This is a genomic window from Nonomuraea sp. NPDC004580 (assembly GCF_040609855.1).
In the GTDB taxonomy this organism is placed as follows: Bacteria; Actinomycetota; Actinomycetes; order Streptosporangiales; family Streptosporangiaceae; genus Nonomuraea; species Nonomuraea salmonea.
Genome location: NZ_JBEXLH010000040.1, coordinates 1 through 55,671, shown reverse-complemented (window position 1 = coordinate 55,671; position 55,671 = coordinate 1). Strand labels below are relative to the sequence as shown.

Below are 55,671 nucleotides of genomic sequence, written 5' to 3'. Positions count from 1 at the left end.
GCAGTCCTCGAGCGTCATGCCCATCTCCAGCACCGCCGTGTTGCGGCCCAGGTGCTGGTCGGGCAGGAACAGCACCTTCTCGCCCTGCTCGAACGCCCAGTCCAGGGCGCGCCGGGCGTTGGAGGAGGTGCACACCGCGCCGCCGTTGCGCCCGCAGAACGCCTTGATGTCGGCGCTGGAGTTCATGTACGTGACCGGCACCACCGACTCCGCCAGCCCGGCGTCCTCAAGCGCCTCCCAGCACTCCTCGACCTGGTCGTAGGTCGCCATGTCGGCCATGGAGCAGCCCGCCGCGAGGTCCGGCAGGATCACCTTCTGGGCGTCGCCGGTCAGGATGTCGGCCGACTCGGCCATGAAGTGCACGCCGCAGAAGACGATGAACTCCGCCTCGGGACGCGCCGCCGCCTGCTGGGCCAGCTTGAACGAGTCGCCCGTCACGTCGGCGAACTGGATGACCTCGTCGCGCTGGTAGTGGTGGCCGAGCACGAACAGGCGGTCGCCGAGCGCCTCCTTCGCCTTGCGGGCGCGCTCCACCAGCCCGGGGTCGGAGGCGGGCGGCAGCTCGCCGGGACAGTCGACCCCCTTCTCGCTGTGCGGATCGGCGCCCCTGCCGAGGACGAAGAGCGGCAGTCCGGTCTGGGTGGCCATCGCCTTACCCCCTTATCGTCGGTTTGACGATACTCATGATGACACACCCCCGGAACGGTTTATTCCGGGGCGTCCGACACCCGGGAATGTGTGGACACCCCCAGGTGTTGGTAGCGTCATCAGTAGGACGTCGAAAAACAGACAGCCGGGTTAGGGAGTCAGCAGATGACGGTTGAGAGCAGCGAGACCACGGCACAGGGCCTGATCCTGACTGACGCGGCCGCCGCCAAGGTCAAGAGCCTGCTCGAGCAGCAGGGCGAAGAGGGTCTGCAGCTGCGGGTCGCCGTGCAGCCGGGAGGCTGTTCCGGCCTGCGCTACCAGCTCTTCTTCGACGACCGTTCGATGGACGGCGACGTCGTGTCCGACTTCGGCGGTGTCAGTGTGGTCACCGACCGGATGAGCGCCCCCTACCTGATGGGCGCCTCCATCGACTTCGTCGACACCATCGAGAAGCAGGGCTTCACCATCGACAACCCCAACGCCACGGGCTCGTGCGCCTGCGGTGACTCGTTCAACTAAACGGGTCGCGCCATAAAGGCCGCCAGGTCCCGTCCGCCTTTGAGCGGGCGGGACCTTCGCGTATTCTCGTGGGGCTCTTTGGCCTGCTGACAACGAGGAAGAAGAATCCCGTGCGCATCGCCGTAACCGGCTCCATCGCGACAGACCACCTGATGACCTTCCCCGGCAGTTTCGGCGAGCAGCTCATCGCCGAGCAGCTCGACCGGGTGTCGCTCTCCTTCCTGGTCGATGACCTGCAGATCCGTCGCGGCGGTTGCGCGGCGAACATCGCCTTCGGAATGGCCTGTCTCGGCCTGCGGCCTATCCTCGTGGGCGCCGTGGGCAACGACTTCGCCGACTACCGCTCCTGGCTGGAGCGCCACGGCGTCGACTGCGACTCCGTGCACGTCTCCGAGACCCAGCACACCGCGCGCTTCCTGTGCACCACCGACGAGCACCACAACCAGATCGCCTCCTTCTACACGGGGGCCATGGCCGAGGCCAGGCTGATCGAGCTCAAGCCGGTCTCCGACCGCGTGAGCGGGCTCGACCTGGTGCTGATCAGCCCCAACGACCCCGACGCGATGCTGCGCCACACCGAGGAGTGCCGCCAGCGCGGCATCCCGTTCGCCGCCGACATCTCCCAGCAGCTCGCGCGCATGGAGGACGAGCAGATCCGCCAGCTCGTCGACGGCGCCGCCTACCTGTTCTCCAACGACTACGAGAAGGGGCTCATCGAGCAGAAGACCGGCTGGTCCGACGCCGAGGTCCTCGACCGCGTGGGCGTGCGCATCACCACGCTCGGCCCCAAGGGCGCCGTCATCGACCGCAAGGGCGAGCCGTCCATCCAGGTCGCCCCCGCTCCTGAGCGCGGCAAGGCCGACCCCACGGGAGTCGGCGACGCCTTCCGCGCGGGCTTCCTGGCCGGCCTGGCCTGGGACCTGTCGCTGGAGCGGTGCGGGCAGATCGGCAACCTCACCGCCACGCACGTGCTGGAGCGCGTGGGCGGTCAGGAGTACGAGCTGGGCCAGCAGGTCTTCCTCGAGCGGTTCGGGGCCGCGTACGGCGCCGACGCGGCCGCCGAGATCGCCCGGCACGTGCGCTGCTACCACCCCTGACCCGCACGCAGATGAGCCGGGCCGCTCAGCGGCGGCCCGGCCCCGACCCGGACACAGGTGAGCCGGACCGCTCGACGGCGGTCCGGCCCTGACCCGCATGCCGGGAGCCGGGCCGCTCAGCGGCGGTCCGGCTCTTTTCCGCGCGCTCAGTGCGGGGCGTAGACGCGGTGGACGAACTCGGCGAGCTTGTCGTCGCTCAGGTGCGCGGCCAGGTCCGCCTCGCTGATCATGCCCACCAGCCGGCCGTCGTCCATGACCGGCAGCCGCTTGATCTGGTGCTCCTCCATACGGGCGAGCGCCTCTTCCACCGAGGCGTCCGGCGCCACCCACACCAGCCCGGTGGCGAGCTCGCCCGCCGTGGTCTCGGCCGGGTCGTGGCCGGCCGCGATGCATTTGACCACGATGTCGCGGTCGGTGATGATGCCCGTCACCCGGTCGTCGGGCCCGCATACGGGCAGTGCCCCCACCTCGTACTCGCGCATCATCTGCGCGGCGCGGTCGAGGGTCTCTTGCGCGCTGATGCACTCGGCGCCCGTGCTCATGACGTCGCGTGCGCATTCTTGTGGCTTTGCGCTGCTCATGGCTTTCCCCTGGATGTCGGCGGCTTCCTTCGAAAGTCTCCTACCCGACATATCAGGACAAATCGGTCATGCCCTAGTAATTGCGCCGGACGTGGATCGCCCAGCCCCCGTCCGGCAGCTCGTACGAGCCGACGTGGTGATGCGACTTCAGCCTGCACCACGCCGGCACGTCCGTGTACGCCGCGGGATCGTCGGCCAGCACGGCCACCACCGCGTTCAGCGGGACGTAGTTGATCTGCTCGGCGAGCATGATGATCGGGATCGGGCACTTCTTCCCGAGCGCGTCGATCGTCAAAGCCGGCTGGGTAACCTCGGTCATGCGACTCCTGCGTCCTGGCGGATGCGGCGCACCAGCTCGGGCAGCACGGCGAGGAACTCGTCGACCTCGGCCGCTGATGCGCCCCTGGGCAGCGACACCCGGACATTCCCATGCGTCAGCACGCCCATCGCTTCTAGAACGTGCGATGGACGAAGCGTACTAGCGGTGCACGAACTCCCGGACGATACGGCGAATCCGGCCTTGTCGAGCTCGGTCAGCAGGGCCTCGCCGTCGACGTAGAGGCACGAGAAGGTCACGATGTGCGGTGCCCGCTCGACCGGCTCGCCGATGACCTCGACGTCGGGCACGATCTTCGGGACGGTCTCCCTGATCCGGTCGACCAGCGCGGAAAGCCGCGCCTGCTCACGCTCCGCCTCGTCGAGCGAGGCGCGCAGCGCCGCCGCCGCCGCGACCGCCGCGGGCACGTTCTCGAACCCCGGCACCCGCCGCCGCTCGCGCTCGTCGTCGGGCAGGTGGGAGCGGAACCTGGTGCCCTTGCGCACCGCCAGCACGCCCACCCCGGCGGGGCCGCCCCACTTGTGCGCGCTGGCCGTCAGCACCGACCAGCCCTGCGGGACGGGCAGCCGGCCGGCCGTCTGCGCCGCGTCCACCAGCAGCGTCACGCCGTGCTCGCGGCACGCCTCGGCAGCCTCGGCGACCGGCTGCAGCGTGCCGACCTCGTGGTTGGCCGTCTGCAGGCAGGCCAGCGCCGTGCCGGGCCGTGCCACGGCCGCGGCGAACGCGTCGACGTCGACCCGGCCGGTCAGGCTCACGCCCACCGTCTCGACCGTGCCGCCCGCGCGTTCGTGCACCTCGCCGGCGTGCAGCACGCTCGAATGCTCGACCGCGCCCGTGACCATGTGGCTCCCGGCCCTGCGCCTGCCGTGTAGGGTGCCGAGGACGCCGAGATGCACGGCCTGCGTGCCGGACGAGGTGAACGACACCTCGTCGGGCCGCGCGCCGAGCAGCTCGGCCACCTCCGTGCGGGCCTGCTCCAGCAGCAGGTGCGCACGGCGGGCAGCGCCGTAGAGTCTCGCGGGGTCGGCCCAGCCGGCGTCGACGGCCGCCAGCAGCGCCTCGCGCGCCTGGGGGTGCAGCGGCTCGGTTGAAGCCGCGTCGAAATACGCCACGAGACTCATCGTCCCACTTCCGGCGCCATGGAGGGGTCGCGCGGTGGGGCAAGGCACCTGCACGCTAATGTGTCTGCAATCAGCTGTGCATCTGGAAATACGAGCGCCCAAGGGAAAGACTCTTGGGCTTCATCTGTGGGGTAGGCGATCCGTGAGTCCGACTCGCCGTACGACGCGGCGTTCGTTGGCCCGGCGCAGGGTGCCGCGCGCCGCCGCTTTGGCGTTGCTGCTGGCCACTGCTACGGCGTGTGCTAATGACGTCCCCGAGGCCTCCTGGTCTCGCGGCCTTCTTCCCGAACACGTCACCGAGCAGGGCGGCGTCGTTCAGAGCCTGTGGAACGGGGCCTGGATCGCCGCACTCGCCACGGGCGCAGTGGTCATCGTCCTGATCTTGTGGGCCTCGATGTTCCACCGCAAGCGCAGGGCCAAGGCCGAGCTTCCGCCGCAGGTGCGCTACAACCTGCCCATCGAGATCCTTTACACCGTGATCCCCCTGGTCATGGTCTCGGTGTTCTTCTTCTTCACCGCGCGCGACAGCGAGACGCTCACCAAGGTGAGCGGTGACGCGCCGGTCAAGGTCAAGGTCGAGGCGTACCAGTGGAGCTGGCGCTTCACCACGACCTACAACGGCAAGACGCTCGAGCCCGTCGCGGGCGTGCCGGTGAGCGACTACAACCAGGGCCCCCAGCTGGTCCTGCCGACGGAGACGAAGGTCGAGTTCGACCTGTCGACCGACGACGTCATCCACTCGTTCTGGGTGCCGGAGTTCCTCTTCAAGCGTGACGTCATCCCCGGCATCCCCGAGGACAACCCCGGCCGCAAGTTCGAGATCACCACGCTCGACAGGACCGGCGTCTTCGCCGGCCGCTGCGCCGAGCTCTGCGGCGTCGACCACAGCCGGATGCTCTTCTCGGTCAAGCTTGTGAAGAAGGCTGAGTTCGACCAGTACATCGCGACCCACCAGGCTGGGAGTGCCCAGTGACCGCCATCCAAGAACCCCTGACGACGACGCCGCGGGTCCGGCCCACCACCAAGGGCCAGATCATCGCCAAGTGGATGTCCTCGACCGATCACAAGATCATCGGGCACATGTACTTGATCACGTCGTTCGCCTTCTTCCTCATCGGCGGCGTGATGGCCCTGGTCATGCGGGCCGAGCTGGCGCAGCCCGGCCTGCAGTTCACCAGCAACGAGCAGTTCAACCAGCTGTTCACCATGCACGGCACGATCATGCTGCTGATGTTCGCGACGCCGCTGTTCGCCGGCTTCGCCAACGAGCTGATGCCGCTGCAGATCGGCGCCCCCGACGTGGCGTTCCCGCGCCTCAACATGGTGAGCTACTGGCTCTACCTGTTCGGCAGCCTCATCGCCGTCTCCGGCTTCTTCACCCCGGGCGGCGCCGCCTCGTTCGGCTGGTTCGCGTACACGCCGCTGTCCAACGCGATCAACTCGCCGGGCATCGGCGGTGACCTGTGGATCATGGGCCTGGCCCTGTCGGGTCTGGGCACCATCCTCGGCGCGGTCAACTTCATCACCACGATCATCTGCATGCGCGCGCCCGGCATGACCATGTTCCGCATGCCGATCTTCACCTGGAACGTCCTGCTCACCAGCATGCTCGTGCTGATGGCGTTCCCGGTGCTGGCCGCCGCGCTGCTGGCTCTGGAGTCCGACCGCAAGCTCGGCACCCACATCTTCGACTCCGAGAACGGCGGTGCGCTGCTCTGGCAGCACCTGTTCTGGTTCTTCGGGCACCCCGAGGTCTACATCATCGCGCTGCCGTTCTTCGGCATCGTGACCGAGGTCCTGCCGGTCTTCAGCCGCAAGCCGATCTTCGGTTACATCAGCCTCGTGGCCGCGACGATCTCGATCGCCGGTCTGTCCATCACGGTCTGGGCGCACCACATGTTCCCGACCGGGCAGGTGTTGCTGCCGTTCTTCTCATTCATGACGTTCCTCATCGCGGTGCCGACCGGTGTGAAGTTCTTCAACTGGATCGGCACGATGTGGCGCGGGCACCTGACGTTCGAGTCGCCGATGCTGTTCTCGGTCGGCTTCCTCATCACGTTCCTGCTCGGCGGGCTGACCGGCGTCATCCTGGCCTCGCCGCCGCTCGACTTCCACATCAGCGACACCTACTTCGTCGTCGCCCACTTCCACTACGTGGTCTTCGGCACCGTCGTGTTCGCGATGTTCGCCGGGTTCTACTTCTGGTGGCCCAAGTTCACCGGCAAGATGCTCGACGACAAGCTCGGCAAGCTGCACTTCTGGCTGCTGTTCATCGGCTTCCACACGACGTTCCTCGTCCAGCACTGGCTCGGCATGCTCGGCTTCCCGCGCCGCTACGCCGACTACAGCGCGGCCGACGGCTTCACCGACCTCAACATGCTGTCGTCGGTGGGCGCGTTCGTGCTCGGCGCCTCGACGCTGCCGTTCTTCTACAACGTCTGGAAGACCTGGCGCAGCGCGCCCAAGGTCACCGTCGACGACCCCTGGGGCTACGGCGGCTCGCTCGAATGGGCGACCTCCTGCCCGCCGCCGCGGCACAACTTCACCTCGCTGCCGCGCATCCGGTCCGAGCGTCCCGCGTTCGACCTGCACTACCCGCACGCGTCCAGCAAGTCCGCCGGGGAGGTTGAGGCCTGATGAAGGTCCAGGGTTGGCTGTTCCTGCTGTGCGGGATCTTCTTCGCCGGCGTCGACATCGCGTACTGGTTCTGGACCAAGGCGGCCACCGGGCAGGGTGAGCCGGTCGGCACCACCGCGATGGCCATCTCGGTCGGGTTCGCCTTCATGGTGGGCTACTACCTGATGTTCACCGCGCGCCGCATCGGCGCGCAGCCGGAGGACGACAAGCAGGCCGACATCAGCGAGGGCGCCGGCGAGATCGGCTTCTTCAGCCCGAGCAGCTGGTGGCCGCTGTTCCTGTGCCTGGCGGCGGCGTTCGCCTTCGCCGGGTTCGTGATCGGCTTCTGGATGTTCCTGATCGGGGTCTTCCTGGTCATCATGGCCATGATCGGGTTCGTGTTCCAGTACTACCGGGGTCACTTCTCGCACTAGGTCGTACGCCTTGGAACGGGCGTTCTCCCTTGGGGGAGGACGCCCGTTTTTTGGTGTTCTTTACTGGTGTACGGATGTGGCGAATCGATCACTCAGGGTAATAAAGGAGGCAGAAGCGGTTCGATAGTGGGCGAGGGAGTACTCGTGGGGCGCAGTACGTATGGATGCGGCCTGCTGGCCATGGCCCTGCTGGCAGCGTGCTCGGCCGGGTGCTCGGCGAGCGAGCCGGCCGGCGCTCCCAAGGAGGGCGTCGCGATGGCGGGCGGGGCGTACAGCGCGCCCGTGGGCGTCTCTCCGGCGGACAAGGCCGCGAACGTCCCCACCGACCGGCCCGTGGTCGTCGCCGCCAACGGCGGCACGCTGAAGAGTGTCAAGGTTGACGGAGGCAAGGCGGGGCCGCTCAAGGGCGTGCTGAGCGGCGACCGTACGCGCTGGCGCAGCCTCGGCACCGCCAAGCCGAGCGCGTCGTACACGGTGACGGCGGTCTCCGTGGACGCCACGGGCAAGGAGACCAGGACCACCAGCGCCTTCTCCACGGCCAAGGGCACCAAGACGTTCGACATCGAGCGCATCACCCCGAACAAGGACGACACGGGACTGACCGTCGGGGTCGGCATGCCCGTCATGATCGCCTTCGACCAGCCCGTCACCGATCGGGTCGCCGTCGAGCGCAACCTCACCGTGCGCAGCTCCAAGCCGGTGGAGGGGGCCTGGCACTGGTTCGACGACCAGCACGTGGACTTCCGGCCGAAGAAGTACTGGCCGGCCAGGACCAAGGTGCGGGTGGAGGCCAAGCTGGCGGGGGTGCGCGGCGGGCCCGGCATGTACGGCAAGCGTGACGTACGGCTCGACTTCAAGATCGGCCGCCAGCAGATCACCAAGGGCAGCGTGAACGAGCACGTGCTGGTGGTCAGGCGGGACGGCAAGAAGGTCAGGACGATGCCCATGAGCGCCGGCCAGGGCGGCCAGTGGAAGTACCACACGACCTCCGGCATCCACCTGGCCATGTCGCGGGAGCCCGTCACGATCATGACCTCGCCCGGCATCGGGCCCGGCTCGCCCGGCTACTACCGGCTGACCGTCTACAACACCGTCCGCATCTCCAACAGCGGCGAGTACGTGCACAGCGCGCCCTGGTCGGTCGGCTCGCAGGGCCGCGCCAACGTCAGCCACGGCTGCGTGAACGTCAGCCCGGCCAACGCGATCTGGTTCCTCAAGAACACGCTGATCGGCGACCCGATCATCATCACCGGCTCGCCCCGCAAGCTGGAGCCCACGAACGGCTGGGGGCACTGGCAGGAGGACTGGAAGCAGTGGCTCAAGTGGAGCTCGCTCAAGGCGGGCCCGACCGTCACGCTGCCCTGAGAGCGCCGCTCAGAGCACGGGAACCGCGCCGCCACTCCGAGTGAGGGCGGCGCCGTTACTCGTGTTCAGGGCCTGCTCAGGGCTTGCTCAGGGGCGCGGGCGAGTGCGGATGGCGCCGTCGCTCGTGCTCAGGGCCTGCTCAGGAGCGCGGGAAGGCGCTGCTGACCTCGATCCAGCGGTCGAGGGTGGCCGCGGCGGCGCCGGAGTCGACCGCCTGGACCGCGCGGGCGTAGCCGTCGATCATGGCGGAGTCGAGGTCGTCGCCCGGCCCGTCGAGCGCCACCAGCGCGGCCGCCGCGTTGAGCAGCACCGCGTCGCGCACCGGCCCGGTCTTGCCCTGCACGAGGTCGTGCACGGCCTGGGCGTTGAAGGCGACATCGCCGCCGCGCAGCGCGCCCACGTCGGCGCGCGGGATGCCGAGCACCGCCGGGTCGAACGTGGTCTGCGTGGCCGTGCCGTCCTTGACCACCCAGACGGTGGAGGTGGCCGCGATGGTCAGCTCGTCGAGGCCGTCGTCGCCGCGGAAGACCAGGGCGGACACGCCGCGCTCGGCGAACACGCCGGCCAGCACCGGCAGCATGCCGGCGTCGTAGACGCCGATGGCCTGCGCCGAGGGGCGGGCCGGGTTGGTCAGCGGGCCGAGGAAGTTGAAGATCGTCGGAACGCCGATCTCCTTGCGCGTCGGCCCGGCGAAGCGCAGCGCGGGGTGGTAGACGGGCGCGAAGCAGAACGCGATGCCCGCCTCGCTCGCCACCTGCGCCGTCTGCTCGGGCGTGAGGTCGAGCCTGATGCCGAGGTGCTCCAGGACGTCGGCGGCGCCGCACGAGGACGACGCGGCGCGGTTGCCGTGCTTGACCACCCTGGCGCCCGCGGCGGCGGCCACGATGGCGGCCATCGTCGAGACGTTGACGGTGTGGGCGCGGTCGCCGCCGGTGCCCACGATGTCGACCACGGGGCCCTCGACGCGGAGCGGCGTGGCGAGGTCGAGCATCGTGCGGGCCAGGCCCACGACCTCGGCCACGGTCTCGCCCTTGGCGCGCAGCGCGATCACGAAACCGGCGATCTGGGACGGCGTCGCGGCGCCGGACATGATCTCCCGCATCGCCCAGGCCGACTCGTCAGAGGTGAGGTGCTCTCCTGACAGGAGGGCGTTGAGCAGGGTGGGCCAGGTCGTCCGGGAGTCCATGGGCACCTACTTAGCGTTGAGACGGGTGGCGGAGCGGCGGCGCATGAGGTCGGCCACGGTGTCGGCGAGCACCAGGGGCTCGAGAGGCTGGGCCACCACGGCGTCGGCCTTCGACCAGTCGGCCAGCCACCTGTCATCGCGCCTGGCGATGATCAGGCAGATGGGCGGGCAGTCGTAGACCTCGTCCTTGGCCTGGCGTGAGACGCCCATGCCGCCGGCCGGCTGGGTCTCGCCGTCGAGGACGGCGACGTCGATCTCACCGGAGCCCAGCCACTGGTGCACCTTGGGCTCGGTGGCGCACTCCACGATCTCCACGAGGGGTAGGTCGGCCGCGGGGCGCCTGCCGATGGCCTGGATCACCTCGGCCCTGGTGGCGGCGTCGTCGCTGTAGACGAGGACCTTCATCTTCTCGTCGGTGCTCCCACTGGACATCGGTCGCGCTCACTATCAGTCGAAGAGGTATGGTCACCTGGGATCGTACCGGTGCGTGGGCATGCGTACCCAGGCCACCATGCCTGGTGGGCGTTTTATGGCAATTATCCCAGGTTGGTCGGTGGTTCGTACCTGCTAACGGGGGGTCGTGCGCCGGACCGACCACCGGAGCCGCAATAATGCTGCCCGTGGCGACAGCATCCGCAATAACTTCGACGACGACAGCACAGTCGTACCGCAGACCCAACTTGGTCAGCGTGGGCACGATCGTGTGGCTGTCCTCTGAGCTCATGTTCTTCGCGGCGCTGTTCGCGATGTACTTCACCATCCGGTCGGTGAGCGTCGGCAAGGGTCTCGAGTGGGGCCCGGCGCTGCTTCCTGCTGGCGCACACGCAGCAGAGGCCGCTCACCTGAACATCCCGTTCGCGACGGTCAACACGATCATCCTGGTTCTGTCGAGTGTGACGTGCCAGCTGGGCGTGTGGGCTGCAGAGAAGGGGCAGGTCGGAAAGCTCCGCTTCTGGTACATCGTCAGCTTCCTCATGGGCGCGATCTTCGTGGCCGGGCAGCTGTACGAGTACGCTGAGCTGGCGTCAGAGGGCGCGACCCTGTCCGCTAACGCTTACACCTCGGTGTTCTACCTGACGACGGGCTTCCACGGCCTGCACGTGACCGGTGGACTGATCGCGTTCCTGTTCATGCTGGGACGCACGTACGCCGCGAAGCGCTTCACGCATGAGCAGGCCACCAGCGCGATCGTCGTGTCCTACTACTGGCACTTCGTAGACGTCGTCTGGATCGGTCTTTTCGCGACCATCTACATCATTCGTTAAGGAACGGGATCTCTGTGACTAGGATCACCGCTTGGCGGCGGCATCCCCTCGCGAGATACGCCGTCCTGATTTTGGCGTTGGCGCTGGTCGGGATGGTATACGCCGCCTTTGTCCAGGCGGGTAAGCCTGCCGACGCGGCATTGGCGGCAGGCAAGGTCGATGACGTGGCCGAGGGCAAGAGCCTGTTCGTCCAGCACTGCTCCAGCTGCCACGGCATGAACGCGCAGGGCACCGGCACGGCGCCCACGCTCATCGGCGTCGGCGCCGCGGCCGTCGACTTCCAGATGAGCACCGGGCGCATGCCGGCGGGCGCTCCTGGCCCGCAGGCGCCGCGCAAGCCGCTGGCGCCCTGGGTCAACGAGACCACGACCCGCCAGATCGCCGCCTACGTGCAGTCGCTCGGCGGCGGCCCGCAGGTGCCGGGGCACGAGCAGGTCGACCCCAAGCTCGGTGACGCCGGCAAGGGTGGCGAGCTGTTCCGCGCCAACTGCATCCAGTGCCACAACTGGGCAGGTGCGGGCGGCGCGCTGACGCAGGGCAAGTACGCGCCCAACTTGAACGAGGCGACGCCCACGCAGATCTACGAGGCGATGGTCACCGGCCCGCAGGCGATGCCGGTCTTCAACGACACGACGATCACGCCCGAGGAGAAGCGGAGCATGATCGCGTACATCACCCAGGTCCGCGAGCAGAAGGACCCGGGCGGCTTCGGCCTCGGCCGCATCGGCCCGGTCACCGAAGGTCTCGTGGCGTGGATCGTGGGCCTGAGCGCCCTCGCACTCGCCGCCATCTGGATCACCGCGAAGAAGCGACAGAAGTCATGACAGACAACGAGCACGAGATCGAGCAGCCGGACGAGCGCGTCCCCAAGCGCGTCATCGGCACCCCCGCGCCGGGCACCTCGATGCTCGGCACGGCGGAGACCGAAGAGGTCGAGCGCGACGTCCCCGGCGTGACGCTGCAGGACGAGGCCAAGGCCCGCAAGGCCGAGAAGATCGTGGCGCTCTGCTTCACGATCACCTTCCTGGCCGCCATCGCGTTCATCATCTCCTACGTGGTGTTCCAGGTCGGCAGTCCCGAGGCCACGGGCACCTCCACCTTCGCGCTGGGCACCTCGCTCACCGTCGCGATCCTCGGCCTGGCGGTCGGCATCGTGATCTGGGTCCGCCAGATCATGCCGAAATACTCGCTGGTCCAGGAGCGCCACACGATGGCCTCCGAGGAGGACGACCGCGCGGTCGTGAGCGACACCTTCGTGCAGGGCGCCAACGAGAGCGGCTTCGTCAAGCGCAAGCTGCTGCGCCGCACCCTGCTGCTGGCCGCCGCGCCGCTGGGCCTGGTCCCCCTGGTCCTGCTGCGCGACCTCGACAACAGCAAGATGCCGGGCGCCAAGTTCAACAAGACGCTGCGGCACACCGTCTGGGGCGAGACCACCAAGGAGGGCAAGCCGCTCAGGCTCGTCGTCGAGGGCACCGGCCAGCCCATCAGGGCTGCCGACTTCAACTCGCCCGGCGGCATCCTGTCGGTCGTGCCCGAGGGTTACGAGCACGACCTCAACGCCCTGGCCAAGGCCACGCTGATCCTGATCAAGTTCCGTCCTGAGGAGATCAAGGGCGGCACCAACAGAAACTGGACGCACGACGGCATCGTCGCGTACTCCAAGATCTGCACCCACGTGGGCTGCCCCGCGGCCCTGTACGAGCAGAACACCCACCACATCCTCTGCCCGTGCCACCAGTCGACGTTCGACGCCGCCGACGGCGCGAAGGTCATCTTCGGCCCGGCCGCCCGGCCGCTGCCGCAGCTGCCCATCACCGTCGACGCCGAGGGCTACCTCATCGCCAAGGGCGATTTCCCGGTACCCCCCGGGCCCAGCTACTGGGAACGCGGTGACGCGGAGGCCGAGGCCAGGTCGAAGGGAGGCCAGGCATGAGCACCGAGCTGAAGGCCGCGCCCAAGGCCATCGCCGGCCCGTCGAACTGGCTCGACGAGCGCCTTGGCGGTGCCAGCTTCCTCAAGCGCAACATGCGCAAGATCTTCCCGGACCACTGGTCGTTCCTCCTGGGTGAGATCGCGCTCTACTCCTTCGTCGTGCTGCTGCTGACCGGGACGTTCCTGACGCTCTGGTTCAAGCCCAGCATGATGGAGATCGCCTACGACGGCTCGTACGCGCCGCTCAAGGGCGTCATGATGTCCGAGGCCTACGCGTCGTCGCTGGAGATCAGCTTCGACGTCCGTGGCGGTCTGCTCATGCGGCAGATGCACCACTGGGCGGCGCTGCTCTTCGTGGCCGGCATGATGGTCCACGCGCTGCGGGTGTTCTTCACCGGCGCCTACCGCAAGCCGCGCGAGATCAACTGGATCATCGGCGTGCTGCTGCTGACGCTGGCGCTGGCCGAGGGTCTGACCGGCTACTCCCTCCCCGACGACCTGCTCTCCGGCGCCGGTCTGCGGATCACCGAGGGCGTGGCGATCTCGCTGCCGCTGGTCGGCACGTACATCACGTTCTTCCTGTTCGGCGGTGAATATCCGGGTGAGGATGTCATCTCCCGGTTCTACTCGCTGCACATCCTGCTCATCCCGGGCATCATCCTGGCGCTGGTCTCCGCCCACATGGTTCTCATGTGGGTGCAGAAGCACACCCAGATGCCGGGCAAGGGCCGGACGAACGAGAACGTCGTCGGCGCGCCGTTCTACCCGGCCTTCATGGCGAAGGCGGGCGCGTACTTCCTGTTCACGCTGGGCGTCATCACCGGTCTGGCGACCTTCACCCAGATCAACCCGATCTGGCTGTTCGGTCCCTACACGCCGGCCGACGTCTCGGCGGGTTCGCAGCCCGACTTCTACATGGGCTTCCTCGAAGGCGCGCTGCGCATCATGCCGCCGTGGGAGATCAACCTCTTCGGCACCTCTCACGCCGGCACGCTGCCGCTGAGCGTCATCATCCCGGCGCTGGTGCCGATGGGCATCATCATGACCGGCCTGGCGCTCTACCCGTTCCTCGAACGCTGGGTCACCGGCGACAACCGTGAGCACCACGTCGTCGACCGTCCGCGCAACAACCCCCACCGCACCTCGATCGGCATCTCGGCGATCACCTTCTACGGGGTGCTGTGGCTGCTCGGCGCCAACGACGAGATCGCGGCGAACTTCCACATCAGTCTCAACTGGACGACCTACGCCGGTCGAGTGCTGATCTTCGTCGCCCCGGCGCTCGCCTACCTGATCACGTACCGCATGTGCCTCGGCCTGCAGCGCTCCGACCAGGCGATCATCTCGCACGGTGTGGAGTCCGGCGTGATCAAGCGGCTGCCGCACGGTGAGTTCATCGAGATCCACACGCCGCCGTCCGAGGACATGGAAGCGCACATGCGCGGCAAGGAGACCGTGCCGATGCTTCCGGTGGACGAGGACACCTCGGGCATCCCGCCGAAGGGGATGCGCGGGCCGCTCGGCAAGCTCCGCGGCCGGATGTCGCGTGCCTACGGCGGGGAGAAGATCCCGCTGGAGGACCCGCACGGGCACCACGGCCACGGCGAGCACGACGAGCACGAGGAAGAACACGCCGCCGTCGGCTCTAGTGCGAGCGACGAGCAGCACAGCATCACCCGCTGATCCCTGACGCCACACAACCGCCGGGCCCGGCCGAGCACCCGCTCGACCGGGCCCGTCGGCGTTCCCAGGCCCACACGGCATTGAGGGCCTGGGCTATTCGGGGTGAGGAAGAAGACGCGCCTTGGCGGGCGCCACACCGACGGCACGTCGGCGCGGGAAGCGGGGCCGGGGTGAGTCAGTCGGCTTCGGGGAAGCCGATGGAGAAGGCGGCGTCGAGGTCGTGGCGGGAGTAGGCGCGGAAGGCGATGTGGGTCTCCGTGTGGAGCACGCCCGGCACCTTGTTGATCCGCCCCGGAACGACCTCGGCGATCTCCTCGTAGGCGGCGACCCTGACCATGGCCAGCAGGTCGTATTCGCCGGTGATGGAGTAGACCTCGCTCACTCCTTGAATCTCGGCGATCGTCTGGGCGACCTCCGGGATCCGGTCTACCTCTGCATTGATGTGGACGATAGCCGTGACCATGCATCAACTCTAGCGTTTCACCTCAAAGGTCGCCCCTCCCGAGGACGACGCTGATCGAGATGCCGGTACGCGAGCTCGATGCGCGCCTTGTGCCGGGCCGCCCCGCGCGCCGGCAGGCTCCACTCGCCGTCGACCTCCACCAGCCGCACCCCAGGCGACTCCAGCCAGCGCAGGATGCACTCGGTCTCCTCGGCGCTGGCCGCGGGGACCGGCCCGGGACCGGGCAGCACCGCCTCGGCGGCGGTCTTGAGCGAGGTCACGAAGGGGGTCGGGTGGGCGCCCTTGGGCATGACCCCGGCGGCGGCCAGGCGGCCGTAGCGGACGACGTGGATGTCCCAGCCGCCCCCGAAGGCGGGACTGGCGGCCACCAGCTCGGGGATGCGGGTGATGGCGCTGAGCCGCTGCATGCGGGCCGCCGTACGGACGAAGGAGGCCAGCCGGTCGCGGTCGACCGAGGCCTCCTCGTAGCGCTGCTCGACCGACAGCCGCTCCATGCGGGCGGCCACGGCGCTGAAGACGGTGCCGGCGTCGAGCGTCATGGCGCGGCGCGCGGTCTCGACGTGGACGGCGTATTCCTCCGGGCTCTCGCGCCCCTCGCACGGCGCCCCGCAGCGGCCCATCTCATGCAGCACGCACGCCGAGCGCCGGGTGCGCAGCGTCACCGGCTGCGTGCACTGACGCAGCGGCACGGCCTCGTGCAGCGCGATGCGGGCGTCGTCGGCCAGCCGGGCGCTGGTGAAGGGGCCGAGGTAGGTGGCGCCGTCGTCTTTGACGTCGCGCACGATCGACAGGCGGGGGAACACCTCGCGCGTCAGCTTCAGCCACACCATCTTCTCGGGGAAGCGGGAGCGGCGGTTGTAGCGCGGCTTGGCGCCGCCGATCAGGCGCAGCTCCCTGACCTCCGCCTCCAGTGCGGTGGCGCAGACGATGTGGCGCACCCGCTCGGCGATGCCGATCATCTCCCGGATGCGCGGCCGGGTCTCGCCGGCGGTGAAGTAGGAGCGTACGCGGTTGCGCAGGTTGGTGCTCTTGCCGATGTAGAGGACCTCGCCGCGCTCGTCCTCGAACATGTAGACGCCGGGCGCGTGGGGCACGGAGTCGGCGAGATGGCGCTTGCGCTGCTGCTCGGGCGTGGGGGCGCGGACGAACGACTTGAGCTCTTCCAGCGTGTGGACCTGGAAGGACCCGGCCCGCTCGATCAGCCCGTGGAGCACGTCGACGGTGGCCCTGGCGTCCTGCAGCGCGCGGTGGCAGGGCTCGACGGGGCTGCGGAAGAACCGGGCCAGCGTGGCCAGCTTGGCGTTGGGCGTCTCGTCGCGGGTCAGCACCCGCCTGGCCAGGTCGACGGTGTCGACCACCGGGTTGGCGGGCGGCGGATAGCCGAGCGCGGCGCAGGCCGCCTTGATGAAGCGGGTGTCGAACCCGGCGTTGTGGGCCACCAGCGTGGCGCCGCGGATGAACTCGAGGAAGCTCGGCAGCACCGACTCGATCTTGGGCGCGGCCATGACCATGGCGTCGGTGATGCCCGTCAGCACGGAGATGAACGGCGGGATCGGCCCCCCGGGATCGACCAGGGTGGAGAACTCGCCGAGCACCTCACCGGCCCGCACCTTGACCGCGCCGATCTCGGTGATCGCGTCCTCGGCCGGTGCGCCGCCGGTCGTCTCGAGGTCGAACACGACGAACGTGACGTCGCTCAGCGGCGTGCCGAGCTCGTCGAGGGTGCCTTGAACCGGGTCCACGAACCAAGACCATAGAAGGACGGACCGACAGGAACGAGTAAGCACCCCCTTGATCCTTAGTTACCCTTCCCTTTATGTCCGCGGGAAGACTTGCCGGCCGCTACTCCCTGCTGCGCCCGCTGGGCGCCGGTGGCATGGGGAAGGTGTGGCTGGCCAGGGACGAGATGCTTGAGCGCGATGTCGCGGTCAAGGAGCTCACGCTGCCCGAGGGCATGCCGGACAAAGAGCGCTCCGAGGCGGTGACGCGGGCGGTGCGCGAGGCGCAGGCCACCGCGCGGCTGCGCCACCCCGGCATCGTGGCCCTGCACGACGTGGTGGTCGAGCAGGACAGGCCGTGGCTGGTCATGGAGCTGCTGCGGGGCCGTACGCTGGGCGACACCGTACGCGACTTCGGCCCCATGCCCCCCGACTACGCGGCCAGGGTGGGCGCCGACGTGCTCGAGGCGCTGATGGTCGCTCACGCCCAGGGCCTGCAGCACCGCGACGTCAAGCCCGGCAACGTGTTCCTGACCGGGAGCGGCCGGGTGGTGCTGACCGACTTCGGCATCGCCAGGCAGGAGGGCCAGGCCACGCTCACCGAGCAGGGCCTGATGATCGGCTCGCCCGGGTTCATCGCGCCGGAGCGGCTCGAAGGCCACCCCGGCGGCCCCGCCAGTGACCTGTGGTCGCTCGGCGCCACCCTCTACGTCGCGCTGACCGGCGCGCCGGCCTACCCGGGGTCGATGGCCGACCGCGTACGCGCCACGCTCACCCAGCCGGTCCCGGTCGCGCCGGGTCCGCTCGGGCCCGTGGTGGCCGCGATGATGGCCCAGCATCCCGGCGCCCGCCCCGATCCGCGGCTGGTCGTGGACGCGCTCAGGCAGGTCGCCGCGGGCCTGCCCGCACCCAAGCTGCCGGCCGGCGAGGTGGCGACCGCGCCGAGCGGGTCCGGGGGGCGCGGCAAGCTCGGCGTGCTGGTCGCCGCGGTCGTCGTGGTGGCGCTGGCCGCCGCGGCCACGACCGGGTTCCTGCTGCTGCGCGACCGCGACGGCGTCGCCGCCTCGGCGTTCACCACCCCCATGGACGTCTGCACGCTGATCGGCGCGCAGGACCTCGGCGGCATCCTGAAGACCGCCGACCCGCCCAAGGCGCAGCCCGACTCCGACGACGCGGGCCCGGAGTGCGGCTACCCGCTCTCGGCGGCGAAGACCGGCGTGAGCCTGCAGGTGCAGAAGGACTCCGACACCGTCGATCCGTGGTCGATGACCGAGGTGTCGGCGCGCAAGCTGTTCCAGAGCCAGAAGCGCACCTGGGGCAGGAACGACACGATCAGCTGGACCTGGCCGGAGATCGGCGTGGCGGGCAACCAGCGGGCCACCCGCACCCCGGTGCACGACGTCCAGGGGGTCGGCGAGGAGGCGTTCGGCTTCGAGCTGCGGGGCCCCGACGGCCGCATGCACTCCGCCTACGTCTTCTACCGGCTGGCCAACCTCGTCGTGAGCGTCTCGTACACCACGCTCAGCGACCGGCCGACCGACGACCAGGTCATGCAGTCGGCGCTGAGAGCCGCGCAGGCGACCGAGCGGACGTTGCGCGATGGCGGGTGACCTCTACCTCCTGGCGAGCCGCTACCGGCTGATCGAGCGGCTCGGGCAGGGCGGCGCGGGCACGGTGTGGCGGGCCATCGACGAGGTGCTCGACCGGCAGGTCGCCGTCAAGCAGGTACGCGTGCCTGAGCGGCTGAGCCGGCGCGAGCACGCCGAGTTCATCGACCGCGCCATCCACGAGGCGCGGTCGGCCGGACGGCTGCGCGACCCGGCCATCGTGCTGGTCCACGACGTCGTCATCGAGGGCGCCCAGCCGTGGATCATCATGGACCTGGTCACCGGCCGCTCGCTCGACAAGGTGATCAAGCAGAGCGGGCCGCTGCCGCCCGAGCACGTCGCCGCGATCGGCCTGCGCGTGCTGTCGGCGCTGGAGGTCGCGCACGCCCACGGCATGCTCCACCAGGACGTCAAGCCGGCCAACATCCTGCTCGACGGCGACGGCTCGGCGATGCTCACCGACTTCGGCATCGCGGCGCCCATCAGCGGGGCGGGCGACCGGTTCGGCAGCGCGGGCTCGCCCGGCTACATGGCTCCCGAGCGGCTCAACCAGCAGCCCTCCGGGCCCGCGTCCGACCTGTGGTCGCTGGGCGCCAGCCTGTACACCGCGGTCGAGGGGCGCGCGCCGTTCGAACGCGGGCTGCCCGCCGCGATCGCCGCGGCGGTGCTGCTGCACGAGCCGCCCTACCCCGCACGTGGTGGCCGCCACCTGGGCGACCTGCTGATGGCCATGCTCGCCAAGGACCCGGCGGTACGCCCCACGGCGGCCCAGGTGCGCCATGCGCTGCACGAGGTGATCGGCGTCTCCACGGGCACCCTCACCGGCACCGGCAATCTCCCCGGCACCGGCACGGGCACGGGCACGGGGCCCGTGTTCGCCAAGGCGCGCCGCCGGTGGCTGCTGCCCGTCGTGCTCGCCGCCGTCGTGGTGCTGGGCGCCGGCGGCTGGGTCGCCGTCAACGCGCTCGGCACGTCCACCGCCCCGCCCGGCCGCTACGCCACCGCGCCCGAGCCGTGCCGATTGCTCACCGACGACCAGGCCGCCGAGCTCGTGAAGGGCACGCCCCGGCGTTCGTCCCCCAAGCCAGGCGAGTGCGAGTGGCTGAACGACTCCACCCGCGGCAGGCTCATCGTGCGGGTCTGGGCCGAGCGGCCCACCGAGGACCTCAGCGGGCCCCAGGTGGCCGAGCGCCGCATGGCCAGCGAGGAACGTACGCGGGCCGCCGCCAAGGGCACCAGCCAGCGCCAGTCGTGGGGAGGAGTCAACGAGGTCACCGGAGTGGGGGAGCGGGCCATCGTCCAGAACGGCTTTCGGATCTATATCGACTCCAATAAATCGGGCATCGCGGACAGCCGGTTGCTTTTCCGTACCAGTAACCTGCTGGGCGAAGTCATCTGGCATCGTGAGGACGTCCCGACCGGCAAGCCCAACGATCAGAAGACCGCGATCGCCGCCGCCCGCCTGGTCGTCGCGGCGCTGCCGGAGTGAGAGGCCTACCGCGCCGCAAGCACCCCGCAAAGGGTGTGACTAGCATGTTTCCCCGCAAGCCAGGGCAACCTCAGGAGTCGCAGTGAATCCCGGTAGTGAGTACGGGCCGCCGAACCCCTATCAGGACCCCGGCAGGCAATCCCAGCCCCCGCACCAGCCCCCGGACGGCCCCCCACCCCAGGACCCGCAGGCCGGCCCTCCGGGCGCGAACCCAAGCCGGCCCCCGAACGCTCCCTACCCCGGCCCCCCGCCCGGCGCGCAGGCCGGCCCCCCGAACGGCCCTCAAGGCGGCTCTCCGAGCTGGCCCCCACAAGGTCCCCAAGGCGGGCCTCCGAGCGGGCCTCCGAGCGGGCCTCCGAGCGGGCCTCCGAGCGGGCCTCCGAGCGGACCGCAGGGCTGGCCGCAGGGCTGGCCGCAGAACGGGCCTTACGGTGGTTTCCCGAGCGGCCCTCAAACCGGGCCGCCCAGTGATTTCCAGGGCGGACCCCCGCACGGCCCTCAAGGCGGCTTTCCGAGCCGGCCGCCGCACGGCCCCCAAGGCGGGCCTCAGAACGATCCTCAGGGCGTGTCTCCAGGCTGGCCCCCGAACGAACCTCAGGGCGGCTCTCCGAGCTGGCCCCCGCACGGTCCCCAAGGCGGGCCGCCGAGCGGTCCTCAAGGCGGGCCGCCGAGCGGTCCTCAGGGTGGGCCGCCGAGCGGTCCTGAGAGCGGGCCGCGAGGGTGGCCTCAGGGTGGGGCGCAGGATGGGACGCCGTATCTGCCGCCTACCCTGCCGCCCGCCATGCCCTCGTCGATGCCGTCGTCGATGCCGTCGTCGATGCCGCCGCATGTGCCGGATCAGGCGTTGCCGCCGACGTTGCCTCCCACCCTTCCCCCGATGCCCTCGCCGCAGGGCCCCCAGCGGCCGTCGTGGCTGATGCCCACGCTCGCCGCCGCGCTCGTGGTGCTGGTGGCCGCGACCGGGGTGGGCCTGTTCCTCCTGTACGGCAACAAGGACGACGAAGGCGGCGGTGGCACGCCCCCGGTGGCAGGGACGTCGTCCGCCTCCGGCAGCCCGTCCGCGGCGGCCGTGGGCGTGGACGTGTGCTCGATGCTGCCCAAGGACGAGGCCGACCGGCTGGTGCCCGACGCGACCGTGGACAAGCGGTCCCGCGACAGTGACTACACGGTCAACTTCTCCTGCAACTGGACGAACCGCCGCATCTCGTTCGGTGAGTTCTGGCGCAACAGGGAGATCGACGTCAAGGTCGACCAGCACAAGCCCGACGGCGTCAAGACGGGCCGCGCGATGGCGCAGAACTCGTACGAGGCCGACTACCGCAGCGGCAAGTACCGCGAGACCGCGAAACCGACCCTCGACGAGGACGAGAAGGAGTACATCTCCCCGGTCAAGGACATCCCGAACGTCGGCGACAGCGCCTTCGCCCAGTACACGTGGCGCCGCTCGGGCAAGATGCTCTGGTACGCGTACGGCACCGCGTACGCGCGGGTCGGCGACATGACGATCGAGGTCAAATACCAGGCGGGTCAGCAGCGTAAAGACGCCCAGATCCTGACGAACGAGTCCGCCCAGGCCGTCACGGAGGAGAACGCGATCCGCGAGGTGAGCGGCCTGGTCGTGCACTTCGCCAAGGGCGTCGCCGAGTGGCAGCGCAAGCACCCCGACGTGCTGGCCCAGGCCGAGCCGTCGGCCACGCCCACCGCGCCGCCCTCCCGCTCGCCGAGCTCCACGCCGACGCCGTCGCCGACCGTGCTGGCCTCGTTCCCCGCCGACTGCGGGGCCGTCGGCGGCACCGCAGTCAAGCTGGTTCCCGACGCCACCACCCGGGCGCGCGGCAACAAGATCGGCGACGACGCCCGTACCGAGTGCCGCTGGCTCAACCTGGACCTGCCGGACGGCGAGGGCAGGAAGAAGGTCCGCAGCGCGCTCATCACCGTGCACCGGTTCACCAACCGGGCGGGAGCCGTGGACGAGCCGGCCGCCAAGGAGTTCTACGCGACGGACAGGGGCCGGTCCGCGGGCAGCGCCGAGTCCTCGCTCGGCGGCATCACCTGGGGCAAGCTGACCGACGTGAAGGGGCTGGGCGACCAGGCCCACCGGCAGTACGTGCAGTCGCGGGTCGGCGATGTGTCGGCCGGCAGCGGATCGTACGTCATCCGCAAGGGCGCCGTGGTGATCGAGGTCGACTACACCGGACATCAGAGGCCCGAGAACGCGGAGAAGAACGCGCCCAATGTCGAGCTGATGCCGGAGAAGGAGGCGTTCGAGGGCGCACTCACCCTGGCCAAGGCCTACCTGAACGTCCTGGACGGCGGCTGACACCACCGGCCCGATCGAGCGCGCCGGCCGCCCATCCGGCCGCCCATCCAGACGTGCGGTCAGGCGGGGGCGTCGCGGAGGCGTTCGACGCGGATGCCGCGCAGCAGCAGCTCCGACACCGTCGCCGCGGCCAGCAGCGTCACGAGCAGGGCGGCGCCCACGACGAGCGCGACGGGCGCCGCCGCGATCTCGTGCGGCAGCGGCGGCGTGACCGGCGGCTCGGTGAACTGCGGGATGCGCCGCAGCGCCGCCTGCGCCGCGACGAGCCCGGCCAGCACCCCCGACAGCGTTCCCGCCATGACCGTGATGAGCTGTTCGAGCAGCAGCGACACCCGCAGTGCTCCCACCTTGGCGCCGGACGCCTCCAGCGCGGCCAGCTCGTAGCCGCGCCGCCTGGCCGCCGTGCGCAGCGCCAGGACCGTACGCCCCAGCGCGAGCGCCGCCGCGGCCAGCGCCGACACCAGCAGCAGCAACAGCGCGAGCCCAGGACCGCGCGCCGCGAACGAGGCGGCCAGCTCGCTCGCGTGCCGCCGGCTCACCACCGACAGCCCCTGCTCGGCCAGCGCCCGCTCCAGCGCGGCCACGTCGGACGTCCGCGTCCACACCTGGAACTGGGCCTGCTCGTGCACCCCGTACGCCATCCTGTCGGCCTGCTCCAGGTCCACCACGGCGCCCGCCTCGGTCAGCCCCGGCGCGGCGGCGGAGGTGGCGACGGCGTGCGCGGGGGAGGCGTAGGCGTTGTCCAGCCCCGGCAGCGCCCGCCGGCCCAGGTCCGCGACCGCGAGGGCGGCGGGCTCGGCCCGGTAGGTGTCGGGGCGCAGCGTCTGGTTGCCGACCGGGGTGATGCCGAACGTGCCGCCGCGCTCGCGCGGGTTCTCGTCCACCCGCCAGGGCGGCAGGTCGAGCGCGGTCCAGCGGCCGTCGTCGCGTACGGACATGGCGGTGACCCGCACCCGCACGAACGCCGACTCGGTGTACTGGGCGGGCGGCACCGGCTCTCCCTGGAAGGCGCGCAGCTCGCAGGGGGTGTTCCGGCAGCTCGGCGGCAGGTTCCAGGCGTGCACGCCGGAGCGCCCGCGCAGCTCGCCGAGCGGGATCAGCGTGGGGCTCAGCCGGTCGGGTACGCGCAGCAGCGCCGTCAGCCGGATCGTCCAGCCCTCCGGCGGCAGGTCGTGGGCGACCGCGACACGGAAGCGCTCGCCCTTCAGCAGCACGCGCGGCGTGCCGGGCCCGGTCAGCCCCGACACCGCGGATGCCAGCGATCTGCCGCCCGCCAGCTCGGGACGCCAGTGGCCGACGGCGGCCAGCCTGGCCGGGTCCGTCGCGATGAGCTGCGGCGGCCCCGGCATCCTGACCACCGGCGCCGCCAGGGTGCCCGACGGGTCGGCGGCGTCCACGGCGGCCAGCAGGCGGCTCGGCTCGACCGGGCGTACCGTGATGGCGGTGGGCGCGCCGTTGTGGAACCTCGCCGTCTCCGCGTAGTCGCCAGAGGTGGCGCTCCACGCCGACACGGCGAACGTCGCCAGGCCGAACGCCGTGCCCAGCACGATCACGCTGCCCGCCGTCACCGGGCCGCGCGCGACCTGCCGCAGCGCGAGGAACGGCCCCAGACCGCCGCGCCGCCTGGTCACCCCGAACAGCCGCCCCGCCAGCACCGGCACCGCCCGGCTCGCCAGCAGCGCCGTGCCGAGCGCGATCAGGCCAGGCACCGCCAGCGCGCCCGAGCTCTGCCCCGTCACGTCCGTGATCACGCCGGTGGCCAGCAGCTCGACCAGACCGATCGCGGTCACCGCGAGCACCACCGCGTCCAGCACCCAGCCCCGCGCCGACCTGCGCGGCGTGCGCCGCCACTCCTCGGTGACCGGGCGGGTCGCCGTACGCCAGGCCGCCAGCGCCGCCGCCAGCACCCCGCCCAGCATGGCAGCCACCCCGGCCGCCGCCGCCTCCACCGGGAACGTGACCGGGATGCCGGGCGGCAGCAGCACCTTCGCCATCGCCTCAGCCGCCACCCTGCCCAGCAGCAGGCCCAGCGGCACGGCTGTGGCCAGCAGCAGGACCGGCTCGGTCAGCGCGTAGCGCCACACCTGCGCCCGGCCGTGGCCGCGCAGCCGGGCCAGCGCCAGCTCCGCGCTCCTCGCCCGTACCAGGTCGCCCACGGTCTGGAAGAGCAGCATCCAGCCGAGCCCGACGAGCTGGGCCACCACCAGCAGCGTCGGGACGCCGAGCGAGCCGGTGTCGGCGGTCAGGCGTCTGAGCGTGTCGGCGACGCGCGAGTACACGATCGCCTCGCTCTGCCTGCCCGCCCGCTCCGCGCTCGCCTGGATCGCGGCCAGCTTCGGGACGTCGGCGCCCTCCACGCGGGACGGGTCCACGTAGACGATGCCGTAGTCGGTCCAGCCGTTCGGGCGGCCGGAGGAGTCGGTGCCGCCGCCGATCGCGTACGTGCCGAGCCGCGTCTGCGGCACCGTGAACAGCGCGTCCGTCTTGCCCTCGCCCGGCGCGCCCGAGGGGGAGAACAGCGTGCGGCCGAACCAGAACGGGTCCGACGGCGAGCCTGGACGGTAGATCCCCACGACGGTCAGCGGCGCGGGCACCCGCCGGGCCACCGCGCCCGGCTCCATCTCGACGATCGAGGTGAGCCGCAGCCGCTGCCCCACCTTGAACCCCGACGCCGCGCTCGCCATCACCTCCCTGGCCGCGCCCGGGCAGCGGCCCTTCGCCAGGGTCAGATGCTCGCACTGGCCGTCCTGCCAGAGCAGCGTGTAGACGCTCTCGTCGTTCGCCCTGCCGCTGGACGTCTCCATGCCCAGGATCGGCGGGGTGGTGAAGCGGGCGCCCGCCGTGAACGCCGCCAGCTTCTCCTCGATGCTGCCGAACCTCGTCGTGTACCGCCAGCCGCGGCCCTCCACCGGGGCCGTCTCCAGCGCGTTCCTGGCGATGGCGGTGCGGGCGGCGGCCGAGTAGACGGGGCCGACGGCCGCCGACGCGATCGGGACGAGCGCGATGAGCAGCACGACGAGCGAGAGCGTACGGCGTTCCCAGAGGCCGCGCAGGATCACGGCTCCGCCCTCCTGAGCGCGATGCCGTCCGGCAGCTCCTCGATCCTCGCCATCGAGCCAGGGGGCAGCAGGTGATGGTACTCGGGCGGCACCTGCACGCCGCCCTCCCTGCCCACCACCACGAAGTCCTCGCCGCGCCTGCCCTCGGCGCCGACCCGGCCGTCCCTGATCGTCACCGTACGGCCCAGCGCCGCGCTCACCGCCGTGTCGTGCGTGACCACCACCGCCGTCGTGCCGTCGGCCGCGGCCGCCCGCTTGATCAGCTCGACCACCCGCGTCCCCGACTCCTCGTCGAGCTGGCTCGTCGGCTCGTCGGCGAGCAGCAGCCTGGGCCGGTTCGCCAGCGCGACCGCCACCGCCAGGCGCTGCTGCTCGCCGCCCGACATCCGCCCCGCCGGCCGGTCGCCCGCCTCGCCGAGTCCCACCCTGCGCAGCAGCTCGGCGGCCCTGCGCCGGTCCCGCCGCACCGCCCGCTGGGCGAAGGCGACGTTCTGGGCGGCGCTGAGGTAGCCTACGAGGTTACGCGCCGGATTCTGCAGCACCACGCCGATCCTGGACGCCCGTAACCGGTCCAGTTTCCGCTGGTCGAGCCGCCCCATGTCCGTGCCGTCGAACCATAACCGCCCCGCACTCGGCCGCACCAACCCGGCGAGCAACCACAACAGCGTCGACTTCCCCGCCCCCGACGGCCCCAGCAACGCGACCGTCTCCCCCTCATCGATCACCAGATCCACATCCCGCAACGCGACCACCTCGACATCGCGCGCCTTATAGATCTGCACGATCCCGTCACATCTGACGAGACTCATGCCTGGCCTTCCCCGTGTGGAGTGGTGGTGTGGGAGTGGGGAGGTGGTGTGGCGCCGATGTGGGGAGGTGGTGTGACACCCGTGCGCGTCGGCCGTTCGACGCGATCCCGCGTGCTGCAGAGGCTCGGGGAGGTCATGGGGTGGTCCTGGTGGGGTGAATGGGAGTGCGGAGGTCGATGATGCGGTCGCAGCGGTCGGCGACTTCCGGGTCGTGGGTGGCGATCACCAGCGTGGTGCCCTCGTCCGCCGCTGCCAGCAGCTCGTCCAGGACGATCGCGCGGTGGTCGGCGTCCTGCTCGGCCGTCGGTTCGTCGGCCAGCAGGACCCGGGGGCGCAGGGCCAGTGCCCTGGCCACCGCCACTCGCTGTTGCTGGCCGCCGGACAGCTCCTCCACCAGATGCTCGGCGAACTTGGCGACCTTCAAGCGCTCCAGCGCCCGCGCCGCCAGCCGCATCGCCTCCGCCGGCGGGCGGCCGGCGGCGCGCAGCGCGACCTCGACGTTCTCGGCCGCCGTGAGCAGGCTCAGCAGCCCGTACGACTGGAACACCAGCGCCAGCTCGGCCCGCAGCGCCGGCTGCTCGTCCAACGGCACCCCGCGCACCAGGACCCGGCCCGCGACCGGCGGGAGCAGCCCGGCCAGCGTGGTCAGCAGCGTCGTCTTACCCGATCCGGAAGGGCCCACGAGCGCGACACGCTCGGCGGGGAACACCTCGAGCGTGAGGCCGGCGATGATCGTACGGCCGCCGGCACGGCAGGTGAGGGCGCGACACGCGAGCGCCGGTCCGCCAGTCGTCACGGGCGGATCATCACCTGACAGGACTTCCCCGTCAACGGTTAATGCGGCTGCAACCCGGTTGCAAGTCGGACAAATAGCGTTATCAACGTAGGCGCTTGAGCCGCGCGATGGGGTTGTCCAGCACAGGGGCATGGGCAAACCCCGGGGGATCGCGCGGCTCGCCTGCTTTCCCGGGCCGCCTGGGTCACCTCCGCGAGTGCTCGAGGAACGGGTCGAGCAGACCGGGGACGGTGGCGGCGGCCAGGTCGAGGCCGTCGGAGCGGCCGACGTCCACGACCTCGTAGTGGCCGCGCCCGGCCGCCGTCGTGGCCGAGACGGTCACCAGGCCGGAGCGGCGCTGGAAGAAGGTCTCGGTGAACGTCCAGCCCGCGACGCCCCGGCGATCGAGCGCCACCGTACGCCGCACCACCGCACCTCTCCTCATGATCAGGTGCCGGGGGCTGAGGGCGTGCCCGAGATTCGCGGCCCCCGCCGCGGCCATCCACAGCCCGTACGCCAGCACCACCAGCGTCCCCACGACCGCCACCACGGTCCGGCTCGCGCCCTCGGCCCACGGCACGGCCCCCGCCGCCACGGCCGCCGACAGTCCGGCCGCGACCCCGGTCGTCGCCAGCGCGCGCATCACCCGCCTGCGCCGGGCCGCGGCCGGATGCCGCACCAGCGCCACCATGGCCTCTCCCAAGGAAGATCCCGCCGGGGTGACCGCGGTGACGATGCGGAGGGCGTCGGGGCGGGGGAGTGGCGGAGTGAGGGCGGCGGCGTCCTCGGTGTCCTCGGAGCCGGACTTGCGCAGCCCCGTGGCGACCGTCCTGACGCGGGCGGCCCCGGCCAGGCGGAGCAGGAGCGGCTCGCTGAGCTCGACACCGCGCAGCCGGCGTTCCTCCATCGTCAGGGAGCGGGTGGTGAGCAGGCCGCGGCGCAGCCGGAGCCGGCCCGGCTCGCGGTCGAGCCGGTAACGCCCCCACGACTCGGCGAACAGCAGCATCGCCCCCGCCACCCCCACCGCCACGTTGACCGCGAGCAGCAGCGGGACGGCGAGCAGCGGCTGCGCGGCGATCCACGCCCACAGCTCGGACGCCAGCCGCGTGGTGAACCTCTTCATGCCGAACGAGTCGGACACCTTGTAGAGGGCGCCCAGCACCACCGCCGCGCCGGTGAACGTCCACACCGACAGCGGCGCGTACCTGATCCACGACCACCGCAGCTCCGCCAGTGGCCCTTCGCCGGCCAGGTCGCCCTGGCACAGCAGCGTGCGGCGCAGCGCCTCGGCGTCGTGCCTGGTCAGCGGGTCGAGTGTCAGCTCGGGCGCGTCGCCCGCCTGCTCGCCGGTGCCGACCTTGACCACGGCCAGCCCGAACATCCGGTGCACGGGGTCGGCGCGCAGGTCCACGCTGCGCACGCGGTCGCGCGGGATCGAAAGGTGTTTCCGGGTGGTGACGCCGGAGCGCAGCTCCAGCCGTTGGGGCGTCAGGCGCCAGCGGATGGCACGCACCCTGATCCCGTCGTACGCGACCGCGCCCGCCACGATGAGCACCACGGCCCCGGCGCACGCCGCCACGATGCCCCCGACCGGCCAGTCGCGGCCGGCGAGGAACCGGACGAGCCCCAGCACGGCCCCCGCCGCGACCACCAGCGACTTGATCCCGGTCACCCACGGACTCCGCCGCGCCACCCCCCGCCACGCCACCCCCACCTCCGGCTCCATGCCCGCGCCCGGCTCCGGTCCGGGGACGGGCCGGGGGGCGTCCGCGTTCGCCTCGCGTGTGTTCATGTGGCATCCCCCGGGGTGGCCTGGGTGCGGGCGGTCAGGCGGGCGGCGAGGTCGGCGGCCAGCTCGTGACCGAGCCCGGCGATGGTGATCGCGCCTGCCGACGACGCCGTGGTCACCGTGACGTCGGCCAGCCCGAACAGCCGCTGCACCGGCCCCCGCGCGGTGTCGACCCGCTGGATCCGCGACATCGGCGCCACCATCCACGTGTGCGTGAGCAGCCCCCGGCGGGTGTAGACGGCGTCGTCGGTGACCTCCCACCGCTCGACCCGGTAGGACATCCGCGGCGCCACCACGGCGAGCACCAGGCACCCCACCGCGAACGCCGCCACCAGCACGCCCAGCCAGCCGGGCCGGCCGGTGAACAGCAGGTAGGCGACGACGGCGGCCCCGGCCAGGGGGACCATGAACATGAGCCACTGCGCCGTCCACCACGCCACCGCCCGGGGATCGGCCCGGTGGCGCGGCGGACGCAGCCCGGTCGCGTTCATGCCTCCCCCTCCCGCCGCAGCGACCCGGCCACGGACAGCAGCACGAAGCCGAGCACGCCGATCACGATGGAGCCGAACACCTCATATCCCTTGAGCGCGGGCACCACGTTGACCACGAGCAGGCCGTGCGCCCACCCCCACCAGTTCCACAGGGCGTCGCCCAGGCCGGCCACTCCTTGCAGGAGCAGCAGCCAGCCCGACACCGTCAGCACCGCTTGCATGCCGCCAAGCCTGGCCGGGCCGGGGCATCGGGCACATCGGCCCTAGGTCTGGCACGGCATCGACTTTGGTCGCTGTCGCCGTACCTCTCGCAGGGCCTAACCTCGATGAACGTGACGGAGCTGCGGGAAGACGGCGTGCCCGCCCACGAATACCGGTGGGCGCTGCCGTCGGTGCTGCTGGGCGACGCCCGCGAGGGCGGGCGCGTGCGCCGCTCCACCCGCGACTGGATCGTCGACACGCTGATGTTCCTGGCCGCCTGCCTCATCACCTACCTGTCGCTCGTCGAGCTGGACAAGAAGCCCGAGCCCGACCCGCTGATGGTGCTGGAGCAGGTGACGGGCGCGCTGGCGTGCGTGGCGGTGTGGCTGCGGCGCCGGTGGCCGGTGGCGCTGTCGGTGACCACCGCGCTGCTGTCGTCCTACCTGGAGCTGGTGGGCGGGGCGTGCGTGGTGGCGCTGTTCACGGTGGCGGTGCACCGGCCGCTGAAGATCTCGGGGCCGGTCGCGCTGCTCAACTTCCTCACCCTCGTCCCCTTCGTGGCGCTGCGCCCGGAGGACGACGACGAGCGGGCATGGGCGGTGGCGCTGGGCGTGACGGTCGTGCTCATGGTGTTCGCGTGGGGGATCGTGGTCAGGGCGCGACGGCAGCTCGTCTGGTCGCTCAGGCAGCGCGCCGACAGCGCCGCCCAGCAGGCCAAGCAGCTCGAACGCGAGCGCATCGCCAGGGAGATGCACGACGTGCTGGCCCACCGCATCTCGATTCTCAGCCTGCACGCGGGCGCGCTGGAGTTCCGCCCCGACGCGCCGCCCGCGGAGATCGCCAGGGCGGCGGGTGCCATCAGGACCAGCGCCCACCAGGCGCTGCAGGACCTGCGCGAGGTGATCGGCGTGCTGCGGCACGCGGGCCCCGAGGCCGATGTCGTGCCCGACCGGCCGCAGCCCACGCTGGCCGACCTGCCCGCCCTGGTGGAGGAGTGCCGGCAGGCGGGCATGGACGTCCGGCTCGACCTGCGGGCCGGCGACGTGCCCGACGGGCAGGGCCGTAACCTCTACCGCATCGTCCAGGAGGCGCTGACCAACGCGCGCAAGCACGCGGGCGGCGTCCCGGTGAGCGTCGTCGTCGAGGGCGAGCGCGGCGAGGAGTTGTCGGTCGAGGTGCGCAACCCGCTCGGCGCCCGCCCGGTCCGTCCGTCCGGGGCCCGGCTGCCCGGCGCGGGCGCCGGGCTCATCGGGCTGGCCGAGCGGGCCGAGCTGGCGGGCGGCCGGTTGGAGCACGGTGCGACACCGGAGGGGGAGTTCGTGGTACGCGCCTGGCTGCCGTGGCCGGTGGAGACGACGCGGGAGGACGTCTCATGACCACAGCCGACCAGGACGGCCCGATCAGGGTGCTCATCGTGGACGACGACCCGATGGTGCGGGCCGGGCTGTCGATGATCCTCGGCGGCGCCGGCGACATCGAGATCGTCGGTGAGGCCGCCGACGGCGCCGAGGTGCCGCCGCTGGTCGCCGAGCACCGGCCGCGGGTGGTGCTGATGGACATCCGCATGCCGGGGGTCGACGGGCTGACCGCCACCGAGGCGCTGCGCCGCACGTCCGCGCCGCCCGAGGTGGTGGTGCTGACCACGTTCCACGCCGACGCGCAGGTGCTGCGGGCGTTGCGGGCGGGGGCGGCCGGGTTCCTGCTGAAGGACATCGCGCCGGTCGACCTGGTGGCGGCCATCAGGAAGGTCGCGGCGGGCGAGCCGATTCTTTCGCCCGCGGTGACGCGCCAGCTCATCACCCATGTGGCCGACGGCGGGGCCGACGACCGCACCCAGCGGGCCAGGAAGCTGCTCGCCCGCCTCAGCGAGCGCGAGCGCGAGGTGGCGATGGCCGTCGGGCAGGGGAAGTCCAACGCGGAGATCGGGCGCGAGCTGTTCATGAGCGTGCCCACGGTCAAGGCGCACGTCTCGCGCATCCTCGCCAAGCTCGGCCTCAACAACCGGGTGCAGGTGGCGCTGCTGGTCTACGACGCCGCCTCGTAGCTCGCCAGTAATCGCTCGATGGTCGCGCGGTGCAGCACCAGGTCGTCCGGGTCGTCGGGCATGGCCTGCTCGCCGAAGTGGATGCGCCGCCGCCAGACCCTGGCCATCACGATGCCGTGCCGCAGGGCGGCGTACAGCTCGTAGAAGTCCAGGTCGCGGGGCTCGTACCCGGTCAGCTCGCGGTAGGTGCGGCAGACGTCGGCGCTGCGCATGAAGTCCGGCATGCCGGGCAGGCCGCCGCCCACGGTGAGGTCCTGGAAGAAGCGGTGCAGGAAGATCATCCAGGACACGTCCAGCTCGGGCGGCCCCACGGCGGCCATCTCCCAGTCGAGCACCGCGGCGGGCGCGAAGTCCCGGTAGATGATGTTGCCGATCCTGGCGTCGCCCCAGCTCAGCACGTCGGGGCCGGGCTCCTCCGGCCAGTGCGCCTCCAGGCAGTCGAACGCGCGCTCCAGCAGCGGGATGCGGTACGTGCCGTGCGCCCACTCGTAGTAGGCCCGCTGCGCCTCGACGTGCGCGCGCAGCCCGGCGGGCCCGAGCGGGGCCAGCTCGGCCGGCGTGAACACCGTACGGTGCAAGGCCGCGAGGATCCCGACGCTCGCGTCCTGCAGCCGCCGCCGGTCGGCGGGGGAGGCGTCGTGCAGCCAGCCCCCGAAGGTGTACGGCATCACGTCCGGCGGCACCTCACCGTCCACCCGTTCCATGACCAGGAACGGCGTGCCCAGCGGCGCCGGGTCGGGCTCGAACCAGAGGGCCCTGGGCGCTGGGATCCCAGCTTTTTCCCTGGCCAGGCGCATCAGCTCGAACTGCGTGCGCAGATCGTAGGAGGGGAAGACGGGAACGGCCTCCTGCGCAGGTGCCAGGCGGGCCACGCAGCGGGTGGAGCGGCCGTCCCAGGTGGCGGTGAAGAACAGGGTCTCGCTGGACAGCCCGTTCTCCGCGGGCCTGGACATCTCCAACACCGACGCGCTCGCGCCGACCTTGGCACGGAGCCAGGCGGTGGCGCGTTCCCGCAGTTCGGCCAGGTCGCGGGTGGACGTACGAAGCTGCTCGGCCACGGTGGACCTCCCGGGGGGAGACGGGTCCTGCGACAGTCGTATACCTCCTAGCAAGCGCTTGTCCACAGATGGGTGGCCGTTACGGTCAGGTACGCAACAGCCGTACCCTTGTCTGAAAGGGCATGTCACGAAGGGACAAGTGGGATGAGTTCAGCGGGTGAAGGCCTGTCTCGCCCGCTTCCCGAGCAGGTGCGGCTCAACGTCGTCGATCTGGCGTCGCAGGTCCTCGGCACGATGGCGGCTGCGACGATCCCGCCACCCCTGCGCGGCATCGCCAAATTCGATCCCCGCAAACGCGCCAAACTCGGCGGCGCGCCCATCGCGGCGCAGCTCGAGAACGACAAGAAGTTCCGCGAGCTGGTCGCCGAGTCCGTCGCCGCAGGCTGGCCCGAGCTGGTCTCCGCGCTGGCCGAGGGCAACGCGCCACCGGCTGCCGATCCCGTGCTGGTGGCGGCGGCAGCCTATCTGACCCGGCCGCCGGGTTGGGCGGAAATGATCGAAACCGCCCGAGCCGACCTCGAACGTTCGGCGGTGGCGGCGGAGGGCTCCGAGCGCGAGGAGGCGGTCGCCCGCCTGCGCGAGCAGCTCGCCGCCCAGAAGACCGCCGCCAAGGAGGAGGCCGACCGGCTGCGCGAGCAGCTCAAGGCGGCCCGCGCCGAGAACTCCGACCTGCGCCGCAAGCTCCACGACGCCCGCGAGCGGGCCAAGGCGGCGGTGCGGCGGGCCGAGGAGATGGAGCACGCCGCCGAGGAGGCCAGGACCGCCGCCTCCCACGCGGGCAGCGGCGCCGAGGCCGAGCTGCGGCGGCTGCGCGAGCGCCTGGCCGACGTGGAGAAGCAGCTCGAAGCCTCGCGCCGGGCCGCCAGGGAGGGCAGGAGCATCGAGGACGCCCGCATCCGCGTGCTGCTCGACGCCCTCCAGGACGCCTCCGCCGGGCTGCGCCGCGAGCTGGCGCTGCCGACCACGATCAGCCGGCCCGCCGACTCGGTCGCGGCGGTCACCGGCGAGCGCCCCAACGTCCGCGGCGTGCCCGCCCGCGCGCTGGCCGACGACGACCCGCAGCTGCTCGACCAGCTCCTCGCGCTGCCGCAGGTGCACCTCATCATCGACGGCTACAACGTCACCAAGACCGGCTACGGCACGCTCACCCTCGCCGACCAGCGCACCCGGCTCATGAACGGGCTCGGCGGGCTCGTCGCCCAGACCCGCGTCGAGGTGACGGTGGTCTTCGACGGGGCGGAGCTCAACGCGCCGGTGCAGGTGGTGGCGCCGCGGGGGGTACGAGTGCTGTTCAGCGCGCCGGGGGAGATCGCCGACGACCTGATCCGCCAGCTCGTCCGCGCCGAGCCGCCGGGCCGGGCCATCGCCGTCGTCTCGTCCGACCGCGAGGTGGCAGAGTCCGTACGCCGGATGGGAGCCAGACCCGTTCCGTCTGGTTTGCTGTTGCGCCGACTGAGTCGCGCCTAAGTTACGAATTGGTCGGTTTAGCACTAGCTCACCCGCCACTTCTGTACTATTTCGCCCCAGATGTAAATCCTGGGGAGGGCGATACAGTGAGGTTTGGCCGGGTGCCGATGGCCGCGGGTCTCGCGTTCGGACTGATGCTGACTCCGATGGGAGCGGCCCTCGCTGATCCCCAGCCCACGCTGGCCCAGGCGAAGGCCAAACTGGAGAAGCTCAACGACAAGGCGGACAAGGTCGTCGACCGGTACAACACCGCCACCGAGCGCTACAAGAAGGCCAAGAGCACCTACTCCTCGCTCGACGCGAGCTACAAGCGCAAGCTGGCCACCGTCGCCGACCTGCGCACCCAGGTGGCCGGCATGGCCGTCGACAGCTACAAGCTGGGCGAGGACATCACCTCATGGCCCGGCATCTTCGGCTCGAACGACCCCCAGGGCCGCCTGTCCGGGCTCGCCGTGGCCGGGCAGCTCTCCCAGGAACGCCTGCAGAAGCTCGCCGCCTTCGACCGGGAGAACCGGGGACTGAAGATCGAGCGGGACAAGGCGCAGAAGGCGCTCAAGGCCGCCGACAAGGAACGCGACGCCGTCCAGAAGGAACGCTCGGAGATCCTCAAGCTGATCGCGCAGCAGAAGAAGCTGCTCAAGAAGCTGGGAGCCTACAACCCGGGCAACCCCAACAGCACGGGCATCAAGTACACCGGCCCGGCGTCGGGGAGCGCGGCGGCGGTGCTGCGGTTCGCGTACGCGCAGGTCGGCAAGCCGTACGTGTTCGGCGGCACCGGGCCCGGCGGGTACGACTGCTCGGGGCTCACGCAGGCGGCCTGGCGGGCCGCCGGGGTCTCGCTGCCCCGGACGACGTGGCAGCAATGGGCCTGGGGCCAGAGCCGGCGAGTTTCATTGGACGCCCTGCAGCCCGGCGACCTCATCTTCTCCGAGGGCCTGGGACACGTCAGCATTTATGCGGGTAACGGGCAGATCGTCCACGCGCCGCAGACGGGTGACGTCGTCAAGGTCGTCAAACTCTCTGGTTACGGCCGCAGCCTCGTCGGCGCCATCCGCCCGTAACCCGCCCCCGGCATCCGGCCCTCGCCCCCGGCATCCGGCCCCGGGCGATTCGGCCGCTCAAGCCCAGCCGCTGAGTTCTGGTCTGGCTGCGTAAGCCCCGGCGGTTCGGCCGCCGGGGCTTTCTGTGTGACAGCGGGGGGTCCGGCCTGGCGCCGGCTCCTGGCGCTCGCGTTTCGCTCGCCCTCATCGCAGTCGCGTTCAGCATCAGCACTCTGCGCACACGGTGGCCGCTCGGCTGTGATCCGTGTCGCGGCTCGTCTACGAAGATCTATAGTTGCCAGACTCTCCGACCCACTTGGTCGCGACGGGCATGACCTCCTGATCGGCCACTACTAGGGCAAGTCGTACAAAGGGCAGATTTTTCGGGACGGTGTCCCACGTGTCCGGCCGGCCGACGGGAAGAGAAGGTGATTCGCGTTTGTGACTGATGTGACTCATGTGACTGCTGGGACCTGACAAAAGGCCGCGAAAGCAAGTGTGAGTGAGGTCACATTTTGGTCACAAGACCTGGGGTCCCAGCAGGGGTTTCGAGTCTGACAAATCCCGCTATCTGATCTTTACAGGGCCATTCACGCTTTGCCGATCCTTGACCCTTCGGCGTAGCTTCTGGCGTCGTCGCGGTGAACAAGCCATGTCGCCGCGAACCGGCATCGGTTCCTCCCGATGTGAGACAGACAAAAACCCGCCGGTCGGCCCTGATATCCCCATCGCACTTCTGATCGGGGTGCCGACCTGCCGAATCCGTGCAGCCAGGAGGCACGGAGCCGGGGACCCAGCGATCCCACGTTCCCCGAAGGATCAGGGGTGAATCGGCGCGCCCATCGCGCCGTAGGGCGACTTCCACGCCCGAATCCGTCAGCTAACCCGGTAGGCGTTCGTGGAAGACACAAGGAGAAATCCTGTCTAACTCCCTGCAGAACCCCCGCCTGTCCCGCCTTGCCCTGAGTGGTGTAGCACTCACGATGACCGTGACGGCCGGAGGTATGGTCCTCCATGCCCCGGCAGCTCAGGCGGCGACGACCCGCGAGACCAGCGCGGCGGCCGGCACGACGGTGAAGGCGGCGACCACCGCCCGCACCACGGCGTCGGCGAAGGCCCGTAAGAGGGCCGCCAAAGCCGCCCGGCAGAAGGCGAGGGCCGGCAAGGCCGTCGCCGTGGCCAAGAAGCAGATCGGTGACCCGTACCGTTACGGGGGCACAGGACCTGGTTCGTTTGACTGCTCGGGCCTCGTCCAGTTCGCCTGGAAGAAGGCCGGCGTCAAACTCCCGCGCGTGGCGAGCAGCCAGTTCGTCCGCACGAGGAAGAAGGTCTCCTGGCGCGATCTCAAGCCAGGTGACCTGATGTTCTTCAGCGGGCTCGGCCATGTGGGCATGTACGTCGGCAAGGGCAAGATGATCCATTCACCGCGGACAGGTGAACGGGTACGCATCGACAAGCTGAGCGGATGGCGAAGGTCGTCCTTCGTCGGCGCCGTCCGTCCCGGCGTGTGAAGAAGCCCCGTCCGGATCCTCCCCGATCCGGACGGGGCTCTCGCGTTCCCGACCCCTGACCCGCAAGGCAGCGCATACGATCGGGCACTGTGTCCGAGCAGGTGAGCCGACGAGCCGCGGTGACCGGCCTGGTGCTCCTCGCCGTCCCGGCCGCCGCTCCGCTGCCGGACGCGCCCGTCCTGCCACCCCGGGCGCGCGACCTGTGGCCGGGGCCCCACGTCGTACGCCGCGGCCGGTGGTCCACGGTCGTGGGCCACGACGCCGAGGGGCTCGGCGAGCTGGCGCGCACGGCCGACACGGCCGGCAGGCGGGTGTCGGCGGTGCTCGCCCGCCCCGTACGCCCCCTCGTCGTCGTCCCGGCCGACGCCCGCGAGGCCGCACGCCTGGCCCGGGTGGGCGGGGTGGACGGGCTCGCGGCGGTGGCCGACGGCACGCGGGTGATCGTCGTCCCAGAGGCGTTCGCCACCCTCAACCCCGTCGGCAGGGACGTCGTCCTCGCCCACGAGCTCACCCATGTCGTCGCCGGCACCGACGGCCTGCCCGTCTGGCTGTACGAGGGCTTCGCCGACTACGTCGCCTACCGCGACGCCGGACTGCCCGTGGCGACGGCCGCCGCCGAGCTGGCCGCCGAAGTGCGCGCCGGGCGTCTCCCGACCGTTCTGCCCGGACCTGCGGCTTTCGCGGCGGACGGGGGTGACCCGGCCGGGCTCGCGCGGGCGTACCAGGAGGCGTGGCTGGCGTGTCGCTTCCTCGCTGACCGGTTCGGTGAGGGGACCCTGGTGAGGCTCTACCGTGCGGCCCGCCTGGACGGGGCCGATCGGGCACTCGCCGCGCTCGGGCTCTCCGTCGCGACGCTGACCGCGCGGTGGCGCGCGTACGTGCGGGATCAGCTCGTGTGAAGGGGAGGCAGATGAGCGAACGACAAGACCCGGACGACCGGGGGACGAACCACCGCGATCCGCAGGAAGCCGACGAGGTGACCGAGGACGCACTGGCCGCCGTGGGCGCCGGACCCCCACCCGCCCCGATTCCCGGCCCGGCCACAGACCCACAGGAGAGCGACCCGGGACATACCGCCGGGAACGGCGGGAAGGAGCGCAGTCAAAGCCTGAGCGAGGGGAACGGCGGGGGGATGGACGAGCGGGGGGTGACCACGCCGGCGCTGCGCCGTCAGGCCGGCGTGGCGCTGGCGCTGCTGGGCATCGTGATCATCGCCGTGGCCGCGTTCACCACACCGTGGCACGTCCTGACGGGCGGCCCGCCCGACCCGGCCCGCGACTTCACCGCCGCCCAGATCGCCAGGGGAGAGGCGTTCGACGCGGCGACGAGCCTGCCGGGCTACCTCTCGCTCGCACTCACCCTCATCTTCGCCGGCCTGCTGGTGGCGACCCCGTTCGGGGCGAAGGTGCTGGGCGTGCTGAAGGGCCCGTGGTGGCTGCGGGTGATCGCCGGCACCGTGGTGATCACCGCGATCGTCGAGGCGCTCAGGTGGCCGCTCGGCATGTGGTTCGAGACGATCTTGCGCGAGTACGGCCTGTCCACCCAGGACTGGGCGGGCTGGACGGCGGACCGGCTGAAGAACCTGGGCGTGGAGACGGTCCTGCTCAGCCTCATGCTGCTGGTCCTGGTCGCGCTGGCCCGCCACGTGCGGCGCTGGTGGATACCCGCGGCGCTGGGGGCGTTCGCGTTCACGGTGGCGGCCTCGTTCGTCTACCCGGTGGTGTTCGAGCCGCTGTTCAACGAGTTCACCCCCATGCAGCAGGGCACGCTCAGGACGAACCTGCTCGACCTGGCCGCCCGCGACGGCGTGCCGGTGGAGGACGTGCTGGTGGCCGACGCCTCACGCAGGACGACGGCGCTCAACGCGTACGTGTCGGGCTTCGGCGCCACCCGCCGCATCGTCGTCTACGACACGCTGCTGCGGGCCCCGCAGCGCGAGGTGGAGCTGGTCGTGGCGCACGAGCTGGGTCACGCCAAGTACGACGACGTCCTGCACGGCACGCTCATCGGCGCGCTCGGCTCGGCGTTCGGCGCGATCCTGCTCTACCTGGTGTTCGACCCGCTGCGGCGGCGGACGAAGGTCACCTCGATCACCGATCCGCGGGCGGTCGGCGCGCTGCTGGGGCTGATGACGATCGGCGGGTTCCTGCTGGGCCCGGCGCAGAATCTGATCAGCCGGCACATCGAGGCCAGGGCCGACGTGCACGCGCTGGACCTGACGCGGGACCCGGCCATGTTCATCGCCATGCAAAAACGCCTGGCAACGACCAACATTTCCGACTTGACGCCAAATGCGGTGGAATATGTGCTCTATGCCTCCCATCCGTCAAGTCCCGAGCGCATCGCCATGGCCCGCGCATGGGCCCGGCTGAACGGCGTGCCCATCCCGTGACACCTTCCGGCGTGCTCTTCGTCACGAACGACTTCCCGCCCCGCACGGGCGGGATCCAGTCGTTCGTGCACGGGCTCGCGCTGCGCACGCCAGGCGTGACGGTCTACGCCCCCGCCTGGCCGGGCAGCGCCGAGTTCGACCGGCGCCAGCCGTTCCGCGTCGTGCGGCACCCCACCCGGCTCATGCTGCCTGCCCCGGCCGTCGCGCGCACGGCGGCCGGGCTGGTGGCCGCGCACGGCGTGCGGACGGTGGTGTTCGGGGCGGCGGCGCCGCTCGGCCTGCTCGCCCCGCGGCTGCGCGGGGCGGGCGCAGAGCGGGTGGTGATGCTCACCCACGGCCACGAGGCGTCGTGGGCGAGCGCGCCGGGCTTCCGCTCGGTGCTGCGCAGGATCGGCGGGCACGCGGACGTGGTGACGTACCTGGGGGAGTACACCCGTGCCAGGCTGGCCCCCGTCATCCCGCCGGGCAAGCTCGTCAGGCTCGCGCCGGGCGTGGACGTCGAGCAGTTCCAGCCCGCGGCGGGCGCGACGGTCAGGGCCCGGCTGGGCCTCGGGGAGCGGCCCGTGGTGGTGTGCGTGTCACGGCTGGTGCCGCGCAAGGGCCAGGACCGGCTCATCGCCGCCTGGCCGCAGGTGCTGCGCTCGGTGCCGGACGCGGTGCTGCTGCTGGTGGGCGGCGGCCCGTACCGGCGGCGGCTGGAACGGCTGGCGGGCGGGCACGAGTCGATCAGGTTCACCGGCACGGTCCCCGCGGCCGACCTGCCCGGCCACTACGCGGCGTCGGACGTCTTCGCGATGCCGTGCCGCACCCGGCTGCGAGGCGTGGACGTGGAGGGCCTCGGCATCGTGTTCCTGGAGGCGTCCGCGACCGGCCTGCCCGTGGTGGCCGGCCGGTCGGGAGGGGCCCCCGACGCCGTACGACCGGGCGAGACCGGCCTGGTCGTCAACGGCGAGGATCCCGGCGAGATCGCGCAGGCCGTCGTCGAGCTGCTCACCGACCCCCAGAAGGCCCGCAAGATGGGCGCGGCCGGCCGCGACTGGATCACCGGCGAGTGGACCTGGGACGAGGTCGCCGCCCGCTTCCGCGCCCTGCTTTAGCGCTCACCCCTTCGTCGAGCCCAGCGTGAGCCCGGCCACGAACTGCTTGTGCAGGAGCTGGAAGACGATCAGCGTCGGCAGCGCCACCAGTATCGACCCGGCGGCCAGCAGGTTGTAGTCGGTGAAGAACTGGCCGCGCAGGTTGTTCAGCGCCGAGGTGACCGGCAGCTTGTCGCCCGACGACATCAGCACCAGCGCCCACAGGAAGTCGTTGTACATCCAGGTGAACTGCAGGGTGCCGAGCGCCGCCAGCGCGGGCCGGCACAGCGGCAGCGTCAGCGTCCAGTAGCGCCGCCACACCCCGGCGCCGTCCACCAGCGCCGCCTCGGAGATCTCCTCGGGGATCGTGCGCATGAAGTTGGCCAGCACGAAGACGCAGAAGCCGAACTGGAACGCCACGTGGATGAGGACCAGCCCCAGGTAGGAGTCGTAGAGCGACTGCGAGTCCGACAGCCACGCGGGCAGCGGGACCAGCGTGTAGAGGGTGTAGAGCGGGGTGATGAGCACCTGCGGCGGCAGCAGGTTGCCCGCGGTGAAGACGATCAGCAGCGTCCTGCGCCCCGGGATGCGCAGCCGGGCGATCGCGAACGCCGTGAAGGAGGCCATCAGCAGCGTCACCAGCACGCCGGGCACCACGATGTACAGCGTGTTGAGGTAGTAGCGGGGCAGCTCGGCCTGCGTCCACGCCTCGGCGTAGTAGGTGAGCGTCAGGCTCTCCGGCAGCGAGAAGTAGCCGAGGCGGGCGGTCTCCTCGTACGGGCGCAGCGAGGCGTACACGGCGAGCACCAGCGGCAGCAGCCACCCCAGGGCCACCAGCGCGAGGAAGGCGTGCAGCAGCACCCGCAGCGGCCGCCACCTCATCGCTCCTCCCTGAACAGCTGCGACAGGTACGTGACGATGAACCCCAGCGAGATCACCAGCAGGATCACCGCGATCGCCGAGCCGAACCCGATCCTGCTGGCCTCGCCCACGATGTTCTCGGTGACCAGCACCGACAGCAGCTCCAGCCCGTTCCTGCCCTTGTTGATGGCGTAGACGATGTCGAAGGCCCGCAGCGCCTCGATGACCGTGATCACCAGCACGATCACGTTGACCGGGCGCAACGTCGGGAACACCACCCGGAAGAACGCCTGCCGCTCGTTCGCCCCGTCGATGGCCGCGGCCTCCTTCAGCGCGGGATCGACCGCCTTGAGCCCGGCCAGGTAAATGATCATGACGTAGCCGACGTGCCGCCACGCCGCCGCCACCATGACGACCCAGATGTTGACCGCGCGGTCGCCCAGCCAGTCCACGCTGAGCCCGGTCACCGCGTTCAGCACGCCGTAGTCGGAGGAGTAGACGAGCTGCGCGATGAAGCCCACCACCGCCAGCGAGAGCACGACCGGCATGTAGAGGGCGCTCTGGTAGAAGCGCGACAGCCGCAGCCGCCGGTCCAGCAGCACCGCGCAGAACAGCCCGAACGGCGTCGCCACCAGCCCCAGAAAGCCCAGCCACAGCACGTTGTTGCGGACCGCCGACCAGAACGGCGGATACTCCGCCGCCAGGTCGTGGTAGTTTTCCCCGCCCACCCACTCGATGGGCCCGATGCCGTTCCAGCTCGTGCCGGAGAGCCAGACGGAGGCCAGCGTGGGCCCCCAGACGAGGCCCACGTTGACGACGATGGCCACCCCCAGCCCGATGACCAGGATGGCCACGTCGCGGGCGGAGTAGCGACGGGTTGTGGCGGCCATCAGCGGAAGATGTTCGCCTTCTGCTTCTCGATGCCGGCCAGCAAGGGGTCGATCTCGTCAGGTTTGCCGACGAACGTCTGTAACGACGGGATCATCACGGTCGAGGCGAAGTCGGGCCTGGTGTCGCGGTCGAGGAACTGCGCGATGTGCGTGGCCTTCGACACCAGCTCGGCGCCGCGCTTCTGCAGCGCGCTGTAGCCGGAGGTGTCGGCCTTGGAGCTGGCGGCCAGCGTGCCGGGATCCAGCTTCGTGGCGATGTTCTGGGAGGACGCCTGCGCGAAGTGCTTGATCAGGGCCTTCGCGCCCTCCACGTTCTTCGCCTTGGCGGAGATCATGTAGCCGTCGATGGGGGCGTCGATCGAGTCGGTGCCGTACGCCGGGTTGATCTCTGGGAAGGTGAAGAAGTCCAGGTCGTCCCGGTCGGCCTCGGGGAACTGCTGGGCGACGAACATCCCGAGCAGGTACATCCCGGTCTTCTTCTGCGCCAGCGACTGCCCGGCCTCCTGCCACGTACGGCCCAGAGCGGCCGGCTGGTGGAACTCCATCAGCCCCCGCCAGGTGTCGAACACCTGCTTGACCCGGGGATCCGTCCACGACTCCTTGCCCGCCATGAGCGAGATGTGGAAGTCGTAGCCGTTGATCCGCATGTTGAGGATGTCGAACGTGCCCATCGCCGGCCAGCCGTCCTTGTCGGCGAACGCGATCGGCACGATGCCGTCCGCCTTCATCTTCCTGGCCAGCGCGGTGAACTCGTCCAGCGTCGCGGGCGGCTCGTAGCCCCGCTCCTGCCACAGGCTCTTGCGATAGAACACCGCCCACGGATAGTAGGTGAACGGGACGAAGTACTGCTTGCCGTCCACGCCCGTCGACTGGTCCTTGAACGCCTGCGTGTAGTCGCCGCCGATCTCCTGCCACACGTCCGAGATGTCCACCGCCAGGCCCTGCTCGGCGAAGAACTGCATCCGGTAACCGGCGAACCAGGTGAACACGTCCTCGGGGGTGCCGCGCAGGTAGCGGTTGATGTTCTCCTGGAAGGTGTTGTGGTCGACGGTGTTGATCCTGGTCGTGGCCTGGGTGAAGCCCTTGACCACGGTGTCCAGCGTCTTCTTGGGGATCTCGTCGGAGGCGTTCGAGCCGATGGTGACCGTGCCCCGTCCGCCGCCCTGACCGGCGGGCGGCGGGGCGTCCGAGCCGCAGCCGGCGAGGACGGCGGGGACGCCGAAGGCGGCGGCTCCCAAGATGAGGTTGCGGCGGGAGATCGGCGATGGTTGGTCCATGTGGGTGCCTCCTTGCCGGATTCCCCCGACTTCGCGCACTTTCCTTCATCGAAAAGGCCCCTTTTCGGACTGTCAACGGGGGCCGGCAGTTCGGGCGCGGGGGAGCGGGCCACACGGGCTCCGTCACCCTGATCGACGAGGTACGGGCGGAGCGCTATCAGGCACTGAAGTTCGACGGAGCATCGCAGGAGTGCGCCTACGGGGCGGCCGTGGCGTGGGGCGACTCGGCGGTGGTGCTGGTGCCGGACGACGAGGAGGGCGAACGCGACCAGGTCGTCCCGACGCTGCCCGGCGGCAACTGGCCGGTCGCCTTCTACGGCTCCAAGCTGGTCTTCGCCCCAGGGGCACCCCGCCGCTGACCGTGATCGTCCACGACCCCGCCACCGGCACGTCGGAGGAGGTCGCCATAGAGGGCGGCCCCGGCGACGTGGAAGGCGTCGGCGAGGCACTCGGCTGACGAACCTACGATCGGGAGTCGTAGATCGCGTCGATCTCGTCGGCGAAGTCGCGCATCACCAGGTTGCGCTTGACCTTGAGGGTCGGCGTGAGGTGGCCGCTCTCCTCCGTGATGTCCGCGTCGAGGACGACGAACTTCTTGATCTGCTCGGCCTTCGACACCATCGCGTTGGCCCGGTCGACGGCCCCCTGGATCTGCGCCAGCACCTCGGGGTCGGACTTGAGGCCGGCGACGGTGGCGCCTGCCGGCAGGGCCTCGGGGTCGAGGGTGATCAGGGCGGCGACGAACGGCCGCCCGTCACCGATGATCATGGCCTGGGAGACCAGCGGGTGCGCGCGCAGCGCGTCCTCAAGGGGGCCGGGCGCGACGTTCTTGCCCGCCGCCGTCACCAGGATCTCCTTCATCCGCCCGGTGATGCGCAGGTAGCCGTCGGCGTCGAGCTCGCCCACGTCGCCGGTGTGGAACCAGCCGTCGGCGTCGACCACCTCGGCCGTGGCCTCCTCGTTCTTCCAGTAGCCATGGAAGACGTTGCGGCCCTTGGCGAGGATCTCGCCGTTGTCGTCGATGCGCAGCGTGACGCCGGGCAGCGGCTTGCCGACCGTGCCGATCTTGTTGCCGCCCGGCATGTTGACCGAGACGGGCGCGGAGGTCTCGGTGAGGCCGTACCCCTCGAAGACCTCGATGCCGACGCCGCGGAAGAAGTGGCCGAGCCGGTCGCCGAGCGCGGAGCCGCCGCTGACCGCGGCGGACAGCCGCCCGCCGGTGGCCGCGCGCAGCTTCGCGTAGACCAGCTTGTCGAACACCGCCCGCTGCAGCCGCAGCCCGAGCGGCGCGCCGCCCGAGCTCTCCGCCTTGCTCCAGGCCACCGCGACGTCGGCGGCCCGGGCGAAGATCTTGCCCTTGCCGCCGGAGATCGCCTTCTGCTCGGCGGCGTTGTAGACCTTCTCGAACACGCGCGGCACGCCCAGCAGGAACGTCGGCTGGAAGTCCTGCAGGTCGGGGGCGACGTTCTTCATGTTGGGCGTGTGCGCCATGATCGCGCCCGCCTCGATGAGCACCACCTGGATCATCCGGGCGAAGATGTGCGCCAGCGGCAGGAACAGCAGCGCGGCCGGCTCCTTGCGGGCGAACATCGGCTCCAGCGGCCCGCGCAGCACGTTGAGTGCGGTGAACAGCAGGTTGTCGTGGGTGATGCGGCAGCCCTTGGGCCGCCCGGTGGTGCCCGAGGTGTAGACGACGGTGGCGAGGTCGGCGGAGGTGACCTGCTTCCTGCGCGCCTCGACGTCGGCGTCGGTGACGCCGCCGGTCTCCAGCGTGCCGTCCACCCGCCACAGCGCCTTGAGCTCGGGCGCGGCCTCCTTGACGGCCTGCTCGTGCCCGTCGAGCTCGACGAACGCCGCCTTGGCCGCGCTGTCGGCGATGATCCACCTGATCTGCTCGACGGAGGAGGTCTCGTAGACGGGCACGGTGACGGCGCCGATCGTCCAGATGGCGTAGTCGACGAGCGTCCACTCGTAGCGGGTGCGCGACATGAGCGCGACCCGGTCGCCGTGCTCGACGCCGGCCGCGATCAGGCCCTTGGCCACCTCGACCACCTGGTCGCGGAACTCGGCCGCAGTCACCACCGGCCAGCCCGACTCGGCCTTGCGCCGCATCACCACGGCGCCCGGCTCCTGCTCCGCGCGCCGGAAGACGGTGTCGGCCAGGCCGGCGGAGGCAGGCACATCGACCAGGACGGGGACGCTGTACTCGCGCACGAACTCAACTCCTCTTCGGGCTCCGCCTGGACGTTACCGCCTGAAGTTACGCGCCGGTAGCTCCGTCATTGAGGCGTTATGAAGGGCGTTTCACACGCTAGCAAGCCGAAGGCCGTCCTGCGGTGCGGCGCGGGCCCCGAGGAGACACCGCATAGGATCTGCCCCATGAGGGTCCACGTCGTCAGCGACGTCCACGGCAGGGCGGACGCGCTCGCCAGGGCGGGTGACGGCGCCGACGCGCTGATCTGCCTCGGCGACCTCATCCTGTTCGTCGACTACGACGACCACGCCCAGGGCATCTTCGCCGACCTGTTCGGCGCCGACAACGCGGCGCGGTTCATCGCGCTGCGCACGGCCAAGCGCTTCGACGAGGCCAGGGCCATGTCGGCGCGGCTGTGGGCGACGCTCGACGGCGACCCGCGCGAGCACATCGAGCGCAACGTCCGCGCCCAGTACGCCGCCCTGTTCGCCGCCATGCCCACCCCCGCCTACCTCACCTACGGCAACGTCGACCTGCCGCGCCTGTGGTCCGACTACGTCAGGCCGGGCCACCAGGTGCTCGACGGGCAGGTGGCGGAGATCGGCGGGCTGCGGTTCGGGTTCGTCGGCGGCGGGCTGCAGACCCCATACCGCACGCCGCACGAGATCAGCGACGAAGAGTACGCCGCCAAGGTCGAGGCCGTCGGCGAGGTCGACGTCCTGTGCTGCCACATTCCGCCCGCCCTGCCTGAGCTGCTCTACGACGTGGTGGCCAGGCGGTTCGAGCGCGGCAGCGAGGCCACGCTGGAGGCGATCAGGCGCACCCAGCCCCGCTACGCCCTCTTCGGCCACGTCCACAATCCCCTCCACGCGCGCGCCCGCGTGGGCCGCACCGAGTGCGTGAACGTGGGCCACTTCCGCAGCAGGGGCGTCCCGTACGTCCTCGAATGGTGATCTGGGCCCTTACGCCGCCACCGGCGGATTGTGCACTAACGTGGTCGCCATGGCTGATCGGACCACTTCGAGCACCACGATCGGCGCCGGGCGCGCCGACGTCATGGCGGTCATCGCCGACTTCCCCAGCTACCCCCAATGGGCCGGCCAGGTCACGAGCGCCGAGGTCCTGACCAGCGACGATGCCGGCCGGCCGAGCACCGTGCGGTTCACGCTCGACGCCGGGCCGATCAGCGACACCTACACGCTCGGCTACACCTGGCAGGGCGACGAGGGCGTGAGCTGGCAGGTGGTCGAGCCCGGCAAGATGGTCTCCGACCTGCGCGGAAGTTACCGGCTCTCCGAGTCGGGCAGTGGCACCGACGTGACGTACGAGCTGACGGTCGACCTCAGCGTCCCCATGATCGGCATGATCAGGCGCAAGGCCGAGAAGGTCATCGTGGACACCGCGCTCAAGGGCCTCAAGAAGCGCGTCGAAGGCCGCTGAGGTGCACCTGCGGGTTCTGCTCTTCACCGGCAAGGGCGGGGTGGGCAAGACGACGGCCGCTGCCGCGACGGCCACGCTGGCCGCCCGCCGCGGGCTGAAGACGCTGATCGTGTCCACCGACACGGCCCACTCGCTGGCCGACGCGCTCGCCGCCGAGCCCGGCGAGATCGCGCCCGGCCTGCACCTGCACCAGGTGGACACGCAGAAGTCGATGGAACGCCACTGGGGCGAGCTGCGCGACTACGCACGGGGCGTGCTGGCCGAGCTGGGCCTCGACGAGATCACCTCCGAGGAGATCACCGTCCTGCCGGGCGCGGAAGAGCTCATCGCCCTGCTGGAGCTGCGCCGCCACGCCCGCGACGGCTGCTGGAACGTCATCGTCGTCGACTGCGCGCCCACCGCCGAGACGCTGCGGCTGCTGGCGCTGCCCGAGGCGCTCGACTGGCACGTCAACCGGCTCATGCCGGTCGGACGCCGGGTGCTGAAGCTGGTCTCGCCGTTCGTCCGCGGCGTGGCCCGCGTCAGCGCGCCGGGCGACGACGTCATGAACGCGGGCGAGCGCTTCCACCGCGGCCTGATGGAGGTGCGCGAGCTGCTCACCGGCGACCACGCCTCCGTGCGGCTCGTGCTCACCCCCGAGTCGGTGGTGCTGGCCGAGGCCAGGCGCACCCTGACCTCTCTCAGCCTGTACGGCTACCGCGTCGACGCCGTCATCGCCAACCGCGTTTTCCCGGACGGCGACGGCGCCGACGAGTGGCGCAATGGATGGGTGGAGGCCCAGTCGAGGCTGCTGGCCGAGGCCGAGCAGTCGTTCGCGCCGCTGCCCGTCCACGTCGTGCCCTACCTGCCCGCCGAGCCCGTCGGCAAGGACGCGCTGGCCGAGGTGGGCGCCGCCATGTACGGCGACGCCGACCCGTTCGCCGCCCACTCCGTACGCCCGCCGCTGCGCATGAGCGCCGACGAGCTGGAGCTGGCCCTGCCCGGCGCCGACCGGGAGAACGTCGACCTGGCCCGCAAGGGTGACGAGCTGATCGTCACGGCGGGCCCTTACCGCAGGATCCTGGCCCTTCCCGCGGCGCTGGCCCGCAGGGAGATCAGCGGAGCGGCGCTGCGCGACGGTGTGCTCCGCGTCACGTGGTCCGCCGAGGGAGCGAATCCGCGACCTGATGAGTTGAATGGATGAGCGACCCCACGAGCTTGGAGGACCAGGATGAGCGAGAACAGTGACAGGAACGGCAGAGACACCCATAGAGACGCCCAAAGGGAGACCGGGCGAGAGACCCCCGGCCAGGCCGACCGTGACCCGATCGGCACGGTGGCCGACGAGGCGCGCAAGCTGTTCGACTCGCTTCAGGGCCGGGCGACCCGCCAGGTCGGCAAGAGCGTGTTCGACTCCTTCACCGGCTCGCTGTCCGGCGCGGTCGGCGGCCGCTCCCGCAGGGAGCGCGACGTGTGGGAGGAGGCCGTCTCCGAGCCCCACGACGAGTACATCTGCCGGGCCTGCCCGGTGTGCCGGGCGATCGCGGCGCAGCGCGAGTCGGGCGGCGACGTGACCGGCCACCTGGTGGCCGCCGGCGGTGAGCTGTTCGCCGCCTTCCGCGGCGCGCTCGACGCGCTGAGCAAGCCCGCCCCCCGCGGGCCCCGTGACCGGCGCGACACACAGCGCGAGGACCGCGACAATCGCGACAACGTTCAGCACATAGATCTGGGATAGGGAGACACGCGGCAATGCTCACGATCGGTGTCGACATCGGCGGGACGAAGGTGGCCGCCGGTGTGGTCGACGACAACGGCGAGATCGTCGAACACACGCTGAGGCCCACCGCCGCCGACCGCCCCGACAAGGTGGCGGAGACGGTGGCCGACGTCGTTCGCGAGCTGTCCGAGGGCCGGGACGTCGAGGCGGTCGGGGTCGGCGCGGCCGGCTTCGTCGACGAGAGCCGGTCCGTCATCCGCTTCGCGCCCAACCTCGCCTGGCGCGAGGAGCCGCTGCAGAAGAAGATCAGCGGCCTCGTCGGCCTGCCGGTCGTCATCGAGAACGACGCCAACGCCATGGCATGGGGCGAGACCAGGTTCGGCGCGGGCAGGGGGCAGTCCCACGTCGTCTGCCTGACCCTCGGCACCGGCATCGGCGGCGGGCTCGTCTTCGACGGCGCCCTCTACCGCGGCCGCTGGGGCATGGGCGCCGAGCTGGGCCACATGCAGGTGCAGCCGGGCGGGCGCGAGTGCGGCTGCGGCAACATCGGCTGCTGGGAGCAGTACGCCAGCGGCCAGGCCCTGGTCAAGGAGGCCAGGGAGCTGGCCGACGCGCAGCCGGAGCGGGCCGCCACGCTGCTCGGGCTGGCCGGCGGCAAGATCGAGGGCGAAGAGGTCACCGAGGCCGCCAGGCTGGGCGACGAGGTCTCCCTGGCCGCCTTCGCCAACCTGGCCGACTGGCTCGGGCAGGGCATGGCCGACCTCGCCTCCATCCTCGACCCCGGCTGCTTCATCGTCGGCGGCGGCGTGTCCCGCGCCGCCGACCTGTTCATCGACCGCGCCAGACAGGCGTTCGCCGAACGCCTCACCGGCCGCGGCCACCGCCCTCTGGCCGAGATCCGCCTGGCCGAGCTGGGCGCCTCGGCCGGCGTCGTGGGCGCCGCCGACCTCGCCCGCCGCCGCTAGCCCCTGCGGTCCGTGATGACCTCGCCAGCCGGAGCCAAGGCCCGGCGACTCGTCATGTCCTCGCCGGGCGGGGCCGAGGCCGGTGGCCTGTGACGGTCCCGGCGCACGTCCGGGTCGGGACGTACAACCTGCATGGGATGCGGGCCGGGCCGGCCGCGCTCGCGCCGGTCGTCGTCGCGCTGCGCGCCGACGTGCTGTGCGTGCAGGAGGCGCCGAGGTTCGTGCGGTGGCGGGCCAGAAGGGGCGCGCTGGCCGCCTCGGCGGGGCTCGCCGTCGCCACCCAGGGCAGGGTGGGCGGCGTCGCCGTGCTCACCGGGCCGCGCATGCGCGTGCTGCACGCCGAGCACCACGCGCTGCGCCCCTTCCGGGGGCTGGAGCGCCGCGCCCTCGCCCTGGCCGTCGTGGAGCCGATCAGGGACGGGGGCCGGCTGGTGGTGGGGTCGTTCCATCTCGACCTGGACGAGGCGGCGCGGGCCTACCACGTCGAGGAGATCATCGCCCTCATGGAGGACGCCGCCGCACGGCACGACGCCTCCATCGTGCTCGGCGGCGATCTCAACGAGCAGGACCACCAGCCGGCCTGGCGCCGCCTGGCGGCGCGGCTGGCCGACTGCCACGCCGAGGCGCCGGCGGGCGGCGGGCCGACGTTCAGGTCACCGCGCCCGCGGCTGCGCATCGACGCGGTCTTCGCCGCCCGCGAGATCGCCGTCGTGTCGTGCGGAGTGCCGCTCACCGGCACCGATCAGGCGGGCGCGAGTGACCATTTCCCGGTCGTGGCGGAGTTGAGAGTTGGGCACTAACGGGCAAGACAGGCGCGTGAGCCCGTAGCATTTCCCTCATGACCCGTCGCTCTCAGCGGCGTGCGCTCTCTCTGATCTTGGCGACGTCCGTGGCCTTGACGCAGGTCACGCCCGCCGCGCATGCCGATCCCCGGCCCGCCGCCGAAGCGTGGCAGCAGTCGACCAGCGTGCGCCTCCAGGCCGACGGCTCGTTGTCCGACGTGCTCGCGATCACCGCCGACAACGTCTGGGCGGTGGGCCAGCAGGAGATCTGGGACGTCTGGAAGAACCGCGGCACCATCCGCCACTGGAACGGCAGCAGGTGGGCCGAGATCGGCATCCGCGACGCCACGGCCGCGGGCAGCCTGCGCAGCCTGGCCGCCGCGTCGGCCTCCGACGTCTGGGCGGTCGGCGACGGGCACGACGGCCTGCCCTACCTCGCCCACGGCGACACGGCCGGGTTCGACCGGGTCAGGCCCCAGGGGCTGCGCGCCGGCGACTGGCTCGGCGGCATCGACGCCAAGCCGGGCCGCGTCGTGGCGGTCGGCAGCCGCGAGAAGAACGGTCTCATCCTCACCGGCCAGGGCAACACCTGGACGGTGCAGCAGACCAAGGAGAAGGGCGCACTCTACGCGGTCTCCGGCGGGTTCGCGGTCGGCGACACCGGCACCAGCCCGCTGGTCGTCCACTACTCGGGCGGCTCGTGGAAGTCGATGACGCTGCCCTCCGTCCCCGGTGGCTACCTGCGCGACATCCAGGTCGACAGCTCCAAGCGGGCGGTGGCCGTGGGCGGCGTCTACCGCGGCCCCGGCGACATCTCGCCGCTCGCGCTGGTCTGGAACGGCAAGCGCTGGAGCCGCCTGCGGCTGCCCGGCTCGTCGGAGGCCAGGCTCTACGGCGTCACCGGCGACGGCAAGGGCCGCTACTGGATGACCGGCTACGACCCGGCCCACGCCGCCGTGCCGTTCATGCTGCGCTGCGAGAAGGGCTCCTGCACGATCGTCCGCGGCACCACCCAGAAGGACCGCGACAGCGTACGCCTGCAGGCCGTCACCTACCTCGCGGGCAAGGGCACGGTGTGGGCGGTCGGTCACGCGGTCGACCCCGACGACCAGTACACCGACGTGGTGGAGTCGTTCGTGCCCAGGACCAGCACCCAGAAGTCCTAGTCCCGGGCCCGCAACCCCTCAGCGCTCACAGGACGGCGCCGTCGTCCCAGCCCGAGTCGTTGGGCGGGCCGTCGCCCATGCGCACGACCAGCGCCACGAACCCGCCGATGAACGCCGCCACCGCCGTGAACAGCGCCCACCCCTCCATGTGCCAGCTCGCCATGGCCGCCACCAGGAGATAGGCGGGACCGCCGAACAGCGCGACCCACGCCAGCTTGGTCGCCAGGTCGAGCTTGGGCAGCGGAGGCGGCGGCGGAGGCACGAAGTGGCCCTCCTCCTCGTCCTCGGACTCGGAGCCCTCGCCCGTGCTGTCGTCGGCGCCGTCGCGCGGCGGGCCGTCGTCATCGCCCGGCTCGCCCTCGGGCGGCTTGACCACCCGGCGGGTCGGTTCGGCGGGGAGGTTTTCGCTGTCCGGCCATGGCTGGTCGGCCGAATCGCGCTCGGCTGTGTCGTTGAAGGACGCGACGATCTGCCGCCAGACCTCGTCCTCGTCACTCTGGGGCGTCACCTAGATAGGCCTCTCCGCAGCGATCGCGACTTCCCCCTGGGTGCGATCAGTCCCTCTGCAAGGGTACCGAGGCATGTGTCCGGATGAAGTCGAGGCTCCCGGCAAAGATCCTGTCGGCATCGTTGTCCAGCGTCGCAACATGGTAGCTATCGGTAAGCTCCTCGATCGTGGCCTGCGGGACCTTCGCGCGGATGATCGCGACACTCGTCGGCTTCACCACGTGGTCCTCCGTGCTGTGGAAGACCAGCAGCGGTTGTGTCACCTTCGCCAGGTCGGCCTGCACCAGCGACCACAGGCCCGGCAGCGAGGCCGCCGCCTTGACCGGGGTGCGCGTGTAGGCCAGCTCCGTCACGCCGGGCTTCTTGACGTCGTTGGCGACGCCGGGCACGGACGCGACGAACCACTTGAGCAGCGGGGCCAGCCTCAGCAGCGGCACGTCGAGCGCGATCGAGGGGTTGACGACCATCACGCCCCTGATCGCCGCGCCGTGCACCTCGGCGAGTCGCAGCGCGAGGCAGCCGCCCAGCGACAGCCCCGCCACGAACACCTCCGCGCAACGGCCCTGGAGATCGGCGAACGCTTTCTCCACCTCGGCGTACCAGTCCTCCCAGCGGGTGCGGTTCATCTCCTGCCACCTGGTGCCGTGACCGGGCTGGCGGGGCAGCGTAACGCTGAGCCCGTGCCCGGCCAGGTATTCGGCCCACGGCCGCAGCGACTGCGGCGTGCCGGTGAACCCGTGGCACAACAGCACGCCCACCGGGCCTGCATCATGGTGGTAGGGCTCCGCGCCTGGCATGAGCGGCATAACAGCTCCTCCGTGCTGTTTCATTCCGGCAATTTCTGCCGGAACGGCCCGATCGTCGCACGTTCTGGGGTAATTGTGCGAGAGGTGAGGTAGGAGCATGGCCCGCTAGGTGGGAAGATGACTCTGCCGATCTCGACGACGTGAGCAGGGAAGAGGTGCCAGGTGTTCTACTGGGTGGTCAAGGCCATCTTGGGGCCGTTTCTCCACCTCGTGTTCCGGCCCTGGACCGAGGGCGCGGAAAACGTGCCCAAGCAGGGGCCCGCGATCCTCGCCGGCAACCACCTGTCCTTCGCCGACCACTTCTTCGGCCCGCTGCAGATTCGCCGCAAGGTCATCTCGCTCGGCAAGGCCGACTACTTCACCGGCCGCGGCGTCAAGGGCTTCTTCACCCGCCTGTTCTTCAGCGGCGTCGGCACCGTGCCCATCGACCGCTCGGGCGGCAAGGCCAGTGAGGCCGCGCTGCGCACCGGGCTGCGCATCCTGCGCGAAGGCAACATCCTCGGCATCTACCCCGAGGGCACCCGCTCGCCCGACGGCCGCCTCTACAAGGGCAAGACCGGCGTGGCGCGGCTCGCGCTCGAGTCGCGGGTGCCGGTGATCCCGTGGGCGATGATCAACACGTACGAGATGATGCCGCCCGGGCGCCCGCTGCCCAAGCTGGGCATCCGTCCCGGCGTGCGGTTCGGCAAGCCGCTCGACTTCTCCCGCTACTACGGCATGGAGGACGACCGGCTGGTGCTGCGCGCGGTGACCGACGAGATCATGTACGCGCTCATGGAGCTGTCGGGCCAGGAATACGTCGACAAATACGCCGCGAGCGCCCGCGTCGAGATGGAGCGCGCGGCCCGCGCGGCGGCCGCCAAGAGCTGAGGACCGAAGCTGAGGACCGAAGCTGAGCTTAGGGCCGAAGTTGAGGGCCGGAGCTGGGGGAGGCCGCTCACGCGGAGGAGCGTAAGGCCTCCTCGGCCCTGCGCATGGCGCTCGTCATCGCCTGCAGCTCCTCCCGGCTGAGCCGGTCGATGAGGTACGCCCGCACCACCTCCAGGTGACCGGGCGCCACCCGCTCCAGGCAGTGCACGCCCGCCTCGGTGAGCACGGCCAGCACGCCCCTGTCGTCCGACGGGCACGTCTCCCGCTCGACCAGCCCCGCCTTCTCCAGCTGGGTCACCTGGTACGTCAGCGCGCTCTTCGACACCACCACCCCCCTGGCCAGCTCGGTCATGCGCAGCCTGCGGCCGGGGGCGGCGGAGAGCCGCACGAGGATCTCGTACTGCGGGTGGGTGAGCCCGGCAGAGGCTTTGAGCTGCTCTTCAATGCGCCGCTCAAGCAGGTGGGAGGTGGCCAGGAAGGCGCGCCATGCGGCCATCTCCGTCGAGTCCAGCCATCGGGGGTCCGTCACCGACTCAGTGTACTGTCGTTCGAATTTGAACCATCACTGCTAGAGTTGTCGTTCACATCTGAACATCGAGAAGGAGCACGCATGGTGGATCAGGGGCGCCCCGTCGTCCTGCTGCTCGCCAGGGTCGCCGTCGGGGTGATCTTCCTGGTGCACGGCTATCAGAAGTTCGCGACCATGGGCATCGAGGGCACGACCAAGTTCTTCGAGTCGGTGGGCATCCCGCTGGCCGGCGTCGCCGCGCCCGCCGTGGCCGCGCTGGAGGTGCTCGGCGGGCTCGCGCTGATCCTCGGCGTCGCGCTGCCCGTCGCCGGGTCGCTGCTGGCCCTCGACATGCTCGGCGCCATCGTCTTCGTGCACGGCGCCAACGGGCTGGCCGGCGAGGGCGGCTACGAGTTCGTCCTGGCGCTGGCCGCGGCCAGCCTGGCGGTCGGCTTCACCGGCGGGGGAGCGTTCGCCCTCGACAACGTGCTCCTGCGCCGCCGCCGCACCGCCCCCGCGGTCGCCTGACCGGCTGAAGAGCCCGGCGCCGCGTCGTAGCGGGGCTGGCGGTGAACGTGGCGGGGCGAGTGCTGCCGTCGTTCGCCGACGTCGGCATGCCCTACCCCGTCTACGCCGCCGGGCTGACCGGCGCCCTGCTCACCGGCTGGTGGCTCAGGACAGGTGGGCGCGGATCTGCCTGACGTACTCCGGCGTCGTGCGGCAGCAGCCGCCGATCAGGGACGCGCCCGCCTGCTGCCACTCCTTGGCCGCCTGGCCGAACTCCACCGGGTCGGCCAATCCCGTCCAGCGGCGGAGCCCGGCGTCCCACGTCTCGCCCGAGTTCGGGTAGACGACCACGGGCAGCCCGCCCGACAGGCAGCCGATCAGGCCGGGGATGTGGCGCGGCGCCGTGCAGTTCGCGCCCACGGCCACCACCTGCGGGTTGCCGCCGAACACGGCCGCCGCCCGCGCGATGGGCGTGCCGTCGTTGAGCCGCTCGCCGTCGCGGCACGAGAAGGCCACCCACGCCTTCACCTCGGGCGTGCCGGCCAGCAGCCGGGCCAGCGCCCGCGCCTCCGGATAGGACGGGATGGTCTCGCAGGCCAGCAGGTCGGCCCCGGCCGCCGCGAGGATCTCCCAGCGGGGGCGGTGCCAGGCGTACAGGCCGTCCTCGTCGAGGTCGTAGTCGCCGGTGTACTCGGCGCCGTTGGCCAGATAGGCGCCGTACGGGCCCACCGAGGCCGCCACCAGCCCGCGCCCGTGCTCGTCGCGGGCCTGCGCCGCCAGCTTCACCGACAGCCGCAGCAGCCGCTCCGCCTCGCCGGCGCCGAGCCCGCGCCGCTCGAACCCCGGCAGCGTCGCCTGGTAGCCGGCCGTGGTCGCCACGTCGGCGCCCGCCGCGAAGTAGCACGCGTGCGCGTGCCTGATCAGCTCGGGCTCCTCCAGCAGCAGCCGCGCCGACCACAACTCGTCGCGCAGGTCGGCGCCGAGGCTCTCGAGCTGGGTCGCCAGCCCTCCGTCCAGGACAAGTGTCGTCACCCGTTCAGCGTACGCAGCCGCGGCGGCCAGGGCCGCCGGCCCGAGCCCCAGCTCGCGGGTGCGGGCGAGGACCGCGC

55 protein-coding genes and 1 riboswitch (1 of these 56 only partly in view) are annotated in these 55,671 nt (G+C 71.0%); of the genes, 32 read left to right on the top strand and 23 right to left on the bottom strand.

Annotated features, from left to right (window positions below; all coding sequences use genetic code 11):
* Positions 1-648, bottom strand: partial view of a quinolinate synthase NadA gene (gene nadA, locus ABZW11_RS31620; protein WP_355424999.1) — the 5' portion only. 504 nt of this gene lie to the left of the window's left edge; the window shows 648 of its 1,152 coding nt (coding positions 1-648); its start codon is at positions 646-648; its stop codon lies beyond the left edge, outside the window.
* A gap of 165 nt (positions 649-813) precedes the next feature.
* Between nadA and erpA the strand changes: the two genes are divergently transcribed.
* Complete coding sequence (gene erpA / locus ABZW11_RS31615; RefSeq protein WP_043638338.1) at positions 814-1,167, top strand: iron-sulfur cluster insertion protein ErpA; 354 nt, start codon at positions 814-816, stop codon at positions 1,165-1,167.
* 110 nt (positions 1,168-1,277) lie between these two features.
* On the top strand, positions 1,278-2,264 hold the full coding sequence (locus tag ABZW11_RS31610; RefSeq protein ID WP_355424996.1) for a carbohydrate kinase family protein: 987 nt from the start codon (positions 1,278-1,280) through the stop codon (positions 2,262-2,264).
* A 146-nt stretch (positions 2,265-2,410) separates the two neighbouring features.
* Here ABZW11_RS31610 and ABZW11_RS31605 read toward each other — a convergent pair whose 3' ends face one another.
* The 3 genes from ABZW11_RS31605 to ABZW11_RS31595 form a co-directional block, all read right to left on the bottom strand.
* Positions 2,411-2,806 carry a CBS domain-containing protein gene (locus ABZW11_RS31605; RefSeq protein WP_355424993.1) on the bottom strand — a complete coding sequence of 132 codons (396 nt, stop codon included), beginning with the start codon at positions 2,804-2,806 and terminating at the stop codon, positions 2,411-2,413.
* A 112-nt stretch (positions 2,807-2,918) separates the two neighbouring features.
* The gene (locus tag ABZW11_RS31600; protein ID WP_355424990.1) at positions 2,919-3,164 is read right to left on the bottom strand and encodes a sulfurtransferase TusA family protein; all 246 of its coding nucleotides are present in this window, start codon (positions 3,162-3,164) and stop codon (positions 2,919-2,921) included.
* A complete protein-coding gene (locus ABZW11_RS31595) occupies positions 3,161-4,303 on the bottom strand; it encodes an aminotransferase class V-fold PLP-dependent enzyme (protein WP_355424987.1) in 1,143 nt (380 codons plus the stop codon). Before ABZW11_RS31595 ends, ABZW11_RS31600 begins: the two co-directional genes overlap by 4 nt.
* A gap of 175 nt (positions 4,304-4,478) precedes the next feature.
* Here ABZW11_RS31595 and ABZW11_RS31590 point away from each other — a divergent pair, with 175 nt between their 5' ends.
* From ABZW11_RS31590 to ABZW11_RS31575, 4 genes are all read left to right on the top strand, one after another.
* Positions 4,479-5,276 (top strand): cytochrome c oxidase subunit II, encoded by a 798-nt coding sequence (locus tag ABZW11_RS31590; protein ID WP_355424985.1) that lies wholly within the window; start codon positions 4,479-4,481, stop codon positions 5,274-5,276.
* Complete coding sequence (gene ctaD, locus ABZW11_RS31585; RefSeq protein ID WP_355424983.1) at positions 5,273-6,940, top strand: cytochrome c oxidase subunit I; 1,668 nt, start codon at positions 5,273-5,275, stop codon at positions 6,938-6,940. Before ABZW11_RS31590 ends, ctaD begins: the two co-directional genes overlap by 4 nt.
* Positions 6,940-7,353, top strand: a complete 414-nt coding sequence (locus tag ABZW11_RS31580; RefSeq protein WP_355424980.1) for a cytochrome c oxidase subunit 4 — start codon at positions 6,940-6,942, stop codon at positions 7,351-7,353. The genes ctaD and ABZW11_RS31580 overlap by 1 nt, the downstream gene beginning before the upstream one ends.
* A gap of 144 nt (positions 7,354-7,497) precedes the next feature.
* Positions 7,498-8,718 (top strand): Ig-like domain-containing protein, encoded by a 1,221-nt coding sequence (locus tag ABZW11_RS31575; RefSeq protein WP_355424977.1) that lies wholly within the window; start codon positions 7,498-7,500, stop codon positions 8,716-8,718.
* A 139-nt stretch (positions 8,719-8,857) separates the two neighbouring features.
* On the opposite strand, the gene trpD is transcribed toward ABZW11_RS31575, so the two are convergent.
* A complete protein-coding gene (gene trpD / locus ABZW11_RS31570) occupies positions 8,858-9,904 on the bottom strand; it encodes an anthranilate phosphoribosyltransferase (protein WP_355424975.1) in 1,047 nt (348 codons plus the stop codon).
* 6 nt (positions 9,905-9,910) lie between these two features.
* On the bottom strand, positions 9,911-10,336 hold the full coding sequence (locus ABZW11_RS31565) for a hypothetical protein (protein ID WP_345400966.1): 426 nt from the start codon (positions 10,334-10,336) through the stop codon (positions 9,911-9,913).
* 179 nt (positions 10,337-10,515) lie between these two features.
* Between ABZW11_RS31565 and ABZW11_RS31560 the strand changes: the two genes are divergently transcribed.
* From ABZW11_RS31560 to ABZW11_RS31545, 4 genes are read left to right on the top strand one after another with little or no spacing between them, the layout of a single operon-like run.
* Positions 10,516-11,169, top strand: a complete 654-nt coding sequence (locus ABZW11_RS31560; RefSeq protein ID WP_355424972.1) for a heme-copper oxidase subunit III — start codon at positions 10,516-10,518, stop codon at positions 11,167-11,169.
* A 14-nt stretch (positions 11,170-11,183) separates the two neighbouring features.
* Positions 11,184-11,993 (top strand): c-type cytochrome, encoded by an 810-nt coding sequence (locus ABZW11_RS31555; protein WP_355424969.1) that lies wholly within the window; start codon positions 11,184-11,186, stop codon positions 11,991-11,993.
* On the top strand, positions 11,990-13,102 hold the full coding sequence (locus tag ABZW11_RS31550; protein WP_355424966.1) for a Rieske 2Fe-2S domain-containing protein: 1,113 nt from the start codon (positions 11,990-11,992) through the stop codon (positions 13,100-13,102). Before ABZW11_RS31555 ends, ABZW11_RS31550 begins: the two co-directional genes overlap by 4 nt.
* Positions 13,099-14,784: a ubiquinol-cytochrome c reductase cytochrome b subunit gene (locus ABZW11_RS31545; RefSeq protein WP_355424963.1), complete on the top strand. Its 1,686-nt coding sequence runs from the start codon at positions 13,099-13,101 to the stop codon at positions 14,782-14,784. The genes ABZW11_RS31550 and ABZW11_RS31545 overlap by 4 nt, the downstream gene beginning before the upstream one ends.
* 175 nt (positions 14,785-14,959) lie before the next feature.
* Here ABZW11_RS31545 and ABZW11_RS31540 read toward each other — a convergent pair whose 3' ends face one another.
* Together ABZW11_RS31540 and ABZW11_RS31535 are read right to left on the bottom strand one after the other, a co-directional pair.
* Positions 14,960-15,247, bottom strand: a complete 288-nt coding sequence (locus tag ABZW11_RS31540) for an Lrp/AsnC ligand binding domain-containing protein (RefSeq protein ID WP_355424960.1) — start codon at positions 15,245-15,247, stop codon at positions 14,960-14,962.
* 17 nt (positions 15,248-15,264) lie between these two features.
* A complete protein-coding gene (locus tag ABZW11_RS31535; RefSeq protein ID WP_355424957.1) occupies positions 15,265-16,989 on the bottom strand; it encodes a DEDD exonuclease domain-containing protein in 1,725 nt (574 codons plus the stop codon).
* 74 nt (positions 16,990-17,063) lie between these two features.
* Between ABZW11_RS31535 and ABZW11_RS31530 the strand changes: the two genes are divergently transcribed.
* From ABZW11_RS31530 to ABZW11_RS31520, 3 genes are all read left to right on the top strand, one after another.
* Complete coding sequence (locus ABZW11_RS31530; protein WP_355424954.1) at positions 17,064-18,575, top strand: serine/threonine-protein kinase; 1,512 nt, start codon at positions 17,064-17,066, stop codon at positions 18,573-18,575.
* Positions 18,565-20,061 (top strand): serine/threonine-protein kinase, encoded by a 1,497-nt coding sequence (locus ABZW11_RS31525; protein ID WP_355424951.1) that lies wholly within the window; start codon positions 18,565-18,567, stop codon positions 20,059-20,061. The genes ABZW11_RS31530 and ABZW11_RS31525 overlap by 11 nt, the downstream gene beginning before the upstream one ends.
* An 877-nt stretch (positions 20,062-20,938) precedes the next feature.
* The gene (locus tag ABZW11_RS31520; protein ID WP_355424948.1) at positions 20,939-22,381 is read left to right on the top strand and encodes a hypothetical protein; all 1,443 of its coding nucleotides are present in this window, start codon (positions 20,939-20,941) and stop codon (positions 22,379-22,381) included.
* Positions 22,382-22,440: 59 nt separating this feature from the next.
* Here the strand turns inward: ABZW11_RS31520 and ABZW11_RS31515 are convergent, their stop codons facing one another.
* From ABZW11_RS31515 to ABZW11_RS31490, 6 genes are all read right to left on the bottom strand, one after another.
* Positions 22,441-25,440: an FtsX-like permease family protein gene (locus ABZW11_RS31515; RefSeq protein WP_355424945.1), complete on the bottom strand. Its 3,000-nt coding sequence runs from the start codon at positions 25,438-25,440 to the stop codon at positions 22,441-22,443.
* Entirely contained in the window at positions 25,437-26,249 is an 813-nt protein-coding gene (locus ABZW11_RS31510) for an ATP-binding cassette domain-containing protein (protein ID WP_355424942.1), read from the bottom strand. Before ABZW11_RS31510 ends, ABZW11_RS31515 begins: the two co-directional genes overlap by 4 nt.
* A 133-nt stretch (positions 26,250-26,382) precedes the next feature.
* The gene (locus ABZW11_RS31505) at positions 26,383-27,045 is read right to left on the bottom strand and encodes an ATP-binding cassette domain-containing protein (protein WP_355424939.1); all 663 of its coding nucleotides are present in this window, start codon (positions 27,043-27,045) and stop codon (positions 26,383-26,385) included.
* Positions 27,046-27,229: 184 nt separating this feature from the next.
* Complete coding sequence (locus ABZW11_RS31500) at positions 27,230-28,816, bottom strand: PH domain-containing protein (RefSeq protein ID WP_355424936.1); 1,587 nt, start codon at positions 28,814-28,816, stop codon at positions 27,230-27,232.
* Positions 28,813-29,304 carry a PH domain-containing protein gene (locus ABZW11_RS31495; protein ID WP_355424933.1) on the bottom strand — a complete coding sequence of 164 codons (492 nt, stop codon included), beginning with the start codon at positions 29,302-29,304 and terminating at the stop codon, positions 28,813-28,815. Before ABZW11_RS31495 ends, ABZW11_RS31500 begins: the two co-directional genes overlap by 4 nt.
* Positions 29,301-29,525 carry a hypothetical protein gene (locus ABZW11_RS31490; RefSeq protein WP_355424930.1) on the bottom strand — a complete coding sequence of 75 codons (225 nt, stop codon included), beginning with the start codon at positions 29,523-29,525 and terminating at the stop codon, positions 29,301-29,303. Before ABZW11_RS31490 ends, ABZW11_RS31495 begins: the two co-directional genes overlap by 4 nt.
* A 111-nt stretch (positions 29,526-29,636) precedes the next feature.
* Here ABZW11_RS31490 and ABZW11_RS31485 point away from each other — a divergent pair, with 111 nt between their 5' ends.
* Together ABZW11_RS31485 and ABZW11_RS31480 are read left to right on the top strand one after the other, a co-directional pair.
* Positions 29,637-30,881 carry a histidine kinase gene (locus tag ABZW11_RS31485; RefSeq protein WP_355424927.1) on the top strand — a complete coding sequence of 415 codons (1,245 nt, stop codon included), beginning with the start codon at positions 29,637-29,639 and terminating at the stop codon, positions 30,879-30,881.
* Positions 30,878-31,549, top strand: coding sequence for a response regulator transcription factor (locus tag ABZW11_RS31480; RefSeq protein WP_355424924.1), 672 nt, complete (start codon positions 30,878-30,880; stop codon positions 31,547-31,549). Before ABZW11_RS31485 ends, ABZW11_RS31480 begins: the two co-directional genes overlap by 4 nt.
* On the opposite strand, the gene ABZW11_RS31475 is transcribed toward ABZW11_RS31480, so the two are convergent.
* On the bottom strand, positions 31,531-32,607 hold the full coding sequence (locus ABZW11_RS31475; RefSeq protein ID WP_355424921.1) for a phosphotransferase family protein: 1,077 nt from the start codon (positions 32,605-32,607) through the stop codon (positions 31,531-31,533). The genes ABZW11_RS31480 and ABZW11_RS31475 overlap by 19 nt on opposite strands.
* Before the next feature lie 144 nt (positions 32,608-32,751).
* On the opposite strand from ABZW11_RS31475, the gene ABZW11_RS31470 reads away from it, so the two are divergent.
* The 6 genes from ABZW11_RS31470 (at position 32,752) to ABZW11_RS31445 (ending at position 40,114) form a co-directional block, all read left to right on the top strand.
* Complete coding sequence (locus tag ABZW11_RS31470; RefSeq protein WP_355424918.1) at positions 32,752-34,074, top strand: NYN domain-containing protein; 1,323 nt, start codon at positions 32,752-32,754, stop codon at positions 34,072-34,074.
* A 146-nt stretch (positions 34,075-34,220) separates the two neighbouring features.
* Positions 34,221-35,135 carry an NlpC/P60 family protein gene (locus tag ABZW11_RS31465; protein ID WP_355424915.1) on the top strand — a complete coding sequence of 305 codons (915 nt, stop codon included), beginning with the start codon at positions 34,221-34,223 and terminating at the stop codon, positions 35,133-35,135.
* A 723-nt stretch (positions 35,136-35,858) separates the two neighbouring features.
* Positions 35,859-36,024, top strand: a riboswitch (cyclic di-AMP (ydaO/yuaA leader).
* 94 nt (positions 36,025-36,118) lie between these two features.
* The gene (locus tag ABZW11_RS31460; RefSeq protein WP_355424913.1) at positions 36,119-36,625 is read left to right on the top strand and encodes a C40 family peptidase; all 507 of its coding nucleotides are present in this window, start codon (positions 36,119-36,121) and stop codon (positions 36,623-36,625) included.
* An 89-nt stretch (positions 36,626-36,714) separates the two neighbouring features.
* Positions 36,715-37,524: a hypothetical protein gene (locus ABZW11_RS31455; RefSeq protein ID WP_355424910.1), complete on the top strand. Its 810-nt coding sequence runs from the start codon at positions 36,715-36,717 to the stop codon at positions 37,522-37,524.
* 11 nt (positions 37,525-37,535) lie between these two features.
* Positions 37,536-39,017: a M48 family metallopeptidase gene (locus ABZW11_RS31450; protein WP_355424907.1), complete on the top strand. Its 1,482-nt coding sequence runs from the start codon at positions 37,536-37,538 to the stop codon at positions 39,015-39,017.
* Between the two features lie 11 nt (positions 39,018-39,028).
* A complete protein-coding gene (locus ABZW11_RS31445; RefSeq protein ID WP_355424904.1) occupies positions 39,029-40,114 on the top strand; it encodes a glycosyltransferase family 4 protein in 1,086 nt (361 codons plus the stop codon).
* Positions 40,115-40,117: 3 nt separating this feature from the next.
* Here the strand turns inward: ABZW11_RS31445 and ABZW11_RS31440 are convergent, their stop codons facing one another.
* From ABZW11_RS31440 to ABZW11_RS31430, 3 genes are read right to left on the bottom strand one after another with little or no spacing between them, the layout of a single operon-like run.
* Positions 40,118-40,975: a carbohydrate ABC transporter permease gene (locus tag ABZW11_RS31440; RefSeq protein ID WP_355424901.1), complete on the bottom strand. Its 858-nt coding sequence runs from the start codon at positions 40,973-40,975 to the stop codon at positions 40,118-40,120.
* Positions 40,972-41,844: a sugar ABC transporter permease gene (locus tag ABZW11_RS31435; RefSeq protein WP_355424898.1), complete on the bottom strand. Its 873-nt coding sequence runs from the start codon at positions 41,842-41,844 to the stop codon at positions 40,972-40,974. The genes ABZW11_RS31440 and ABZW11_RS31435 overlap by 4 nt, the downstream gene beginning before the upstream one ends.
* A complete protein-coding gene (locus ABZW11_RS31430; RefSeq protein WP_355424895.1) occupies positions 41,844-43,121 on the bottom strand; it encodes an ABC transporter substrate-binding protein in 1,278 nt (425 codons plus the stop codon). The genes ABZW11_RS31435 and ABZW11_RS31430 overlap by 1 nt, the downstream gene beginning before the upstream one ends.
* Positions 43,122-43,330: 209 nt before the next feature.
* Between ABZW11_RS31430 and ABZW11_RS31425 the strand changes: the two genes are divergently transcribed.
* Entirely contained in the window at positions 43,331-43,480 is a 150-nt protein-coding gene (locus ABZW11_RS31425; protein ID WP_355424892.1) for a hypothetical protein, read from the top strand.
* A 103-nt stretch (positions 43,481-43,583) separates the two neighbouring features.
* Here the strand turns inward: ABZW11_RS31425 and ABZW11_RS31420 are convergent, their stop codons facing one another.
* Positions 43,584-45,335, bottom strand: a complete 1,752-nt coding sequence (locus ABZW11_RS31420; protein ID WP_355424889.1) for an AMP-dependent synthetase/ligase — start codon at positions 45,333-45,335, stop codon at positions 43,584-43,586.
* 165 nt (positions 45,336-45,500) lie between these two features.
* On the opposite strand from ABZW11_RS31420, the gene ABZW11_RS31415 reads away from it, so the two are divergent.
* The 7 genes from ABZW11_RS31415 (at position 45,501) to ABZW11_RS31385 (ending at position 51,364) form a co-directional block, all read left to right on the top strand.
* Positions 45,501-46,268, top strand: a complete 768-nt coding sequence (locus ABZW11_RS31415) for a metallophosphoesterase (RefSeq protein ID WP_355424886.1) — start codon at positions 45,501-45,503, stop codon at positions 46,266-46,268.
* A 49-nt stretch (positions 46,269-46,317) separates the two neighbouring features.
* The gene (locus ABZW11_RS31410) at positions 46,318-46,755 is read left to right on the top strand and encodes an SRPBCC family protein (protein WP_355424883.1); all 438 of its coding nucleotides are present in this window, start codon (positions 46,318-46,320) and stop codon (positions 46,753-46,755) included.
* 1 nt (position 46,756) lies between these two features.
* The gene (locus ABZW11_RS31405) at positions 46,757-47,938 is read left to right on the top strand and encodes an ArsA family ATPase (protein ID WP_355424880.1); all 1,182 of its coding nucleotides are present in this window, start codon (positions 46,757-46,759) and stop codon (positions 47,936-47,938) included.
* Positions 47,939-47,965: 27 nt separating this feature from the next.
* Positions 47,966-48,469, top strand: coding sequence for a hypothetical protein (locus ABZW11_RS31400; RefSeq protein WP_355424877.1), 504 nt, complete (start codon positions 47,966-47,968; stop codon positions 48,467-48,469).
* A 14-nt stretch (positions 48,470-48,483) separates the two neighbouring features.
* Positions 48,484-49,416 (top strand): ROK family glucokinase, encoded by a 933-nt coding sequence (locus tag ABZW11_RS31395; RefSeq protein ID WP_355424875.1) that lies wholly within the window; start codon positions 48,484-48,486, stop codon positions 49,414-49,416.
* 89 nt (positions 49,417-49,505) lie between these two features.
* The gene (locus ABZW11_RS31390) at positions 49,506-50,216 is read left to right on the top strand and encodes an endonuclease/exonuclease/phosphatase family protein (RefSeq protein ID WP_355424872.1); all 711 of its coding nucleotides are present in this window, start codon (positions 49,506-49,508) and stop codon (positions 50,214-50,216) included.
* Between the two features lie 89 nt (positions 50,217-50,305).
* Positions 50,306-51,364 (top strand): hypothetical protein, encoded by a 1,059-nt coding sequence (locus ABZW11_RS31385; protein ID WP_355424869.1) that lies wholly within the window; start codon positions 50,306-50,308, stop codon positions 51,362-51,364.
* 25 nt (positions 51,365-51,389) lie between these two features.
* On the opposite strand, the gene ABZW11_RS31380 is transcribed toward ABZW11_RS31385, so the two are convergent.
* On the bottom strand, positions 51,390-51,872 hold the full coding sequence (locus ABZW11_RS31380) for a hypothetical protein (RefSeq protein ID WP_355424866.1): 483 nt from the start codon (positions 51,870-51,872) through the stop codon (positions 51,390-51,392).
* A 46-nt stretch (positions 51,873-51,918) separates the two neighbouring features.
* The gene (locus ABZW11_RS31375; RefSeq protein ID WP_355424864.1) at positions 51,919-52,677 is read right to left on the bottom strand and encodes an alpha/beta fold hydrolase; all 759 of its coding nucleotides are present in this window, start codon (positions 52,675-52,677) and stop codon (positions 51,919-51,921) included.
* A gap of 162 nt (positions 52,678-52,839) precedes the next feature.
* Between ABZW11_RS31375 and ABZW11_RS31370 the strand changes: the two genes are divergently transcribed.
* Positions 52,840-53,547 (top strand): lysophospholipid acyltransferase family protein, encoded by a 708-nt coding sequence (locus ABZW11_RS31370; RefSeq protein ID WP_355424861.1) that lies wholly within the window; start codon positions 52,840-52,842, stop codon positions 53,545-53,547.
* 67 nt (positions 53,548-53,614) lie between these two features.
* Here ABZW11_RS31370 and ABZW11_RS31365 read toward each other — a convergent pair whose 3' ends face one another.
* Entirely contained in the window at positions 53,615-54,076 is a 462-nt protein-coding gene (locus ABZW11_RS31365) for a MarR family transcriptional regulator (RefSeq protein ID WP_355424858.1), read from the bottom strand.
* A gap of 81 nt (positions 54,077-54,157) precedes the next feature.
* On the opposite strand from ABZW11_RS31365, the gene ABZW11_RS31360 reads away from it, so the two are divergent.
* Both ABZW11_RS31360 and ABZW11_RS31355 read left to right on the top strand, forming a co-directional pair.
* Positions 54,158-54,583: a DoxX family protein gene (locus ABZW11_RS31360; protein ID WP_355424855.1), complete on the top strand. Its 426-nt coding sequence runs from the start codon at positions 54,158-54,160 to the stop codon at positions 54,581-54,583.
* A 41-nt stretch (positions 54,584-54,624) separates the two neighbouring features.
* Positions 54,625-54,756: a hypothetical protein gene (locus ABZW11_RS31355; RefSeq protein WP_355424852.1), complete on the top strand. Its 132-nt coding sequence runs from the start codon at positions 54,625-54,627 to the stop codon at positions 54,754-54,756.
* Here the strand turns inward: ABZW11_RS31355 and mmuM are convergent.
* Positions 54,728-55,594: a homocysteine S-methyltransferase gene (mmuM, locus tag ABZW11_RS31350; protein WP_355425064.1), complete on the bottom strand. Its 867-nt coding sequence runs from the start codon at positions 55,592-55,594 to the stop codon at positions 54,728-54,730. The genes ABZW11_RS31355 and mmuM overlap by 29 nt on opposite strands.
* Positions 55,595-55,671 lie beyond the last annotated feature (77 nt).

What these genes read in the sequence shown, in the direction of transcription:
- erpA (WP_043638338.1), top strand. Translation starts at nt 814, where the DNA reads ATGACGGTTGAGAGCAGCGAGACCACGGCACAGGGCCTGATCCTGACT.
- ABZW11_RS31605 (WP_355424993.1), bottom strand. Translation starts at nt 2,806, where the DNA reads ATGAGCACGGGCGCCGAGTGCATCAGCGCGCAAGAGACCCTCGACCGC.
- ABZW11_RS31600 (WP_355424990.1), bottom strand. Translation starts at nt 3,164, where the DNA reads ATGACCGAGGTTACCCAGCCGGCTTTGACGATCGACGCGCTCGGGAAG.
- ABZW11_RS31595 (WP_355424987.1), bottom strand. Translation starts at nt 4,303, where the DNA reads ATGAGTCTCGTGGCGTATTTCGACGCGGCTTCAACCGAGCCGCTGCAC.
- ABZW11_RS31580 (WP_355424980.1), top strand. Translation starts at nt 6,940, where the DNA reads ATGAAGGTCCAGGGTTGGCTGTTCCTGCTGTGCGGGATCTTCTTCGCC.
- trpD (WP_355424975.1), bottom strand. Translation starts at nt 9,904, where the DNA reads ATGGACTCCCGGACGACCTGGCCCACCCTGCTCAACGCCCTCCTGTCA.
- ABZW11_RS31565 (WP_345400966.1), bottom strand. Translation starts at nt 10,336, where the DNA reads ATGTCCAGTGGGAGCACCGACGAGAAGATGAAGGTCCTCGTCTACAGC.
- ABZW11_RS31560 (WP_355424972.1), top strand. Translation starts at nt 10,516, where the DNA reads ATGCTGCCCGTGGCGACAGCATCCGCAATAACTTCGACGACGACAGCA.
- ABZW11_RS31550 (WP_355424966.1), top strand. Translation starts at nt 11,990, where the DNA reads ATGACAGACAACGAGCACGAGATCGAGCAGCCGGACGAGCGCGTCCCC.
- ABZW11_RS31545 (WP_355424963.1), top strand. Translation starts at nt 13,099, where the DNA reads ATGAGCACCGAGCTGAAGGCCGCGCCCAAGGCCATCGCCGGCCCGTCG.
- ABZW11_RS31540 (WP_355424960.1), bottom strand. Translation starts at nt 15,247, where the DNA reads ATGGTCACGGCTATCGTCCACATCAATGCAGAGGTAGACCGGATCCCG.
- ABZW11_RS31530 (WP_355424954.1), top strand. Translation starts at nt 17,064, where the DNA reads ATGTCCGCGGGAAGACTTGCCGGCCGCTACTCCCTGCTGCGCCCGCTG.
- ABZW11_RS31525 (WP_355424951.1), top strand. Translation starts at nt 18,565, where the DNA reads ATGGCGGGTGACCTCTACCTCCTGGCGAGCCGCTACCGGCTGATCGAG.
- ABZW11_RS31520 (WP_355424948.1), top strand. Translation starts at nt 20,939, where the DNA reads ATGCCCTCGCCGCAGGGCCCCCAGCGGCCGTCGTGGCTGATGCCCACG.
- ABZW11_RS31510 (WP_355424942.1), bottom strand. Translation starts at nt 26,249, where the DNA reads ATGAGTCTCGTCAGATGTGACGGGATCGTGCAGATCTATAAGGCGCGC.
- ABZW11_RS31500 (WP_355424936.1), bottom strand. Translation starts at nt 28,816, where the DNA reads ATGAACACACGCGAGGCGAACGCGGACGCCCCCCGGCCCGTCCCCGGA.
- ABZW11_RS31495 (WP_355424933.1), bottom strand. Translation starts at nt 29,304, where the DNA reads ATGAACGCGACCGGGCTGCGTCCGCCGCGCCACCGGGCCGATCCCCGG.
- ABZW11_RS31490 (WP_355424930.1), bottom strand. Translation starts at nt 29,525, where the DNA reads ATGCAAGCGGTGCTGACGGTGTCGGGCTGGCTGCTGCTCCTGCAAGGA.
- ABZW11_RS31480 (WP_355424924.1), top strand. Translation starts at nt 30,878, where the DNA reads ATGACCACAGCCGACCAGGACGGCCCGATCAGGGTGCTCATCGTGGAC.
- ABZW11_RS31470 (WP_355424918.1), top strand. Translation starts at nt 32,752, where the DNA reads ATGAGTTCAGCGGGTGAAGGCCTGTCTCGCCCGCTTCCCGAGCAGGTG.
- ABZW11_RS31465 (WP_355424915.1), top strand. Translation starts at nt 34,221, where the DNA reads ATGGGAGCGGCCCTCGCTGATCCCCAGCCCACGCTGGCCCAGGCGAAG.
- ABZW11_RS31460 (WP_355424913.1), top strand. Translation starts at nt 36,119, where the DNA reads ATGGTCCTCCATGCCCCGGCAGCTCAGGCGGCGACGACCCGCGAGACC.
- ABZW11_RS31450 (WP_355424907.1), top strand. Translation starts at nt 37,536, where the DNA reads ATGAGCGAACGACAAGACCCGGACGACCGGGGGACGAACCACCGCGAT.
- ABZW11_RS31440 (WP_355424901.1), bottom strand. Translation starts at nt 40,975, where the DNA reads ATGAGGTGGCGGCCGCTGCGGGTGCTGCTGCACGCCTTCCTCGCGCTG.
- ABZW11_RS31435 (WP_355424898.1), bottom strand. Translation starts at nt 41,844, where the DNA reads ATGGCCGCCACAACCCGTCGCTACTCCGCCCGCGACGTGGCCATCCTG.
- ABZW11_RS31430 (WP_355424895.1), bottom strand. Translation starts at nt 43,121, where the DNA reads ATGGACCAACCATCGCCGATCTCCCGCCGCAACCTCATCTTGGGAGCC.
- ABZW11_RS31415 (WP_355424886.1), top strand. Translation starts at nt 45,501, where the DNA reads ATGAGGGTCCACGTCGTCAGCGACGTCCACGGCAGGGCGGACGCGCTC.
- ABZW11_RS31410 (WP_355424883.1), top strand. Translation starts at nt 46,318, where the DNA reads ATGGCTGATCGGACCACTTCGAGCACCACGATCGGCGCCGGGCGCGCC.
- ABZW11_RS31400 (WP_355424877.1), top strand. Translation starts at nt 47,966, where the DNA reads ATGAGCGAGAACAGTGACAGGAACGGCAGAGACACCCATAGAGACGCC.
- ABZW11_RS31395 (WP_355424875.1), top strand. Translation starts at nt 48,484, where the DNA reads ATGCTCACGATCGGTGTCGACATCGGCGGGACGAAGGTGGCCGCCGGT.
- ABZW11_RS31375 (WP_355424864.1), bottom strand. Translation starts at nt 52,677, where the DNA reads ATGCCGCTCATGCCAGGCGCGGAGCCCTACCACCATGATGCAGGCCCG.
- ABZW11_RS31360 (WP_355424855.1), top strand. Translation starts at nt 54,158, where the DNA reads ATGGTGGATCAGGGGCGCCCCGTCGTCCTGCTGCTCGCCAGGGTCGCC.